Origin of the sequence: Psychroflexus longus (genome assembly GCF_020164595.1) — a bacterium.
Taxonomy (GTDB): Bacteria; Bacteroidota; Bacteroidia; order Flavobacteriales; family Flavobacteriaceae; genus Psychroflexus; species Psychroflexus longus.
The window spans coordinates 57,672-115,342 of record NZ_JAIQZE010000006.1 but is presented as its reverse complement, the minus strand read 5'-3'; the positions used below and the strand labels follow the sequence as shown (position 1 = coordinate 115,342).

At 34.4% G+C, this 57,671-nt stretch carries 52 protein-coding genes and 1 tRNA gene (2 of these 53 cut by a window edge); 21 read left to right on the top strand and 32 right to left on the bottom strand.

Annotation, left to right across the window (positions count from 1 at the left end):
- The 4 genes from LB452_RS07415 to LB452_RS07400 all read left to right on the top strand — a co-directional run.
- Window positions 1–530 carry the end of an alpha/beta hydrolase family protein gene (locus LB452_RS07415; protein ID WP_224461098.1) on the top strand. Its footprint begins 832 nt before the window's first position, so the window shows 530 of its 1,362 coding nt (coding positions 833–1,362); its start codon lies off the left edge, out of view; it ends in the stop codon at window positions 528–530.
- 102 nt (window positions 531–632) lie between these two features.
- Window positions 633–1,994 (top strand): hypothetical protein, encoded by a 1,362-nt coding sequence (locus tag LB452_RS07410; protein WP_224461097.1) that lies wholly within the window; start codon window positions 633–635, stop codon window positions 1,992–1,994.
- A gap of 195 nt (window positions 1,995–2,189) precedes the next feature.
- Window positions 2,190–2,939, top strand: coding sequence for a hypothetical protein (locus LB452_RS07405; RefSeq protein WP_224461096.1), 750 nt, complete (start codon window positions 2,190–2,192; stop codon window positions 2,937–2,939).
- 152 nt (window positions 2,940–3,091) lie between these two features.
- Window positions 3,092–4,123 (top strand): PAS domain S-box protein, encoded by a 1,032-nt coding sequence (locus LB452_RS07400; protein ID WP_224461095.1) that lies wholly within the window; start codon window positions 3,092–3,094, stop codon window positions 4,121–4,123.
- A gap of 75 nt (window positions 4,124–4,198) precedes the next feature.
- On the opposite strand, the gene LB452_RS07395 is transcribed toward LB452_RS07400, so the two are convergent.
- The 5 genes from LB452_RS07395 to LB452_RS07375 all read right to left on the bottom strand — a co-directional run bounded on the left by LB452_RS07395 (window position 4,199) and on the right by LB452_RS07375 (window position 7,381).
- The gene (locus tag LB452_RS07395; RefSeq protein ID WP_224461094.1) at window positions 4,199–4,618 is read right to left on the bottom strand and encodes a DUF2141 domain-containing protein; all 420 of its coding nucleotides are present in this window, start codon (window positions 4,616–4,618) and stop codon (window positions 4,199–4,201) included.
- A gap of 211 nt (window positions 4,619–4,829) precedes the next feature.
- Window positions 4,830–4,903, bottom strand: a tRNA-Arg gene (locus tag LB452_RS07390).
- A 120-nt stretch (window positions 4,904–5,023) separates the two neighbouring features.
- Complete coding sequence (locus LB452_RS07385; RefSeq protein WP_224461093.1) at window positions 5,024–5,866, bottom strand: OmpA/MotB family protein; 843 nt, start codon at window positions 5,864–5,866, stop codon at window positions 5,024–5,026.
- 65 nt (window positions 5,867–5,931) lie between these two features.
- Window positions 5,932–6,936, bottom strand: a complete 1,005-nt coding sequence (locus tag LB452_RS07380) for a glycosyltransferase family 2 protein (RefSeq protein WP_224461092.1) — start codon at window positions 6,934–6,936, stop codon at window positions 5,932–5,934.
- A 4-nt stretch (window positions 6,937–6,940) separates the two neighbouring features.
- Window positions 6,941–7,381 carry a type I restriction enzyme HsdR N-terminal domain-containing protein gene (locus LB452_RS07375; RefSeq protein WP_224461091.1) on the bottom strand — a complete coding sequence of 147 codons (441 nt, stop codon included), beginning with the start codon at window positions 7,379–7,381 and terminating at the stop codon, window positions 6,941–6,943.
- 41 nt (window positions 7,382–7,422) lie between these two features.
- On the opposite strand from LB452_RS07375, the gene holA reads away from it, so the two are divergent.
- Window positions 7,423–8,430, top strand: a complete 1,008-nt coding sequence (holA, locus tag LB452_RS07370) for a DNA polymerase III subunit delta (RefSeq protein ID WP_224461090.1) — start codon at window positions 7,423–7,425, stop codon at window positions 8,428–8,430.
- Here holA and LB452_RS07365 read toward each other — a convergent pair.
- From LB452_RS07365 to LB452_RS07340, 6 genes are all read right to left on the bottom strand, one after another.
- Complete coding sequence (locus LB452_RS07365; RefSeq protein ID WP_224461147.1) at window positions 8,427–8,603, bottom strand: Lacal_2735 family protein; 177 nt, start codon at window positions 8,601–8,603, stop codon at window positions 8,427–8,429. The two genes, holA and LB452_RS07365, sit on opposite strands and share 4 nt — an antisense overlap.
- 88 nt (window positions 8,604–8,691) lie before the next feature.
- Window positions 8,692–10,560, bottom strand: a complete 1,869-nt coding sequence (locus LB452_RS07360) for a T9SS type B sorting domain-containing protein (protein ID WP_224461089.1) — start codon at window positions 10,558–10,560, stop codon at window positions 8,692–8,694.
- A 34-nt stretch (window positions 10,561–10,594) separates the two neighbouring features.
- On the bottom strand, window positions 10,595–11,419 hold the full coding sequence (locus LB452_RS07355) for an SDR family oxidoreductase (RefSeq protein ID WP_224461088.1): 825 nt from the start codon (window positions 11,417–11,419) through the stop codon (window positions 10,595–10,597).
- Window positions 11,420–11,436: 17 nt separating this feature from the next.
- A complete protein-coding gene (locus LB452_RS07350) occupies window positions 11,437–12,408 on the bottom strand; it encodes a 3-oxoacyl-ACP synthase III family protein (RefSeq protein ID WP_224461087.1) in 972 nt (323 codons plus the stop codon).
- A 105-nt stretch (window positions 12,409–12,513) separates the two neighbouring features.
- Entirely contained in the window at window positions 12,514–13,401 is an 888-nt protein-coding gene (gene cysM, locus LB452_RS07345; RefSeq protein ID WP_224461086.1) for a cysteine synthase CysM, read from the bottom strand.
- Window positions 13,401–14,198 (bottom strand): serine O-acetyltransferase, encoded by a 798-nt coding sequence (locus LB452_RS07340; RefSeq protein WP_224461085.1) that lies wholly within the window; start codon window positions 14,196–14,198, stop codon window positions 13,401–13,403. Before LB452_RS07340 ends, cysM begins: the two co-directional genes overlap by 1 nt.
- 162 nt (window positions 14,199–14,360) lie before the next feature.
- Between LB452_RS07340 and LB452_RS07335 the strand changes: the two genes are divergently transcribed.
- On the top strand, window positions 14,361–15,410 hold the full coding sequence (locus tag LB452_RS07335; protein WP_224461084.1) for a flavin monoamine oxidase family protein: 1,050 nt from the start codon (window positions 14,361–14,363) through the stop codon (window positions 15,408–15,410).
- On the opposite strand, the gene folK is transcribed toward LB452_RS07335, so the two are convergent.
- Window positions 15,402–16,544, bottom strand: coding sequence for a 2-amino-4-hydroxy-6-hydroxymethyldihydropteridine diphosphokinase (gene folK, locus LB452_RS07330; protein WP_224461083.1), 1,143 nt, complete (start codon window positions 16,542–16,544; stop codon window positions 15,402–15,404). The genes LB452_RS07335 and folK overlap by 9 nt on opposite strands.
- Before the next feature lie 112 nt (window positions 16,545–16,656).
- On the opposite strand from folK, the gene LB452_RS07325 reads away from it, so the two are divergent.
- From LB452_RS07325 to LB452_RS07305, 5 genes are all read left to right on the top strand, one after another.
- The gene (locus LB452_RS07325) at window positions 16,657–17,346 is read left to right on the top strand and encodes a queuosine precursor transporter (protein ID WP_224461082.1); all 690 of its coding nucleotides are present in this window, start codon (window positions 16,657–16,659) and stop codon (window positions 17,344–17,346) included.
- 89 nt (window positions 17,347–17,435) lie between these two features.
- Window positions 17,436–20,051: an AsmA-like C-terminal region-containing protein gene (locus LB452_RS07320; RefSeq protein ID WP_224461081.1), complete on the top strand. Its 2,616-nt coding sequence runs from the start codon at window positions 17,436–17,438 to the stop codon at window positions 20,049–20,051.
- A gap of 19 nt (window positions 20,052–20,070) precedes the next feature.
- Window positions 20,071–20,457 carry a hypothetical protein gene (locus LB452_RS07315; protein WP_224461080.1) on the top strand — a complete coding sequence of 129 codons (387 nt, stop codon included), beginning with the start codon at window positions 20,071–20,073 and terminating at the stop codon, window positions 20,455–20,457.
- 44 nt (window positions 20,458–20,501) lie between these two features.
- Complete coding sequence (locus tag LB452_RS07310) at window positions 20,502–21,377, top strand: HAEPLYID family protein (RefSeq protein WP_224461079.1); 876 nt, start codon at window positions 20,502–20,504, stop codon at window positions 21,375–21,377.
- A gap of 49 nt (window positions 21,378–21,426) precedes the next feature.
- Window positions 21,427–21,975 (top strand): hypothetical protein, encoded by a 549-nt coding sequence (locus LB452_RS07305; RefSeq protein WP_224461078.1) that lies wholly within the window; start codon window positions 21,427–21,429, stop codon window positions 21,973–21,975.
- Here the strand turns inward: LB452_RS07305 and LB452_RS07300 are convergent, their stop codons facing one another.
- The 12 genes from LB452_RS07300 to LB452_RS07245 form a co-directional block, all read right to left on the bottom strand.
- Complete coding sequence (locus LB452_RS07300; protein ID WP_224461077.1) at window positions 21,976–23,502, bottom strand: GH3 family domain-containing protein; 1,527 nt, start codon at window positions 23,500–23,502, stop codon at window positions 21,976–21,978. It lies immediately after the preceding gene.
- 94 nt (window positions 23,503–23,596) lie between these two features.
- Window positions 23,597–25,723, bottom strand: a complete 2,127-nt coding sequence (scpA, locus tag LB452_RS07295) for a methylmalonyl-CoA mutase (RefSeq protein ID WP_224461076.1) — start codon at window positions 25,721–25,723, stop codon at window positions 23,597–23,599.
- A 1-nt stretch (window position 25,724) separates the two neighbouring features.
- Window positions 25,725–27,128, bottom strand: coding sequence for a methylmalonyl-CoA mutase subunit beta (locus LB452_RS07290; protein ID WP_224461075.1), 1,404 nt, complete (start codon window positions 27,126–27,128; stop codon window positions 25,725–25,727).
- Window positions 27,121–27,453 (bottom strand): FtsB family cell division protein, encoded by a 333-nt coding sequence (locus LB452_RS07285; protein ID WP_224461074.1) that lies wholly within the window; start codon window positions 27,451–27,453, stop codon window positions 27,121–27,123. The genes LB452_RS07290 and LB452_RS07285 overlap by 8 nt, the downstream gene beginning before the upstream one ends.
- An 18-nt stretch (window positions 27,454–27,471) precedes the next feature.
- Window positions 27,472–28,080: a uridine kinase gene (gene udk, locus LB452_RS07280; RefSeq protein ID WP_224461146.1), complete on the bottom strand. Its 609-nt coding sequence runs from the start codon at window positions 28,078–28,080 to the stop codon at window positions 27,472–27,474.
- A 19-nt stretch (window positions 28,081–28,099) separates the two neighbouring features.
- Window positions 28,100–28,756, bottom strand: coding sequence for an alpha/beta hydrolase (locus LB452_RS07275; RefSeq protein ID WP_224461073.1), 657 nt, complete (start codon window positions 28,754–28,756; stop codon window positions 28,100–28,102).
- On the bottom strand, window positions 28,757–29,110 hold the full coding sequence (locus LB452_RS07270; protein ID WP_224461072.1) for a hypothetical protein: 354 nt from the start codon (window positions 29,108–29,110) through the stop codon (window positions 28,757–28,759).
- Window positions 29,100–30,350: a dihydroorotase gene (locus tag LB452_RS07265; protein WP_224461071.1), complete on the bottom strand. Its 1,251-nt coding sequence runs from the start codon at window positions 30,348–30,350 to the stop codon at window positions 29,100–29,102. The genes LB452_RS07270 and LB452_RS07265 overlap by 11 nt, the downstream gene beginning before the upstream one ends.
- Window positions 30,351–30,355: 5 nt before the next feature.
- Window positions 30,356–32,272 carry a BatA domain-containing protein gene (locus tag LB452_RS07260; protein WP_224461070.1) on the bottom strand — a complete coding sequence of 639 codons (1,917 nt, stop codon included), beginning with the start codon at window positions 32,270–32,272 and terminating at the stop codon, window positions 30,356–30,358.
- Window positions 32,272–33,492: a sensor histidine kinase gene (locus LB452_RS07255; RefSeq protein ID WP_224461069.1), complete on the bottom strand. Its 1,221-nt coding sequence runs from the start codon at window positions 33,490–33,492 to the stop codon at window positions 32,272–32,274. Before LB452_RS07255 ends, LB452_RS07260 begins: the two co-directional genes overlap by 1 nt.
- A 72-nt stretch (window positions 33,493–33,564) precedes the next feature.
- Window positions 33,565–34,341, bottom strand: coding sequence for a TIGR02757 family protein (locus tag LB452_RS07250; protein ID WP_224461068.1), 777 nt, complete (start codon window positions 34,339–34,341; stop codon window positions 33,565–33,567).
- The gene (locus tag LB452_RS07245) at window positions 34,325–34,984 is read right to left on the bottom strand and encodes an ABC transporter ATP-binding protein (RefSeq protein ID WP_224461067.1); all 660 of its coding nucleotides are present in this window, start codon (window positions 34,982–34,984) and stop codon (window positions 34,325–34,327) included. The genes LB452_RS07250 and LB452_RS07245 overlap by 17 nt, the downstream gene beginning before the upstream one ends.
- 256 nt (window positions 34,985–35,240) lie before the next feature.
- Between LB452_RS07245 and msrA the strand changes: the two genes are divergently transcribed.
- The gene (gene msrA / locus LB452_RS07240; protein WP_224461066.1) at window positions 35,241–35,786 is read left to right on the top strand and encodes a peptide-methionine (S)-S-oxide reductase MsrA; all 546 of its coding nucleotides are present in this window, start codon (window positions 35,241–35,243) and stop codon (window positions 35,784–35,786) included.
- Window positions 35,787–35,789: 3 nt separating this feature from the next.
- Window positions 35,790–36,374, top strand: a complete 585-nt coding sequence (gene folE / locus LB452_RS07235; RefSeq protein ID WP_224461065.1) for a GTP cyclohydrolase I FolE — start codon at window positions 35,790–35,792, stop codon at window positions 36,372–36,374.
- 90 nt (window positions 36,375–36,464) lie between these two features.
- Here folE and LB452_RS07230 read toward each other — a convergent pair whose 3' ends face one another.
- The 5 genes from LB452_RS07230 to LB452_RS07210 all read right to left on the bottom strand — a co-directional run bounded on the left by LB452_RS07230 (window position 36,465) and on the right by LB452_RS07210 (window position 44,453).
- Window positions 36,465–39,206 (bottom strand): gluzincin family metallopeptidase, encoded by a 2,742-nt coding sequence (locus LB452_RS07230; RefSeq protein WP_224461064.1) that lies wholly within the window; start codon window positions 39,204–39,206, stop codon window positions 36,465–36,467.
- A gap of 71 nt (window positions 39,207–39,277) precedes the next feature.
- The gene (locus LB452_RS07225) at window positions 39,278–40,501 is read right to left on the bottom strand and encodes a T9SS type A sorting domain-containing protein (RefSeq protein ID WP_224461063.1); all 1,224 of its coding nucleotides are present in this window, start codon (window positions 40,499–40,501) and stop codon (window positions 39,278–39,280) included.
- 3 nt (window positions 40,502–40,504) lie between these two features.
- Window positions 40,505–41,191, bottom strand: coding sequence for an LOG family protein (locus tag LB452_RS07220; RefSeq protein ID WP_224461062.1), 687 nt, complete (start codon window positions 41,189–41,191; stop codon window positions 40,505–40,507).
- A gap of 6 nt (window positions 41,192–41,197) precedes the next feature.
- The gene (gene uvrA / locus LB452_RS07215) at window positions 41,198–44,035 is read right to left on the bottom strand and encodes an excinuclease ABC subunit UvrA (RefSeq protein WP_224461061.1); all 2,838 of its coding nucleotides are present in this window, start codon (window positions 44,033–44,035) and stop codon (window positions 41,198–41,200) included.
- 118 nt (window positions 44,036–44,153) lie between these two features.
- Entirely contained in the window at window positions 44,154–44,453 is a 300-nt protein-coding gene (locus LB452_RS07210; RefSeq protein ID WP_224461060.1) for a GNAT family N-acetyltransferase, read from the bottom strand.
- Between the two features lie 158 nt (window positions 44,454–44,611).
- Between LB452_RS07210 and LB452_RS07205 the strand changes: the two genes are divergently transcribed.
- Together LB452_RS07205 and LB452_RS07200 are read left to right on the top strand one after the other, a co-directional pair.
- A complete protein-coding gene (locus LB452_RS07205; protein WP_224461145.1) occupies window positions 44,612–45,280 on the top strand; it encodes an alpha/beta hydrolase family protein in 669 nt (222 codons plus the stop codon).
- A complete protein-coding gene (locus LB452_RS07200; protein WP_224461059.1) occupies window positions 45,277–46,212 on the top strand; it encodes a lytic transglycosylase domain-containing protein in 936 nt (311 codons plus the stop codon). The genes LB452_RS07205 and LB452_RS07200 overlap by 4 nt, the downstream gene beginning before the upstream one ends.
- Window positions 46,213–46,515: 303 nt before the next feature.
- Here LB452_RS07200 and LB452_RS07195 read toward each other — a convergent pair whose 3' ends face one another.
- Window positions 46,516–47,211 carry a TlpA family protein disulfide reductase gene (locus tag LB452_RS07195; protein WP_224461058.1) on the bottom strand — a complete coding sequence of 232 codons (696 nt, stop codon included), beginning with the start codon at window positions 47,209–47,211 and terminating at the stop codon, window positions 46,516–46,518.
- 146 nt (window positions 47,212–47,357) lie between these two features.
- Here LB452_RS07195 and LB452_RS07190 point away from each other — a divergent pair, with 146 nt between their 5' ends.
- Together LB452_RS07190 and LB452_RS07185 are read left to right on the top strand one after the other, a co-directional pair.
- A complete protein-coding gene (locus tag LB452_RS07190) occupies window positions 47,358–47,960 on the top strand; it encodes a histidine kinase dimerization/phosphoacceptor domain -containing protein (protein WP_224461057.1) in 603 nt (200 codons plus the stop codon).
- Entirely contained in the window at window positions 47,957–48,697 is a 741-nt protein-coding gene (locus tag LB452_RS07185) for a response regulator transcription factor (protein WP_224461056.1), read from the top strand. The genes LB452_RS07190 and LB452_RS07185 overlap by 4 nt, the downstream gene beginning before the upstream one ends.
- 8 nt (window positions 48,698–48,705) lie before the next feature.
- On the opposite strand, the gene LB452_RS07180 is transcribed toward LB452_RS07185, so the two are convergent.
- The gene (locus tag LB452_RS07180) at window positions 48,706–49,221 is read right to left on the bottom strand and encodes a tetratricopeptide repeat protein (protein ID WP_224461055.1); all 516 of its coding nucleotides are present in this window, start codon (window positions 49,219–49,221) and stop codon (window positions 48,706–48,708) included.
- 135 nt (window positions 49,222–49,356) lie between these two features.
- Between LB452_RS07180 and rpmH the strand changes: the two genes are divergently transcribed.
- From rpmH to LB452_RS07165, 3 genes are all read left to right on the top strand, one after another.
- Window positions 49,357–49,518 carry a 50S ribosomal protein L34 gene (gene rpmH / locus LB452_RS07175; protein ID WP_003438882.1) on the top strand — a complete coding sequence of 54 codons (162 nt, stop codon included), beginning with the start codon at window positions 49,357–49,359 and terminating at the stop codon, window positions 49,516–49,518.
- Window positions 49,519–49,607: 89 nt separating this feature from the next.
- A complete protein-coding gene (gene carB, locus LB452_RS07170) occupies window positions 49,608–52,460 on the top strand; it encodes a carbamoyl-phosphate synthase large subunit (protein ID WP_224461054.1) in 2,853 nt (950 codons plus the stop codon).
- 1 nt (window position 52,461) lies between these two features.
- The gene (locus tag LB452_RS07165; protein WP_224461053.1) at window positions 52,462–52,971 is read left to right on the top strand and encodes a gamma carbonic anhydrase family protein; all 510 of its coding nucleotides are present in this window, start codon (window positions 52,462–52,464) and stop codon (window positions 52,969–52,971) included.
- An 83-nt stretch (window positions 52,972–53,054) separates the two neighbouring features.
- Here the strand turns inward: LB452_RS07165 and clpB are convergent, their stop codons facing one another.
- Window positions 53,055–55,640: an ATP-dependent chaperone ClpB gene (gene clpB, locus LB452_RS07160; RefSeq protein ID WP_224461052.1), complete on the bottom strand. Its 2,586-nt coding sequence runs from the start codon at window positions 55,638–55,640 to the stop codon at window positions 53,055–53,057.
- A 411-nt stretch (window positions 55,641–56,051) separates the two neighbouring features.
- On the opposite strand from clpB, the gene LB452_RS07155 reads away from it, so the two are divergent.
- A protein-coding gene (locus LB452_RS07155; RefSeq protein WP_224461051.1) for a T9SS type A sorting domain-containing protein crosses the window boundary here: on the top strand, window positions 56,052–57,671 show its 5' portion. Its footprint extends 639 nt past the window's final position; the window shows 1,620 of its 2,259 coding nt (coding positions 1–1,620); it begins with the start codon at window positions 56,052–56,054; its stop codon lies beyond the right edge, outside the window.

Here is a 57,671-nt window from a genome sequence, read left to right as displayed (position 1 = left end):
ATAAATTACTGCTAAAGCAAAGAGCAGATTTTCTTAAACTAAGAGGCCTAAACGACGCTCAAATTGAAAAATCAAACGACATTTTTGTCAAAACTTATGAATTTATACTTTCAACAGATTCAGAAGATGATGAGTTCAAAAAGGAACTTACTGATTTCTTAGCAGCCAATTATGCCGAAGTCATGATGGAGAAAGAATTAATGGTGATGGTTGAACAATTAACTTCTAAAGAGACTTTGATTCTTCTTAAAAACAAACCATCAAATTATTTAAGCCAAATTGATTGCCCGGTATTGGCTATCAACGGCGATAAGGATTTTCAAGTTTCTTCTAAAGAAAACCTTGCAGCGATTGAGTTGGAAATTAAAAAGGGAGGAAATACAAATATAGAGACCAAAGAGTTTGAAGGCTTAAATCATCTATTTCAGGAAAGTGAAACTGGAGATAGTACAGAATATGGAATTATAGAACAGACGATGTCTCCACAAGTTTTGGAATATATCAAAGAATGGCTGAATAGAACACTATAGACAAGGTTTAAAGTTTTTAGTTTTCAAAATTTAGAGTAACACGCGTTACACTTAGGACTATGTTAGAATTGTAATTTTGTTAATTAAAATTACTTTTTAAAATTGAAAACAATTGCATTTTTAATCCTTTTTATTACAGTTGTTGACTTAGGCAATGCGCAAAGTGAAAGTGATCAAAAAACTCAATCTCAGCTTAAAAGTTATTTCAAAAATGCTGTTATAAACGGTAGAATAAGAAATTTCACTATGGCTACCTATAACCGTGGTAGTCTTACGGATTATTCTACCAATGCAACTGGAGGTGCTATCAATTTTAAAACACTCCCATTCAAAGGATTTCAAGCTGGGATTCAGGCGAGTTTTACTTATAAGACTATCGGGGACGACCTTAAAAGTGTTGACCCTGTTGTTGGACGAGGGGATAAATGGGAGTTTGAACTTTACGATGTATTTAATAAAGGTCAATTCAACAATTTAGTTAGGTTGGATGAGCTTTATCTAAAATATCAGGCAGGAAATTATTACGTATCCTATGGAAAAATTAAAACAGAATATACCAGGATTATAAATGAAAGTGATGGCCGGATGAACAGATTTGCACATGCTGGTGCCTGGATGCATCTCAATTTTGATTCTCCTCACAGTTTGGATATGGGATGGTTAAATAGAGTTTCGCTCAGGTCGTCATACGACTGGTTTAATTTTCAGGATGCTTTTGGTCTAGTGAATCAAGGATTTCAACCAAACGGTGAGGATGCAAATTACAGGAATTTCTACCCAAGTAAAGGCATCGCAGTTGTCAATTACGGGTTTGTAGGCAACAATTTAAACTTTCATTTTTATAATTTTCTTTTCGACAAAATCAGTAACATTTCATGGTTTGAGGCAGACTTTGCCTATCAATCCTTCAAAATCGGAATTCAGTATTCACATTCCAGACCTTTAGATTATGGTAATCAACTCGAGTATGTAAATAGATATTTACAGCCAGATGAGCAAGCCAATATTATAAGTTCAGAATTGACCTGGTTCAATTCAAATTTGAAAATTGGTGTAGCTTATACCCATGCCATGGATACAGGTAGGTTTTTATTTCCAAAAGAAATAGGCAGAGATAACTTCTACACATCCATACCAAGATCAAGATTGGAAGGCCTTGGTGGAATTGATGTTTTTACTTTCAAAATAGATTATCACCGCCTCACTCCGAATATGAAAATAGGCTTTAACTACCAAGACTTGAGTGGCGTAGAAGTCGGAGATTTCCATTTGAATAAGTATAACATAGACAGTACCCGACAATTCAATACTCAAATCACCTATAGCCCAAAGGGAATTTTTAAAGGATTAAATTTTGAACTGTTATGGGTTTACAGAGAAAACAAGAATGAGAAACAGCCTGAGCTTTTCTTTAACAGAAGTAACTTCCATCAACTTAATTTTGTGACCAATTTTTATTTCTGAATTTGATACAATTAGAGTTTTTGATTTTAGATACTAAGCTTAAATATCAAGATAATAATTATGATAACGTTTGGAGGTGTAGACTAAACTGAATAAATAAGCGAAATCCAATTTAGAAACTTATCTGAAATAAAAAGATTATTTTTAATCAAAATTTCATGAATAGTCAACTATATAAACTCAAAATCAGTCAAAATGAAAACAATCCTATTTTCTTTTATAATTTTAGTAGTCAACTTAAGTTTAGCGCAATCATTTGAAGGTTCATGGCAACTTATTAGTCTAAACGATGAAGAAATTACCAACAGGGAAGTTGTAAAAATTGTGGTAGATGGCTATTTCTCGTTAGGATCTAAGAAGCTAGAAGACAATTCATTTCTTGGAGCAGCTGGTGGCGAATACAAAATTGATGGAAATACTCTCATAGAAAAAAGAGATTATGACACCTACGATAATTCCAAAATTAATGAGGAAAGAGAATACAAGCTCTCCTGGCTCAGTGATGATAAGGTTGAAATATCTGATGCTGAACATATAAAAATATGGAAAAGACTATCTGATGAAGAAGATGAATTAACTGGAAACTGGGTAATTACAGGAAGAAAAAGAGGGGATAAAATGAATACAATGACCCCTGGTGATCGTCGAACTATCAAAATCTTGAATGGGAATCGTTTTCAGTGGGTAGCTTTCAATTCGGCTACAAAAACTTTTAATGCCACTGGAGGAGGTAACTATTCAGCAGAAGAGGGTATTTATATAGAAGACATAGGCTTCTTTTCTAAAGATAAGATCAGAGTAGGAGATGAACTTGACTTTGAATATGAAGTTATCGATGGCAGATGGCATCACAGAGGTCAAAGTTCCAAAGGTCAGCTGATTTATGAAATTTGGTCTTCATATTCAGAAGCATATCCAACTGAATTTTTGAAAAATTATAAGTAAAATTGAATTAAACTTTCTTTTTTTATACTCATATTTCATTATGTAAGATTTTGATATCACAAATCTTTGTTGTCTTTGATTGCCACAATTTCGTATTTATTTATATTTATTTAACATTTAGTGAGCGGTCACTTATCAAGACAAAAAAATATATGCAAGATGATATTCTTATCCATAAAATTCCTCATTCCCTTAAAAACTCGAAAATCTATGATGTAGTAGTTACCGACCTCGAAGGAAATTACACCTATGTTAATGAAACTTTTAGAAATAGATTTTCCTTCATAACAGATGATTTCATTGGAAAACCTTCATCAATAACAATGCATCCAGAGGAGGGGGCTAAAATGCAAGAACTAGTCCATAAATGTTTCGAATATCCTACCGAATGTTTTCCAATTGAGATTAGAAAACCATTGAAAGATGGAAAAGGATATAACTGGACGCAATGGGAATCTTCCATATTGAGTGATGAAAACCTTCAGCCCATTGGTATATTGTGTGTTGGATTTGATATTACAGGTCCTCAACATAATAACATGAAATTTAAGGAGTCTCAAACTAAACTGACAAAGACTATTGAGGCAATTCCCCATCCATTACTTATCTTATGTGAAGAAAGTTACATAAGATATGTAAATAATGAATTTGAAAATATATTTGGATACTCGGCTAGTGAAATCTCATGTGAAAAGTTAGAAATTCTTTTTCAGAAAGAAAAAAAGAAGGATTACAATAAACTTTTCAGCCAATATATTGATGATAGTGCTAAAAAAATGAGAGTGAATCACTTTTTGAATTTTGTAAATAAGAAAGATGAAAATGTAGTTGTAGGAATAAGTTTAAATAGTTTTTACGATAACGATAATCTAAATGTTATTGTTATTCTGGAAGACTTGACATTAGCTAAACAAAATCAAGATACAATTGTTAATCAAAATAATGCTTTTAAAAAAATAGCATGGAAGCATTCTCATGAACTCAGAAAACCTGTTGCTAATATTCTTGGATTATCAAATTTATTGAATATTGAAAATTTGCAAAGCGAAACTAATTATAAAACTATTTCATTTTTGAAAGAAGCTGCAAATGAACTAGATCAAATTACCAGAAGTATAGTGGAGGTGGCTAACAAAAGCGAATATAATATCGAATTCAAAAAAAACAGACGAAACTTATATTGAAAGTTGGTATTTAATATTTTCAGTTTAGGAAGTTTAGACATGCTGTTTTGAACGCATTCTAAATCTATGAGTATGTTAATTGATGTACTCAATTCGTATTGTTAAATCTCCATCTAAGTCGAATTTACATTTGGAAAATTTAGGCCTTCCAAATGACGTCAAATTTGACGCACCTACAGGTTCTTTGGGTATGCCAATAAAATTGGTATCCATTTCTTTATTGCCATTCAAATCTTGAAAAATCGAAACGGCATAAACACCTTTTTTTAAGTTTTTAAAAGTATATTCCGCAGTAGAATTAAATCCTGTTATTTGTCCTGTGTTAACAGCCTTATCGTTGTCGCTTGGAAAGCTTTCTTCATTGTCATGTAATGATAGGTATATGGTTCCTTTTTGTTCTTCTACGCCTTCGACAATCACTTTAAGACTATGTTCTTGTGCATTAATTCCGAAACCTAACGAAAATAGCAAAAAACTAAAAATTAACTTTTTCATGATATTTTAAATTTAATTGATGATTAATAAATGTAATATTTAAAACTAGAAATTGATTTAAGATTAAAACTACTTTGAATTATTTAACTTCAATTAAACCACCTTAGGTGTACTTTATAGAAAAAGAACTCAATTTAAAATCTCGAAGGTATTTTAAATATTTTTAAAACAAAAAAACCACATCATATAGATGTGGTTTTCTGTCTTAAAGTGATCGCGACAGGATTCGAACCTGTGACCGTCTGCTTAGAAGGCAGATGCTCTATCCAACTGAGCTACGCGACCTTTTTTTGCGAGTGCAAATATATAACTATTCTTCTTTTACACAACTAAAATCATTAAATAAATCAAATAAAAAAGCCTCAAATTACTGAGGCTTTCATATTCAGAAATTGTGAAATATAACTATTTAGCTTCTTTCATTCCGTCTTCAATCATTCCGAAGAATTGATCAAGTTTAGGAAGAACAACTATTCTAGTTCTTCTGTTCTTAGCTTTACCAGCTGCTGTATCGTTACTCGCTACTGGAATATATTCACCACGTCCAGCTGCAGTCATTCTAGCTGGATCTACGTTGTATTCATCTTGTAGAATCCTAACAACTGCTGTAGCTCTCTTAGTACTTAAGTCCCAGTTGTCTTCAATGTTAGTTCTTGAAATAGGATCCGTGTCAGTATGACCTTCAACCATAAATTCAAAATCTTTTTTATCGTTTACAACAGTAGCAACTTTACCAAGAACTCTCTTAGCTTCATTTGTTACTTTATATTGTCCACTTCCAAACAATAATTTATCTGAAATGGAAACAAACACAACACCTTTTTCAACATTAATTTGGATATCCTCATCATTGATGTTGCCTAAAGCACCTTTCAAACTAGTAACCAATGCTAAAGTTACGCTGTCTTTCTTATTGATAGCGTCACGCATAGTTTTAATTTGAAGATCTTTTTCTTTCATACTTTCCAAAGAACGTTCTAGATTTTCAGCACCTTTCTTAGAAATGGTTACAATGTCGCCTTGAGTGTCAAGTAGTGCGGCATTTGTATTCTGTAGGGTTTTGATCTGATTTTCATAAGAAGCTCTTAAAGAACTTTTCTCATCTTCACAGGCTGATAATTTCATTTCAGCTGTTTTCAATTGATCTTGAGTGGATTGATACTTTCCTTCCATCTCTGCAAACTTCTTGTTAGAAACACAAGATGTCATCAAAAGACCTGTAATTGCAATTGCAAATAATTTTTTCATGATTTTGATTTAATTTTATTAGGCAAATTTACTGTCTATTAGTTAATAAAAAAGGGACTTAACAATTATTTTTCGTACTTATTTAATTCACTATATTTTTTAGTTTTCAAAACAAAGCTTTCCCACACTATACTTTTAACAGGGAAGTTCTGATTTTTCTTTGTCAATTGTTTCCTTTTGGTTGTCATCTCTGGAATAAATCCATAAAAGCTTATATGAGCCTTAAATATAGCGAAAAAATGTAAAAGCTGACCTTTAAAGATAAAGCGTAAAGCCGCTAAACCATCTAAAATCATCCTCAGTAGGATAATCGGGACTGGATTTCTTTTCGAATTTTTTAAAAGTGAGCTCAAAGAATTTCGAAAGTTTAGAAATGTTTTTTGCGGCTTAGAGCTTGCTAAAGTTCCGCCACCTTGGTGATAAACTTCGCTTTGAGAAGCGCACCAGATGGAATAGCCTTTGTTTCTGAGTCTCCAGCAGAGGTCGATTTCTTCCTGATGAGCAAAATAACTTTCATCAAAACCTTCAATTTCTCTGAAATGATCTTTTCTTATAGCAAAACATGCTCCACTAGCCCAGAAAATCTCAATATCTGTATCGTATTGACCGTGGTCTTCTTCAATGTGATCAAAAATACGACCTCTGCAATACGGATAACCTAAGGCGTCTATAAACCCCCCTGCAGCTCCCGCGTAATCAAATCTAGTGGGGTTTTGAATCGATTTTATTTTAGGCTGAACCGCCGCTATATTATCGTAAGTTTCAAATAAAGATAATATGCCAGTTAGCCATCCTTGAGTTACTTCTACATCATTGTTCAAGAGTACATAGATGTCTTCTTCCACATATTTCAAAGCTTCATTGTATCCGCCTGCAAAACCAAAATTTTCAGTGTTTTTCAGAATGATTATTTCCGGAAATTCTTCTGCTAAGTATTCCAAGGAATCGTCTGAAGAAGCATTGTCTGCAACATAGATTTTTGCTTGTTCAGAATATGTAACCACCGATGTTAAATACCTCTCCAAAAGATGTTTTCCATTCCAGTTTAATATAACTACAGCTACTTCCATATAATTAATGCGAGGGCAAAGTTTCTAAAAAAATGTAAGTTTCATTTTCGTAATCCATTTGGCAAAAGTAATGATTGATTCCATTGGTAATCATTAAATAATCTGCTTTTAGTGCCATATTGTACCTGGCGATTTGATCGAAAGTTTCCTGTGTAATATCTACACTTGGCGCTTTACATTCTACAATGAGCTCGATTGTTCCATTCGAAGAAAACGAAACGATATCATAGCGTTTTAGGATGCCGTTGACTTGAATTTGACGTTCTTCATTCAGTAAATTTTTTGAGTAATTTTTTTCTGAAATCAAAAAGTGAACGCAGTGCTGTCTGACCCATTCTTCCGGAGTAAGTATCAAATATTTTTTACGTAAAATTGAAAATATAGCAGGCTTATTTTCTTTACTTTTGAATTTGAATGAATACTCTGGAAAATTCAATTTTTGCATAATTCAAAGAAACGAAATTGAAATTAGTTGAAGCTTAACTTATGAACGATTTTAAATCTATACTTTCTGATCTCGATCAGCGTAAATTTTCTCCAATCTACTTTCTAGTAGGAGAGAGGGAGACTTTTTTTGTAGACCTCATTGCTGATAAAATTGAAGAAACTGTATTTACTGAAGATGAAAAAGCTTTTAACCAAAGTATTTTATACGGAAAAGACGTTACTATTGAAGACATTGTAGGTCAAGCTAAACAATATCCCATGATGGCGGCCCATCGGGTCATAATCGTTAGGGAAGCTCAGTCCTTGCTAAAAAACTTAGACAGTTTAAAATCTTATGTGGAACAACCACAGCAAAGTACCGTTTTGGTGTTTTGTGTCAAGTACAAAAAAATGGATGGGCGCTCTAAGATTACAAAATTGCTAAAAAAAGAAGTTGTTTATTTTGAGACTAAACCACTTTACGACAATCAGGTACCACAATGGATTTCTGAAACACTTCATGCTTCCGGATATTCAATAGCTCCTAAAGCATCAGAAATGCTTGTTGAGTTTTTGGGAAACAATCTTTCTCATATCTACAAAGAGCTTGAGAAACTCCAGCATGTTCTTCCAAAAGGTTCAAAAATCACACCCGAACTTATTGAAGAAAATATTGGAATAAGTAAAGATTTCAACAATTTTGAATTGACGAAAGCCATAGGAGTTAAGGACGAAGTGAAAGCTCAACAAATCGTGGCGTATTTTGCTCAAAACTCAAAGAACCATCCTGTAGTGCTCACAACGGCGCAACTCAATTCATTTTTCAATAAACTCTTACGTTATCATGCTTTAAAAGATAAATCTCAAAACGCAGCAGGAAGAGCATTGGGTGTAAATCCTTTTTTTGTAAAAGATTATAGTTTTGCTGCTCAGAAATATTCAATGAAAAAGGCGAGTCAAGCCATTGCACTTATTCGTGAAGTTGATATGAAGAGCAAAGGTGTGAAAGCTTCTCAAATTTCTAACGGTGACTTATTGAAGGAATTACTTGTAAAATTGATGCGCTAATCTTCTTTAGCTCTCAATTCATCTATTTTTTTACTGATATCATCCGCTTCTTTAAGTTTAGCATCAGACTTTTGGCGATTGCTTTTTGATAGGTCAAAAGCTTCTTTCTGAAGTTTTTTATACGTATCCTGTAGCTTTTCTAACTCTGTTTTCTTTTTGAATAATCCAAACATAATTTTTTTAAATGCAATATTCAATTCCATAATCGATTTTATCGCTACAATGAAGTTAAATTAACGAAAGATTATTGACGAATGAAGTTTACCGGATCAAAGAAATATTTCCGCTGTAAATTTTATCATTGATCTTGATGCGATACCAGTAATCATCTAAAGGCATATTTCTCCCATTGTAAGTGCCATTCCATTGGAAAGGCGCTTGATTACTTTTGATCAATACTTTTCCAAATCTATCGAATATAATAACTTCAAAGTCATCAAAATTGGTATCGCCACCGATCTGAAATACATCATTGATGTTATCTCCATTAGGAGTGAAAAATTCTGGAATTACAATTAATACAAAGTCTTCCGTGACTATCTTACAGCCATTGTTTTCACGGACGTATATGGTGTATAAACCTCCAGTTAACTTTTCAAAAACAGGTTGATTTTGAAAAGTTATACCATCTATAGAATAACTAAAATCACCTTCCGTAGACAATTCAATAATTAAAGAACTATCAACTTGAATGATATTTGAAATTACAGGGTTTGTATAATTTTCAATAAAATAGGTTTTGGAAACCGTGCAACCATCTACAGTGGTCAATTCAAGATTATAAGCTCCAGGACTGTCTACAGTGATAAAATTACCGGTTTCTCCATTGCTCCATAGGTATTGCACATCCGGTAAATTCTCACTTAAAGTCACATTTTCATTTTCACAAATTGTAATTGTTTCATCAATAAGATTTGGAGTATCAAAATCAGTATATTGAATGGCTACACGATTTGGATTTGAACAATTTCCACCAGTAGTTGTTGCTACTGCAAAATAAGTTCCATTGCTTTCCGGACTATAGATAAAACTGTTTTCTTCTAAAAAAACTCCTCCCGTGGGACTATCGTACCAATCCACACTTATATTTGGATTGCTTTGTACCGCAATACTTGTTATTTCCCCACCGCAACTTGTAACATCTCCAAGACTTACAGGGTCAATAAATTCGACCAAATTAACCTCAAAGACAGAAGATATACTATTGCAAGCCGTATTATTTAAATTAGAAATATTTTCAGCAACAAGTGTTCTATAAAATTGATTAGTGCTCACTTCAGGAATTATTAATTCATCTGAAGTTTCCCCCGGAATATTGGACCAGTTTTCACCATCCTGGCTGTTCTGCCATTGGTAATTCGGAGAGTTATAAATACTGAATTCTGTATTGGCTTTCAATTTTAAATCAGTCACAGATTCATTTTCGCAAAACTGAAGGTTGTTTTCTCCGCTTTCATTTACGATTTCAGTTAAATCACCACAAGATTTGAATACGATGTCATCTATAGCTAAATCATTTCCACAGCCGCCTACGCCATTGTTTGATATTTTCAGAATTACCGAGTCTTGTCCAGGTAATGTTGTAAAGGTCAATGCAAATGGTCTCCAAATTGGAGAACTTGTACCAAAAATATTACCAGTATCACCTTCAGCAAGAGATATAGAGTTTGTTTCATCAAAGATTTCAAATTTCACATTGACTGGAATTTCATTAGAAGTGCAAACATCCGATCTTGTATCGTAGACATTCATCAAAAATGCAGAAAATTCGTATGAGTTATTAATGCACAGACCTCCTATAGGAATTTGGTAAAATAAACCTGAATCAAACGCTGCATTTACAATTAAAGCTTTTCCGTTGGCATTGCCAGTGTGGTCTGTAGTGTTATGAAAACTTCCTAGTTGCATCAAATTAGAAGAAACCGTGTATTGACCATCCAATGGAGCCTGATTTACGAACTCATACGATGTCACATTGGTCGGTAATGGAGGACCATTTGTAGTCCCTTGACCAAAATTTTCTTCAAAAATGGCATCGCCGCTATTCCCTTGACAAAACCCTAATTGAGCTTGTGATGTTGTATGAACACCGAAACCAAAAATTAAATAAAGCAGCAGCGTTTTGTTCAAAATGAAATTTTAAATAAGGAATCATTGTTAGTGTTTATCCCATAATGTTATAACCACCGTCTACATGTCTTATCTCTCCTGTGGTTCTACCGTTAGGTCTCAATAAATTGAGAACTTCATAAGCAAGGTCCTCTGGCAAAGCATTGCCAAGCGGACTTTTTTGATGAGCAAATTCCACATCTTTTTCGTTCAAAGTTGCATTCCCAGCTTTACTTCCCATGTAAGGGGAGAACCGAATACAATTGACTCTCGTCCCATTTTTTCGTCCCATTTCATCTGCAAGTTCAACGGTAATTCTTTCCAATGCAGCCTTTGCAATACTTATGTTTCTGTAGGGGTGAAAAGTAACTTTTGATGCAGCAATATAGCTTAGGGAGCAAATAGATGCATCAGCATTCAAAAGGTTGTTTTTAAATAAATGGCTGGTAAGACTGATCAAAGAAAAAGCAGATACTTCCATTGTATCGCAAAATTCTTTGAAAGTGACATCCAATAAAGGCTTCACAACTTTATTTCTGATGGTTTTATCCATAGCAATGGCGTGAAGAAAACCATCAACTTTTATTTGTTTTGTTTTTAAATTTTCACAAAAGTCTGCGACGCTCTCTTCCTGAGAAACATCAAGGATTTCTGTTGCTGTATCTTTTCCAAGTTCTTTGTGGACGCTCTCCTGAAAGTCCTTAAAATTTTGATCTAAAAATGCTTTAGCCTTCTCAGATAAATTTTCATGAAACTTACTTACACCAAGGCCAGTACAAATGACTTGACCACCGTGTTCTTTAATTTTTTTGGCTACGTACATGGCCAACGAATGTTCATCAGCAATTCCTGTGATGAGATATGTTTTTCCTTTAAGCATAAGTCTTTCTTTTTAAATTACCATTTGTAAAGTGCAGTTCCCCAAGTCCATCCAGCGCCAACAGCTGCAAAAAGCAATAAGTCGTCTTTTTTAAATTTATCAGCTTTATGAACTTCGTCAAGCACCAGAGGGATAGTTGCGCCCGAAGTATTGGCATAACGATCCATATTGGTCATGACCTTTTCAAATGGCATGTCGATTTGTTTTGCAATAGATTTCAAAATACCGATGCTAGGTTGGTGTGGAATCAAAAAGCTGACATCGTCTATAGATGTTTTAGTTTTATCAAGAAGTTCTTGAATTGATTCAGGTACGACCTTAGTTGCTGTATCAAAAACTTCCTTTCCATTCATTTGGAAGTAGTGCATTCTGTTTTTTAATGTTTCTTCAGAAGCCGGAGTTTCAGAACCCCCACCGGGAATGGTGAAATGTTCTTTTCCTCGTCCATCAGAATGCAGATTGAAATCGATAAAACCTTTGTCTTCTTCAGTTTTACTTAAAACTAAAGCTCCAGCCCCGTCTCCGAAAAACACTGAATCTCTTCGTTCCCAGTCTATGATGTTCGAAAATGTATCGGCACCGATAACCAAAACATTGTTATAGACTCCATTTTTTACAAATTGGTAGCCTACAGAAATAGTAAACAAAGCTCCTGAACAAACTGCAGCGACATCAAAAGCAACGGCATTGAAAGCTTTCATTTTTTCCTGAACGAAACAGGCGCAGGATGGTGCTTGTCGATCTGGAGTTGTAGTTGCCACGATGATAAGATCGATATCCTCGACTTTCAATTTTGCGTTTTCTACAGCATCCAATCCGGCTTTGTAAGCCAAATCGCTGGTGGCTTCGTCTTCGGCGATACGTCGCTCTTTGATTCCAAGCTTGTTATAAATCCATTCATCTGAAGAACCTACTTTCTCAAAGAAAGAATTCGGAACTATTTTAGGCGGTACATAAGCTCCAGTTCCGCTTATAAAAACATTAGGCATACACTGATATTTGAATGTTAAAAGCCGAAATTTAAGTTTTTAAATGAATTTTAAGAATGAATCGCTTGCAAGTCTTTGAATTTTAACATTTATCCCGATTGAATTTTAGAATTGAAATAACTCAGAAGATAAGTAACGGTCACCTCTGTCACAGATAATACTTACCACAACACCGTGATCTAAACCTTCACAAAGCTTCACAGCGGCTGCGGTTGCACCTCCAGAGCTCATACCTGAAAATATTCCTTCCTTTTCGGCCAAATACCTAGCCATCTTGGTAGCTTCTTCCTGATTAACCTCGTAAATATGATCGACTCGAGCTGGATCATAAATTTTAGGCAAATATTCTTCAGGCCATTTTCGGATTCCTGGGATTTTCGTTCCTTCAGCAGGATGTACTCCAACAAGTTGAATGTCTTTATTTTTTTCTTTTAGAAACCTGGAAGTTCCCATAATTGTTCCGGTCGTTCCCATTGAAGAAACGAAATGTGTCACTTTATGATCTGTATCTCTCCAAACTTCAGGACCTGTAGTTTTGTAATGTGCTTTCCAGTTGTCTTCGTTAGCAAATTGATTGAACATGTAGTAATTGCCAGTTTTCATTTTTTCCTCAGCATAATCTCTGGAATACATAATCCCTTTTTCTCCTTCCGTCAATGTGACTTTTGCACCATAAGCTTTCATGGTTTGAACACGTTCTACAGTAGCATTATCAGGCATCACAAGTTCTATATCCAATCCAAAAATTCCAGCAACCATCGCTAGTGCAATGCCTGTATTTCCACTTGTCGGTTCAATAAGCTTTGTGTTTTGGTCAATATCCCCACGCTCAAGAGCAGATTTGATCATATTGTATGCGGCTCTATCTTTTACGCTGCCGCCTGGATTTTGGCCTTCGAGTTTAAGAAAAAGTTTTACGTTAGGATTTTTCACCAGGGTTTTTGCTTCCACTATGGGTGTATTGCCTATAAGGTCTAATATACTTCTACTCATTATTCGTTATTTTCATTAATTTTCACCATCATTTTATGTGTTACGGTAGACTTACTGTCAACAGACTTTGTTAACCAAACATTACCACCAATCGTTGAACCTTCTCCAATAATTGTTTTTCCACCAAGTATTGTCGCATTTGCGTAGATGGTGACATCACTTTTGATTGTGGGATGACGCTTAACATTTCTAAGATTTTTATCAACTAGCAAGGCTCCAAGAGTAACTCCCTGATAAATTTTTACGCGATCTTCAATTTCACAGGTCTCACCAATAACCACTCCTGTAGCATGATCTATAAAGAAAGGGTTTCCAATTTTTGCCCCGGGATTTATATCAGTGCCTGTTGAAGTATGTGCACATTCTGACATCAATCGTGGTACGATAGGTAATCCAAACTCCAATAAGGCATTGCTTAATCGGTAAATAGCTATTGCATAAAAGCCCGGATAGGCTAAATATACTTCGTCAATCGAATTTGCCGCAGGGTCATTATCTTTAATAAAACAGGCATCTTTATTGAGTTTCCGAAGAATATCCGGAAGCTTTTTCATGAAATCTGTCCAAATTTCCCGGCAAGGATCTTCTTCCTTGAAACAAACTAAATCTGCCAGATTTTTGAATTGCTTTTCCAATTCATCCATGCCAGTTGTAACATCGGTCTCCTTATCAAATAGCGTCAAAAAAAGTTGATCCGTGAATTTTTTTGTCTCGCTTTTGATTCGATATAAGTTAGAAACCTTAGCTTTCTCAACTTCTATCTCTTTAATGATATTTTGCTTGATTGTGGTTACCATAATACATATTTAAACAATATAGAACTTATTTCAAAATTGTTTTAATTTGTGAAAGTAAGAGTTCAATCGCTAAGAATGACTTTCAGTTCTTAATTTTAAACTTACTTTACAATTTCTGAAGAAGTGATCGAAAGATTAAAAGTGATATTTGCATAAAAAAAGATGCCAAAAGTTTTAATTATAGGAGCAGGTTTAAGTGGTTTAACCTCAGCATTCGCTTTAAAGGATTCTGAGTATGAGGTAGAAATTTTAGAAGCCAGACCAAGACTAGGTGGTCGCATTTTTACAAAAGAAGTCAACTCTTGCCAGCTAGAATTAGGAGCAACCTGGTTTGGTCCTCAACACACAAGTCTTATGGCTCTTATTAATCAATTGGAAATTCCATTTAAAACCCAAGAAAATGGGAGTGAGGCCATTTATGATTTCAGACCTAAAGGCAACTTAGAACGCTTTCAAATCCCTAATCAGGGATCATCTACATTCAAATTTAAATCAGGATCTTCATCTCTTATAAATACTTTATTCCAAAAACAAACCGGAAAAGTTCATTTTAATGAAATTGTAAAATCAATTAGTTATTCAGACACTTTTACTGTTGAAACGGAACAAAATCAGTTTGAGGCTGATTACCTTATACTCACTATTCCCTTGCAACTGATTGCGGATACTATTGAATTTGAACCGGGATTACCGCAGTCATTTCAAAACTTGCTTTCAAATACACATACCTGGATGTCAGATTCCATAAAATTTTCAGTGGCTTTTAATTCAGATTTTTGGAAAAACGATAGATACATAGGAACATTGATGAGTGCTCAGCAGATCGTACAAGAAATGTATGACCATAGTGATAAGGACCGGGAACAGAATGCACTTGTTGGTTTCTTAAATGCAGGGTATTCTGAACTTTCAGAAGAAAATAGAAAAGAAAGACTTTCCAATCAATTAAGAGACACTTTCAATCAAAAGGCATTTGATATAAAAGCTTATGCAGATGTCAACTGGAGAAACGAAGCCTTTATAATCCATAAGCAGGCAAAAGCCCTTATTCCTCATCAAAACAATGGGAATCCTAAGTTAAGAGAAGGGTTCTTTGAGAATTGCCTCTATTTTTCAGCATCGGAGACTGCTGGACAAACTCCAGGTTATATGGATGGAGCTGTACATCGCGGAATGGAAGTAGCAGAACTACTTTTAAAAAAGTTAGGGTGATGCTTTTTTATTGATTTCAGAAATTTTTTCTAAAAGGTATAAGTAATCCTCGCGATTGTTGACAAAATCCAGATCTGTAATGTCTATTATTTTTACATCGATCTTATTCTGAGAATTGAAAAAATTCAAATAGCCTTCATGTATGTTTTTAAGATAGTCTGGCGATATATTTTGCTCATAATCACGACCTCTTTTTTTGATGTTGCTTAACAAGCGATCTATATTTTGATAGAGATAAACGTAAACATCCGGTTTTGGAACATCGCTGTACATGATGTTGAATATCTTCTTATATAAAGCATATTCATCTTCTTGAAGAGTTACTTTCGAAAAAATTAGCGATTTATTGGGATTGTAGTCGGAAATAGCAAAGTCTGTAAACAAGTCCAATTGTGAGATATCATCCATTAATTGCTGATGACGATCTGCTAGAAATGACATTTCCAGGGGGAATGCAAATCTCGTCTGATCTTCATAAAACTTGGGCAAAAATGGATTGTCTTTGAAACGTTCCAAAATCAATTTACCATTAAAATCTTCAGCAATCATTTCAACCAAGCTTGTTTTTCCAGACCCTATATTTCCTTCAATAGTAAGATAGTTTACTTGTCTAAACTCAGCGATTCTAGGTTTTAGTTCCTCTCCAACCGCTTCAATGTGGGAATCATCTTCACTATTTTCTACTAAAACAGAAATCGGTTGATTCAATGTAGGATGAATCATATCCGGAGCTAAATCAGACAAAGGATATAAAACAAAATTTCGCTCGGTAAGTTTAGGGTGAGGAACCGTGAGTTCACTGGTTTCAATAACTGAATTTCCATAGAACAAAATATCAAGATCAATGGTTCTGGCTTGGTAACCTGTTTTGGATGTTCTTACTCTACCAAGATTGAGTTCAATTTTCAAAAGTTTTTCTAAAGTAACTTCAGCAGAAAATCTGGTTTGGACCTCTATGACAGCATTTAAGAAATCTTCACCTTCAAACCCCCAAGATGGTGTTTTATATAGTTTTGAAACTCGCGTGACATCACCTACTGTGTTGTAAACTGCATCAATGGATTCTCTAAGCCAATGAAATTTGTCGCCTTGGTTACTTCCTAAAGCTATATACGTAGTGATGGTCGTATTCAATTTGTTAAGAAAATTTTAATGAATATTGATTTACAATCAACTGCAAAATGTATTGAGTTTAAAAATTACAGCTTAGATTTGCCGCAAAGGTAAATATCAAATTCAATTATAGTTGACGGCACTACAAAAAATTTCTGCAGATCGCATTTACTTAATACTTGCTGCATTATTCATAACATCCTTGGTCGTTTCCAATTTAATTTTTCAAAAGTTTTTCTACTGGGATTTTTTTGGGCTGTATAGATTTGAAATTTCAGTGGGCGTGTTACCGTATCCCATCACGTTTTTAATCACAGATTCCATAAGTGAGATTTACGGTAAAAAGAAAGCGAACCAAGTTGTAACTATTGGAATTTTTGCTTCCGTTTTTTCACTCCTTATCATTTTGGTGGCAAATGCGGTTCCAGCCACATCATGGTCTCCAGTGGGGGATGAAGTTTTTAATAATGTTTTTGGGGCTACAACCATCGCCGTCGCGGCTTCGATGATGGCCTATCTTCTTGCTCAATACGTTGATATCTATGTATACCATTTTTGGAAAAAATTGACCAAAGGGAAATACCTCTGGTTAAGGAACAACTTCTCAACATTCTCATCACAATTTGTGGATACGTTTGCTGTAGTTTTTCTTCTTTCAGTTTTTGGAGAATTGGAATGGGATCTTTTTGGAGGACTGCTCTTGAGTGGTTTTCTCTTTAAGGCCCTTATTGCTCTTTTCGATACGCCTCTCTTATATCTGGTAGTGTTTTTGTTTCGAAAAAAATTTAATCTTAAGCAAGGCGAAGAGATTCAAGAATCCTAATTTCCTGAAGTTGAACAATTCTAAATTTTAATTCTTTTTTTGGTATAAACGAGAAGCCATTACGTAATTTTAGGTTCAAATTATTACTTATGAAAAAGGCTTTTAAGATTATCGGTGTTGTTTTCTTAATACTCATCATTGCTTTATTTCTTACCCCAATATTATTCAAAGGGAGTATAGAAAAAATGGTTAAAAAGGCAGCTAATGATAATGTAAATGCTCAAATAGAATGGGCTTCCTTAGATTTAAGTTTGTTTAGAAATTTTCCTAACGCAAGTTTGAGTCTTGAAGAGGTGAGCGTAATTAACAAAGCGCCATTTGAGGGAGATACTTTAGTTTATGTTAAAAACTTCAATATAGCGATGGGTGTAATGCAGCTTTTTAAAGATGAAGGCTTGAAAATCGACCAAATATATTTAAATGATGCCTTGATCAATGTGAAAGTGGATTCTCTTGGTAACTCCAATTATGATATTGCTAAAACCGCTGAAGCCTCAGAAATTTCAGAAACGACTGAAACAAAAAAGGCTGAAAAACCCTTTCAACTCAATTTAAATCATTACGAAATCAATTCATCCACCATCAATTATTTGGATGAAAGTGGAAATATCTTTCTTAAACTTAAGGAATTCAATCATAGTGGTGATGGAGATTTTGCCGAGTCTGTTTTCACCCTTAAAACACTTACCGATTCTAAAATATCTTTTGATTTTGATGGAACCAATTACTTAAAAGATAATTCTATAGTATTGGATGCAGACCTTGAAATGGATCTTGAAAATATGAAGTTTACTTTTTTAGATAATGAAGCTTTAGTGAATCAGTTGCCACTTCAGTTTGAAGGTTACGTTCAGTTATTTGAAAATTATAATGATATAGATATCCAATTTTCTACGCCTTCTTCAGATTTTAAAAACTTTTTGGCTTTGATTCCCGAAGCTTATGCCTCCAACCTTGATGGAGTGACTACAACAGGTGATTTTAAATTGAACGGAGTCATTAAAGGTAAAGTAGATGAGACATATATCCCAACTTTAGATATTTCAGCTTCAAGTTCCAATGCTTCTTTTCAATACACCGACTTACCCAAAAAAGTTGATGATATCTCCCTGAATATTGAGCTCAAAAACGAAAGCGGACTAGTCGAAGATACATACATCAATTTTAACGATGTCAAATTCAGAATAGACCAGGATCGTTTTGCTGGAAGTGGTTCTGTGAAAAATCTAACTACCAATATGCTGGTTGATCTTCAGGCTAAAGGAAGATTGAATTTAGCAAATCTTAAAAAAGCTTATCCTATAGATTTAGAACAAGATTTAAGTGGTTTTTTAGACGTTGATTTGGTGACCAATTTTGATATGAATTCTATAGAACAGGAAGCTTACGATAATGTAAATGCAAAAGGCTTACTTCAGCTTTCAAAATTTGATTACGACTCTCCAGATTTAGCTAAGCCTATACATATTGAAGTAGCTACTGTCAATTTTACGACTAATGCAATTCAATTGAACAAATTTGAGATGTCAGCGGGTTCGACTGACTTAAAAATGAATGGAAACTTAAATAATTTGATGGGTTTTGCTTTCGCCGATAAACCTTTGAAAGGAACTTTTGATGCAGCTTCCAAAACCTTCAATGTTGCTGATTTTATGGTAGAAAGTGATACTGAAGTAGCAGCTTCTGAAAATTCAAATTCTGATAAAACAGCTGAGACGACGGAGGAAATTAAAATTCCTGATTTTTTGGATATCGTTTTAAACTTTAGAGCTGAAAATGTCATTTACGATAACCTGAACCTTAAGAATGTTACGGGAAGCATGGCTTTGCAGAATGAGAGCGCAGTTTTAAATAATATTAATGCTGATATTTTTGGTGGAAATATCAAATTGGACGGGAATGTTTCTACTAAAGAGACGACTCCAAATTTTGATATGAAAATGAGTTTGAATACCATCAAAATCATAGAAGCTGTACAGCAGATGGAATTGATAAAAGGTCTGGCACCGATTGCTCAAGTGCTCAATGGTGTCGCAACAACCAGTATAAATCTAAAAGGAGACTTGACTAAAGATTTGATGCCGATTTATACCAGTCTTGCCGGAGATCTTTTGGCTAAAATTATCAGCGCAGATATCGAACAAGAAAATATGACTTTAGTATCCAATCTTAATAAACAATTTCAACTTTTAAATTTTGATAAGTACAAAATAAAAGACTTAGTTGCAAAATTGAATTTTAAAAACGGAGCTATCAATGCAGATAATTTTGATTTTAAACTTGATGATGTCAAAGTCGACGTTTCTGGAAGTCATTCGTTTGACAATACCATGAACTATAATCTAAAATTTAATGTTCCTGCTAAATATTTTGGAGATGAAATAGGAGGTCAACTTGCTAAGCTGAGTAATATTGATGTCAGTAAATTCAATGTAGATGTGCCAGTGAATCTGTCTGGTTCATTTACCAGTCCAAAAATTAATTTAAACATGGATAAAGCTATTACAAGTCTGACAAGTCAAATTATCCAGGCGCAGAAAGAAAAAGCAACAGACCAAGTCAAAGATAAAATTGGAAATGAAATTAATAATCTGCTAGGAGGGAATAAAACATCTAAGGATTCTACAGACACTTCAACAGAAGAAGTGAAGGATAAAGTCAAAAACACATTGGAAGGGCTTTTTAAAAAGAAAAAGAATAATTAATATTACATTTTTAATGTAAATGATTTTAAGGGAAATAAGAGAAGGTTGGTTAGGTAGACACATTTTGGTATTTCTTATACTAGTGTTTATCAACTTGAGTATAGACGCTCCAGATATATTTTTAAAAAGGATAAATTACAACGAGCAGGAAACACTCATTGAATTGATCATTGAGAAGGGAATTGGTATTGAAGATGCTTTCAGTGAGCAAAACCATGACCATGAGTTGCCAGAAAAATCAGCATCCAAAAAAAATCATGTTGATCTTTTCAGAACCAATCTATTTGAAAATCTCGCTTTATTAAATCTTTATTTGGAATGTAATTCCATCATGAATTATGTGGCCTTGATCAACTCTCAGGATCATTCTAAAATCATTATTCCACCACCAGAATTTGAAGCTTAAAATTCATTTTAATCAAAATTAATTTTAACTCAAATTCATTTATTATGTCATTAAAATATTCATTGAGAATAGTTTTATTCTCAACACTAGTGTTATGTTCAATCTCAATATTTGGTCAAGTTACCAAACAGGAAAGAGATAGCATTTATATATCAGAAACAGAAGATCAAAAAGGTTTGTCACCCAAAGTACTTCACGCAGAACCACTCTATATTGATCTTATAAGAGATCTTGGAGCTAGAAAAGGTGAGCGTGAATGGAACGTAGGATTTGGTGTTAACGACAATAACGATTATGAAGAGTATGAAGCCTTAATTGAGTATGAGTGGGCGCCTGTAGACCGTTTAGGATTAGAAATAGAACTTCCTTTTCAGTTTTATTATGACAGGCGAGAGTCTTCTAATGCTGATCCACTTCCTCAGAGCAGGTTAGAAGGTTTGCAATTTGCTGCTCAGTACTCATTTCTTGTAAGCCCAAAATACAACTTATCTATGGCCGGTGGATATTTACATAGCTTTACCATGAATGCTTTCAACAGATACGATTCTGGTCGCTTGTTTACAGGTAATAAGATGAGTCCATTTTTGGTTGTTGCCAAACGTCTGGGATCCAACTTTCATTCCCTAGTTTACTCGGGTCCTGTTTGGGAAAGAGGATTCAGTGGTTTCGAAAATGAATTCTTCTATCAAATACATACCAGTTTTCATTACATGATTACAGGAACTCGTAACTTTATAGGTCTCGAAATCAATAAAATTATCGTTGATGGGAAATTAGAAACCACCCTAAGACCGCAGATGCGTTTAGGAATTTCAGATCATTTAATGATAGGCATTGTTACTGGAATCCCTATTGAAGCAAATAATGATCGGTTTAGCACATTTTTTAGATTAATATATGAGCCCAAAACAAAGCATTAATCTTTTTATTATACTTGCATTTCACTTCAAATTTTTAATAATTGACAATATGAAAGCTCAAAATCCTCATATTTATCCTGAATCTATAGAAAATGAGGTCAAACAGGCTTTAAGCTATTATCCTCAATTAAAGGAGACGTCAATTACGTTTAAATTTAAATCGGATATAAAAAAATCTACAATGCAAGCTCAGCCAGACTTCAAAAGTTTATTAAAACCAAGGGCTAAGCGTAAATACTTTATTTTTATAAGTGAAAAATTTAAAATATCTGGTCAGGAATTTCGAACTATAAATGTGCCTACAGAAGTCTTAATAGGTTGGCTTGGCCACGAATTAGGTCATATTCTGGATTATCAGCATCGTGGTAAATTCAATATGATTTGGTTTGGTATCAAATATTTATATCTGGAAAAACATATTGTTGAGGCCGAGAGAGCAGCAGATACTTTTGCTGTAAACCAAGGTATGGAAGATTATATCCTGAAGACTAAAAATTTCATACTCGATCATGCTGATATTGATAAAAAATATAAGGAAAGAATAAAGCGTTATTATTTATCACCAGAGGAAATTATGGAAATTGTACAGGAGCGCTAGTTAGTGCTTTTGTACAAAATTTTCCCATTCACTGAATTTTTCCTCGTTCATCACCCGTTCCATTTTTACCTGCCCACCTTTTTTCTTATTTCTTGCATTCCAGTCATAAAACACATCTGGTTTTACTAGATTGACTTTGACCCCTTTTAGCGCTTTAGTTCTGGCCACTTCGTAATTTTTGTTAGCAGATTTCAAAGCCTTATCAAGCGCTTCAGCGACTTCAGAGGAATCTAAACTTGTATCTGAAGTTCCTAAGTACCAAAAATGATAAAACTCATTATCATCTGCACGTTTGGCGCAAATGGTATATTCTGAAACTTCCATATCAAATTGATTTCCCAATTCCTTCATGGCTGCATCCATTTTGTTGACAGAAAGTTGAGAACCTACGGTATTTAAAAAGAATTTTGTTCTCCCCGTTATTCTTATTTCTGCTTTTTCAACATCCGTAAATTGGATGGTATCTCCAATACTATACCGCCAAGCACCACTCACCGTACTTATGACCAATACATAATCTTGATCAAGTTTCACATCCTCGATAGATATACTCGGAGAGTCGGCTTTTAGTGAACCATCCTGGTTTATGTATTCCGGTTTGAATGGTATAAATTCGAAAAAAATTCCATTATCGGTCAACAGTTGCATAGCATCTGTCTCAGGACGAGTTTGCAAGGCAATAAACCCTTCTGAAGCTAAATAGGTATCAATCACATGAACATGTTTCCCTGTCAAGCGTTTGAAGCTTTTTTCATAAGGACCAAATGCCACGCCACCTGTTGTATAGACCTTTAAGTTTGGCCATATGTCGTGAATGTTATCCACCTTATGATACTCGATGACTTTTTCCATCATCAATTCCATCCAGGATGGAATACCACTTAAGGCTCCAATATCCCAGGTTTTAGCATTTTCAGCAATTTTCTGAACGCGTTCATCCCAATCGTCAATTTTGGAAATTTCTTCTCCTGGTTTATAGAATCCTCGAAACCAAAATGGTATTTTACTGGCACTAATTCCACTGATCTCACCTTCTAAGTGGTCATTATTTTCCTGAAGTTCAGTTGAACTTCCCAACATCATTATTTCCTTTTCAAAAAAATCGGAAGGTAAATCATAGTTTTCAATTGCTAATATTTGTTTGATTCCCGCGTTCTTAATAGCTTCTATCATGTCATCCGTCACTGGAATTCGCTTGCTGGTTTTTCCTGTAGTTCCAGAGCTCAAGGCAAAATAATCTGGATTCCCCGGCCATGTAACATTACTCACACCCTCATGAAGCTTATGCCACCAATCGTTATGCATTTTGTCATAATCGAAGTAAGGGATATTCGACTTGAAATTTTTGTAGGGATCCACTGAGTTTAAAACTTTTAAAAATTCAAAATGATTTCCAAATTCTGTTTTTTTTGCTTTTTCCAGCAAAAAATTCAAAGTCTCTTTTTGATTTTTAATGTGGTCAGTTTCAAGAGAAATAGAGTTTCTGAGATTGATAACGCCTTTTATAATATTTCCAATAATAGCCATGATTACTTTTTGAATGACTTGATCTTGTCATTGTGTTTGAATGGTTTACATCTGTGCAAAACCTATTCCTAAGTTTTATAGTTTTAAACTGATTTTAAAAGCTATCGTTTAAAATTTCTAAAATTTGAATCGCCGCATCACTTATTCTGCTTCCAGGTCCAAAAACTGCAACTGCACCTGCATCAAACAAAAATTTATAATCAGCAGACGGAATTACTCCACCTACAATCACCATAATATCTTCTCGTCCAAGTTTTTTGAGTTCAGCAATAACTTCAGGTACAAGCGTTTTATGGCCTGCTGCCAGAGAAGACACTCCCAGTATATGCACATCGTTTTCCACAGCTTGTCGGGCAGCTTCCTGTGGCGTTTGAAATAACGGACCAATATCCACATCAAAACCAACGTCGGCATACCCTGTAGCAACTACTTTTGCTCCTCTATCGTGACCATCCTGTCCCATTTTGGCAATCATTATTCGCGGACGGCGACCTTCTTTTTCTGCAAATTCATCGGCTAGAGCCTGAGCTTTGCTAAAGGATTTATCTGTTTTCATTTCTTTGCTGTATACTCCACTAAACGATTGAATTTTGGCTTGGTGTCTTCCATATACTTCCTCCAGAGCGTTACTTATTTCACCAAGTGTAGCTCTTTCTCTAGCTGCGATTACAGCAGCTTTAAGTAGATTACCATTTTCTTCTTTAGCAATGCGGGTGAGATCCTTTAAGCTTTTCTTTACTTTTTCATCATTGCGCTCTGCTTTTATCTTCGAAAGCTTCTCCAACTGTTGTCTTCTTACAGTTTGGTTATCTACTTCCAGAGTAACTATAGGATCTTCTTGTTTCAATCTGTAGGCGTTGATTCCAATGATCTTATCGGTTCCGCTATCAATTCTAGCCTGTTTCTTCGCCGCTGCTTGTTCTATTCTTAATTTTGGAATTCCAGCCTCAATGGCTTTAGTCATACCGCCAAGTTCTTTGACTTCTTCAATATGCTTCCAGGCTTGTTGAGCAATATCGTGTGTTAATTTTTCAACATAATAACTTCCTGCCCAAGGATCAACAGTTTTGGTAATTCCTGTTTCTTCCTGAAGGTAAATTTGTGTATTTCGTGCTATCCTTGCGGAGAAATCTGTTGGTAAAGCAATAGCTTCATCTAATGCATTTGTATGTAAACTTTGAGTTCCGCCAAAAGCCGCAGCTGTTGCTTCAATACACGTTCTGGCAACGTTGTTAAACGGGTCTTGTTCTGTTAACGTCCAGCCGCTAGTCTGTGAGTGTGTTCTTAAGGCTAAAGATTTTGGATTTTTAGGATTGAAATCTTTTACCATTTTTGCCCAAAGCATTCTTGCAGCTCTCATTTTGGCAATTTCCATAAAATGATTCATGCCAATTCCCCAGAAAAATGAAAGTCTCGGGGCAAAAGTGTCGATATCCATTCCTGCCTCCAAACCTTTTTTGATGTATTCCAAACCATCTGCCAGTGTATAAGCCAATTCAATATCTGCAGTAGCCCCAGCTTCCTGCATATGATAACCGGAAATACTGATGCTATTAAATTTCGGCATATTTTGAGAAGTAAATTCAAAAATATCTGAAATTATTTTCATTGAAGGAGTTGGTGGATAGATGTAAGTATTTCTAACCATAAATTCTTTCAGAATGTCATTTTGGATGGTTCCTGAAAGTTGTTCCTGTTTCACACCTGTTTCTTCTGCAGCCGCAATGTAAAAAGCCATGATCGGCAAAACAGCTCCATTCATGGTCATTGAAACAGACATTTTGTCTAATGGAATCTGATCAAATAAGACTTTCATATCTTCCACGGTATCTATGGCAACTCCAGCTTTTCCAACATCACCAACTACACGCTCATGATCACTATCGTAACCTCTATGCGTTGGCAGATCAAAGGCCACCGAAAGTCCTTTTTGCCCAGCAGCAAGATTTCTTCTGTAAAAGGCATTGCTTTCTTCTGCGGTAGAAAATCCAGCATATTGCCTGATCGTCCAAGGTCTTCTCACGTACATGGTTGAATAAGGTCCTCGCAGGTGTGGCGCAAGTCCAGCTACAAAATCTCGATGTTCTATTTTATCTAGATCTTCTTTGGAGTACTTAGTCTTTATTTTTATCTGTTCTGCAGTTTTGAACTTTGAAATCTCTTCTTCCTCTTTTCGGGAAGCTGAGATCAAATTCATCTGTTGTATATTTTTTCTTTCCATACTATTCAGTTGGTTTTGAAGATGGATTTTTTTTCTCTTGTTCTAATCGATCTTTTTCAATTGGCTCTGCTAATCTTTTCTCTAAAATAGGTTCTATAAGCGTTTTACGCTGTTGTTGTTTCAAAAATGGAAAAAGCTCTAAGTCTTGTGACATCTTGTCTTCTAGATTTTCATATTTATTTAAACCAACAAGAATGAAATCTCCAGTTTTTACTTTAGCTTGTTCTTTTTCAGCACTTTCTTTTATCTTTTTCTGAATTTTCCCCTCAAACAATTGATGAATAAAACCTTTACCAGCTTCAATTGTTTTAAAAATACTTAAAGCTTTTTCAGCTAATTCTATGGTGATATTTTCTATATAGTAAGTTCCATCTACTGGATTCAAAACTTTATCAAAATAGCTTTCTTGCTTTAAAATCAGTAATTGATTTCGAGAAATTCGTTCTCCAAATTCATTTCTCTTATGGAAAACTTCATCGTAAGCTAAATTATTAACCCAATTGGCGCCACCCAAAATCGCACTCATACATTCTGTTGTGGTGCGTAGCATATTCATATTGTAATCGTAAATAGTATGATTGCGCTTGCTAGGTTCAGCTATTATAGTGAGATCAATTTCAGTATCAAATTCCTTAGCCAAACTATTCACGAGAAGTCGAAAAGCTTTGAGCTTAGCGATTTCAAAAAAGTAATTGGAGCCTTGAGAAATAATAAAATTGAAGCTGATCGATTTTAATCTGTTGTCGGATAGTTCAAGAATATTAAGATATTCATTGAGATGCGCTAACCCATAAGCAAGTTGTTGTGTGATGAGACCACCAGCGTTTTGGTACAGTCTAGCATCAACGTTGATATGATTTTTGAAGCTTGACAACTGGGTTGTTTTTAAAAAAGCATCAAAATCCTCTTTTTGGTTGTTAAACCAATTACCTGAAGAAGCTAATTGATGAACAGGATCATATCCAAATAAAACAGTCTTATTCTGTTTAACCAGTAGAGAATTTAGCTTTTCAAAAAAATCAAGATCTTGGAATAAAACTTCAATATAAAGTGGAGTTTTAAGATCGCTTAGAGCTTCAAAGAATTTTAATTTTTTATCATCAGCTTCTGGAACAATAATCCATAAACTTTCTGCACCACGTTCTATAACATCCAGTGCATTTTCGATGGTAATTTCTACATTTTCCAGATACAGTTTTTCGGTAACATGCCAGGCAGGTGACTTTGGAAGCGAAAAATTATAATCATGATCATCTGCATGATAAAAAGGTTTTATATCGATACCTTCATCAGTAGAAGTAACCAAAGTTTCGTTGTAATCTGCACCTTTCAGGTCCACTTGGATTTTTTGTTTCCATGCTTTTGCTGACACAGAATCGAATTCATTAAATAATTTTTTACTCATCTTTATCAGTTTTTAAACTGTCTTCGTATTCAATTATATAAACATCTTCATTGGGACGTTTCATAAAGTAGGTTTCCCTGGCAAAACGTTCTATTTCAATGCTATCTTTAAGTTCATTAAGAATTTGTTTGTCTTTTTGTATTTCGGTCTGATAATAAAATTTGTTAGCTTTTATTTCATCAATTTCTTGATTTAATTCTCTGTGAATGAGCCATGAATTACTATCTAAAAATAGCATCCATACGACAAAGACCGTGAGCACAAGAACGTACTTGTTGCTCATAAATTTGAACCAAGGCTTTTGTTTTAAGTCTTTGTACTTCATGATTGTAATATACTAAAATTAGAGGAGTCTTTCCTTAATAATAGTTTGAACAATATCAATAGCCACCGTATTAAATCGGTTGTTGGGTATAATGATATCAGCATATTCTTTAGTGGGATCAATAAATTGCTGATGCATGGGCTTCAAAGTAGTTTTATATCGGTTCAATACTTCATCCAGATCTCTACCGCGCTCGGTGATATCTCGTTTAAGACGTCTCATTAAACGTTCATCGCTGTCCGCGTGCACAAAAATCTTGATATCAAACATCTCTCTTATATCAGGGTGAGTGAAAATAAGAATACCCTCCACAATCATGACTTTTCTTGGTTTGGTGGTAATGGTTTCCTCGGTTCTATTGTGTTCTTTGAAAGAGTAGACAGGCTGTTCAACTGATTTACCAGACTTCAAAATCTTTAAGTGCTCTACTAAAAGATCAAAATCTATAGATTTAGGATGATCAAAATTGATACGTTTTCTTTCTTCCTTGGGAAGATGCGACAAATCTTTATAGTAAGAATCCTGATAAATCACATCAACTTCGTCGTGTTGCAGTTCGTTTATAATTTGGTTCACCACAGTGGTTTTACCACTTCCAGTTCCCCCGGCAATGCCAATAATGAGCATAATAAATACGTGTAAAAAATTAATTATTCTTTTCCATCCAGCTTTTGAAGCTTTTGAAATTTTGTGGATTGATACCGTGGCCCACAGGATATTCTTCATAGGTTAAATCAATAGCCAATTTTTCCAAAAATGGCTTATTGTTTCTTGCCCATTCTACAGGGATTACCTGGTCTGAACTTCCATGAGAATTATACACTTTAAGATGGCTAAAGTCTTTCGATTCATAACCTGCTTTTATCATATTAGGATCAACGTATCCAGATAAGCCAATTATATTTTTTACTAAATGAGGGTAGGAGAGACCTAATGCAAAACTTAGTATTGTACCTTGGCTAAACCCAAGTAAGGTAACATTGTCAGAATCGATGGGATACTCTTCAAGGGCTTCTTCTATGAATTTCTTTACCAATTCTCTGGATTCTATAGCTTGTTCTATGTCGCTAAACTTTCCTTGTTGTGCATCAAAATTGATAGCATACCAGGCATTCCCCATAGGTTGGAGTGAATGAGGAGCTTTTAAAGAGATGATCATGTACTTCTCTGGCAATTCACTAGCAAACGAAAACAAGTCGTTTTCGTCACTGCCATAGCCATGTAACATAAGTATAAGAGGAGCTTTTCCTGATAAACTGGAAGGCCGTATAAGGTGTGTAAGTGATAAATTTTTAGTAGTCATTTAAGTAAGTTTTTTAAATACAGTTTGACACAAGTTTCCAATTAATGGAACTTTATTTTGTTTTCCAGAAACAGCACCAATAAATCCAAAAAGCCAAAGGATAGTATAACCTAAGTAAAGTGGAGTACTGATCATTATTTCTTGAAGATTACTTACAGTCTCGGGAATTCCGCTCACTATTATACTTATGAAAATCACCAAAAAATTGACCCCTAAAGCTTGTCTTATATGAAAACTTGCAAACTCGTGCTTATTTTCAGCTGAGTTTAGCAAAAGGGCGAGAATGCTACCAAAAATTGTAAAATAAGCTACTATAGCAGCGGTTTTACCGCTCCTCTCTTTTTTAATTTTCATAAAACGAATTATTGTAAATACTCCCCAGAACTTTTCCCTTAAGATTTTCTCCAAGGAAAATGCTGTTTTTAGATTTAGAGAATATATGTTTTTTTTGAAATTTATATTCTAAATTTGGTTCAAATAGGCTTAAATCTGCACGTTGATTAACTTCAATTTGTGAAGTCTCCAGTCCAAAACACAACTTGGTTTTGGATAATAATTCTGAAGCTTTTTCGACACCAAACAAGTTGTTTAGAACTGAAAATGCCGACTCCAGGCCGATGCTTCCATAGCTTGCATTTTCAAATTCCAGCTCCTTGTGTTCTTCGTCCATAGGCTCGTGATCGCATGTTACCATGTCTATAGTGCCATCTAATACCGCTTGTTTTAACGCTATACAATCCTCTTCAGTTCTTAAGGGTGGAAGAATTTTATACTTACTATCGAAAGCTTCAAGTTGATTACTCGAAAAGAATAAATGAGGTAAAGCAACGCTCGAAGTCGCTTGCAAACCTTTTACTTTAGCTTCCTTAATCAACTGAATTGAAGCTTTGGTAGAAACATTGGGAATATGCAATTTTCCACCTGTATATTCTAATATGTAAAGATCTCTCGCAATTTGTAATTCTTCAGCCAGGCTAGGAATTCCTTTAAGGCCAATATAGGTTGTAAATTTATCTTCGTTGACTTGAGCTTTACCAGCAATGGATTGATCCTGAGGATAAGAAAAAATCAATCCATCAAAACCTTTTACATACTGAAGAGCTATTTTAAATAAATTAGCATCCTTTACTGAGGTTTTGAAATCGTAGAAGCCTATAGCACCAGCCATTTGCATATCATATAGTTCAGCTAGATTTTTACCATCAAAACTTCTGGTAAGAGCCCCAATAGGTTTAATTTGGATAAGTTGAGTATCGATTTGTTGCTGAAGAAATTTGACAGCAGAATAAGAATCAGTAACGGGATTTAAATTTGGGTTGAGAAGGAAACCAGTAAAGCCAGATCGTCTCGCTGTGGTTACACCATTTGCAAGCGTTTCTCTTTCCTCGTAACCGGGTTCACCGAAAGATACTGAACTGTCAAAAAAGCCATTAGAAACATGAAGATTTTCATGTGCTATAATCTTATCTCCAGCATTTATAGAATCCTCAATTTGAGATATAACTCCGTTTTCAATGAGTATATCTTTAGTTTTTAAATGATAAGAACTTTCTGTATCCAGAATTTTCGCAGATTTTAAAAGTATGGAAGGCATAGGCGTTATTTTAAAAATCTCAAGATTAAAAGCTCTGTAAGAAAGAAACCAATTGCAAAAATAAGCATCCAAATCCAAAGCTCAAGGATTTTCCTCTCTTCTGTAAAAGAATTAAAGGCTTCAGGTATTGATGAAAATGTTTTGGCCTCCACTGTGCTTAGATCCAAAGGATTAAAGTCGCTCTCAAATCGATCATAGTTGAAACTTAAATTGAGCAGAACTGAATCCTTTTGTTTTAATTGGTAGTGTCCTCTGGACTTTGGCTGATATTGTGTGTTGATCTGAACAATATTTCCAAGCTTTGTTTGTTGCGGGATAACTTGCTGACTTTTATTAACAAGTTTTAGTATTTCGTCCTTCTTTAGATTTGTTTTTATATCAATTTTATTTTCTTGACCTATAATTGAGTACAATTCTGGTCTTACATTACTTTCCAGTGCGATATTATAGAAAACAGGAACAACGAGTGGAGAATTTGTGAAGTTTGATAAGTCCGTGTTTAGTGCTGATGAGAAACTATAAATTCTATCTTTTTCAGCTAGGAAGGATTGTCCGTTGCTGTATTGCAGAATAGGCGAGAAGCTAGGATTAATTTCTAAAAACATTTGAGTGGATGGATAATCAAAATTTTGAATTTGTTCTGAAAAAACGTTCTTAAAAAGCAGGTGATCAAAGTTAATGCTGGTAATTTCTCTTTGCTCTGAAGTTTTACTTTTATAAATGTTTGAAGTATTGAAAAGTCCTTTGAACGTGACTGGAGTTGTATTTTTATTGGGAATGATTACTAAAGTTCCACCATTTTCTCGAAATTCTTTGATTCTACTGAGGAGTATGGGATTGATATCATCGATCTCATTCAGAATAAAAAGATCTGCATCTGAAATTTTGGAGTAATCGAATTCTGTGAGTTGAAATTCTTGAAAGTTGAATTTATTGATGTCATAGAGCGATGCTAAAAAAGATTTTTGACCATTAGAGTTAATGGCTACTATATTAATTTTCTTTTCTTCACTTAAACTGAAAAACAACTTGTTATCGTAGGACATGCCATCTGGTTCAATCTCCAAGATCCCTTTTTTAAAATCTCTATTTGATAAATCGAATTTTATAACTGTAGATGTAGCCTCTTCAAAGTTAGCTTTGGTTTTGGCTACGAGTTCATCGTTATCCATCAATGATACTGTTACATCTTTGTTTGATGCGTTGTAAGATCGAATTTCGGCCTGAATTTTTTTTGAAGTATTGGTTGTTTCCAGTTGAGCGGATGCAATGCTGAAGTTTTCTAGCGTTGAGGGTGACTTAAGGATTAAGTTAAGGTCTGTTGCATTTTTAGACTTCAGGCGAACTTTATCTTCAAAGTTAAGTCCATCGGTAATTAAAAATAAATTATGGCCAGACATCCGGTCTTCAAACATAGACTCAGCTTTAAGCAATATGTTCTCAAAACTGAGGTGAACGGGAGTGAATTTAATAGAAAAGAAATCTGCTTTGATATCGTTTTTGGTGACATTTTTCCAAACTTTATCATTTGTAAAAAGTGAAAAACGCTCGTTTTGATTGAGTTGTTCCCATAAATTTTGCTTGGAATCTTCAAGTAAAGTCAATTGTTTTGCTGGCAATTCCATGGAAAATGAATTGTCTAGATAGATGACAATTTCATCCATCTGAAGCGCAGTCTCTGATTTAGGAATGAAGGGCTTTGCAAAAGCTAAAATCAGAAAAATTAAGCCTAAAAGTCGAGTGGCTAGTATTAACCATTTTTTTATGGTTGAACTTTTTCTGGATTGTAATTGGATACGCTCTAATAGCGCAACATTACTGAATTTGGTGGTTTTAAATTTTCTAAGCTGAAATAAGTGAACTAATATGGGAATGATGAGTAGAAAGAGAAAGTAGAGTACATCTGGCTTTTCAAAAATCATCAATCCTCAAGCTTTTTGGTTCTTTCAATGGTAAATTCGAAAGTAGTTCCTTTGCCTTCAACAGAGCTTACTTTGATTTCCCCCCCCAGGTTGTGAATCATTTTTTTGACTGTAGAGAGTCCAATTCCATTTCCTTTGTTGCCTTTTCTGTCATTTTCTGCAACAATAGAAAACAAATTAAAGATTTCCTTTTGCTTGTCTTTCGGAATTCCAATGCCATTATCTTTCACAAAAAATCTATAAAAATCTGGTTCTTTTTTGAAATCGATATCAATTTCAATTTTGGACTTATCATTGTACTTGAGGCTATTACCTATCAGATTAAGTAAAATCTGTTCCAGAGCTACACGGTTGGTAAATATATCTATGCTTTCTTCGGGAAACGAAATGTCGCAATCATCACCTATATCAAGCATTTCTACTATATCTTCTACCAAAGTGTGTACATCAAAAACTTCTAATGAATCTTCATTACTTGTGATGTTATCACTTTCGTAGTGCGTTAGAATATTGGTAATGTAGTCACTCAATTGAAATGATGACTTCTTTAGATTATCTAGGTAATCTACCCCAGAATCATCAAGAATACTTTTATATTTTGCCTTCAGGATATCAATGGTAACAATCATATTGGCAAGTGGCATTTTCATATCATGAGAGACCACTCCAGCAAAATTTCTTAATTGATTATTTTTTTCCTTGAGTAATTTTTGAGTTTTCTTAAGTCCCTTATTGATAGAGTGAAGCTCAAATAGTTTGATGACCTGATTGGCTAAAAACAATAGGCCTTCTTTTTGTTTTTCGGATAAAGTTCTAGGTTGATGATCTATCACGCAAAGCGTACCAAGCGCATTGCCATCTTTATCCCTCAAAGGAGCACCAGCATAAAAAATAACTTGGTTATCTCCGCTGACAAGAGGATTTTTTTGAAACCTTTCATCTTCTCTTGCATCGGATACTTCCATGATTTCATCATCAGATTGGATGGCAAAATTGCAGAACGAATATTCTTTCCGGGTTCCACACGAATCAATGCCAATTTTTGATTTAAACCACTGCCGATCTTCATCAATTAAGGAAATGAGAGCCACAGGAGTATCACATATGGAAGCAACAAGTTTTGTGATCTGGTCATATTCTTGCTCGGGTAATGTATCTAAGATATCTAAGGATCTAAGTGCATCGATCCTTTTGGATTCATTTTTTGGATTGGTTTTCATCTAAACTTTATATAAACTAATTCTAAATATCTATAAAACGCAATATACAAAAAATAGGGTTTTGCACCTATTTTAAAAGTTTTCAAAAGCACCGAGTCCGAAAAGTGCAAAATCGTATTTCACTGGGTCCATTGGATCTAGTTGGCGTAAATTCATATCCAATTCTTTCACTGCTTTAGCGTCGTTTTTTTTTCTATTTAAAAGACCTAGTTCTCGAGCGATTCTTCCAGAATGTACATCGAGTGGACAGGACAAGATTGATGGGGAAATACTGTTCCAAATACCGAAATCCACTCCATTTGTATCTTTTCTTATCATCCAGCGGAGAAACATATTTATACGTTTGCCAGCTGAATTTTTTTTAGGATCGCTAACGTGTTTTTCTGTTCTTTGCTCATGTTCAAGCTGAAAAAAAAGAGATTTGAACTCATGTATCGCTGGTTGAAGGGATTCTTTGGTCTGATGTTTATAAAACACAGATTCTAGACCCTGATGATTGGTGTAAATATATTTTAAAGCTTTTATGAAATATTTTAAGTCATGAGCATTGAAAGTTCTATGAACAAATCCAATGCATTTATCAAGGTCAGCATCAGTGTGATTCAAAATGAAATCATAGGGTTCAAACTTTAGGATTTTACAGAGTTTTTCTCCGTTATTAAGAATGCTTTTTCTATTTCCCCATGCTATGGTGGCAATCAAAAATCCTACAATTTCAATATCTTCTTTTTTCTCGAATTTGTGAGGGATTGAAATTGGATCGGTTGCAATGAATTTAAATTGGTTGTACAACTGAGCTTTTTCGTCCAGGAAAGGTTTTAAATTTTCAATTTTAGACAAATTGGCCATCTTTCATTTCTAGTTTTCGGTCTGCCATATCCGCTAATTCTTCATTATGAGTAACGATGACAAAAGTTTGATCAAATTCATCTCTTAATTTTAGAAATAATTGGTGCAGTTTGTTGGCAGAAGCTGAGTCAAGATTTCCTGAAGGTTCATCAGCAAAAATAACTTTTGGCTGGTTGATGAGCGCTCTCGCAACAGCTACTCGTTGTTGTTCACCACCACTCAACTCATTAGGTTTATGGTCCGCTCTGTGTTTAAGGTCCAAATAACCAAGCAACTCCATAGCCCTTTTCTCGGCAGCTCCTCTAGAAGTATTTTTTATAAATGCAGGAATACAAATATTTTCTATAGCCGAAAATTCTGGTAAAAGTTGATGAAACTGAAAGATAAAACCAATGTTTTCATTTCTAAACCTGGCGAGGGCTTTTTTCTTGAGCCCATTTATTTGCTGACCATTTATTTCGAGAAAAGAATTTTTGTTTTGATCAGGTAGTTCCAATGTACCCAATATTTGAAGCAATGTCGTTTTTCCAACACCAGAAGGTCCCACAATGGAAATAATTTCCTTTTGTTGTATTTCTAAATTTATACTATCAAGAACTTTCAGCTCACCGTAATGTTTGCTGATGTGTTTGGCCTTTATCATGAATTATAATTGAAATTCAAAAGTCAGAATAAAATCTGAATTAAAAAAAGCTAAAGCCTTAGCAATTAGTTTAAAACCAATTTGACTTAGGACATATTACAATTAGTAAGATAAGCATGGGTGGCGATTTCATTAACATCCGATTTTTACTTGTCGTAAACAATTTGATAAAAGATTTTTTCTAGCTACTAATATTTCCTTAAATGAAAAAACCGTGTTTAATATATATGTAAATTTGTTGAACAAAATATAATTTATGTCAGATCAAAAATTTGAATTAGCAACTTTCGCCAATGGTTGTTTTTGGTGTACAGAAGCTGTTTTTCAACGTCTTCAAGGAGTAGTAGAGGTTAAGTCCGGTTTTACTGGAGGTAATATAAAAAATCCTCCGTACAGAGAAGTAGTCATGGGAAGAACGGGCCATGCTGAAGCTATCCAAATAAAATATAATCCAGAGATTGTGGATTATAAAACATTGCTTTACGTGTTTTTTTCAACTCATGATCCAACAACATTAAATAGACAAGGCTATGATGTAGGAGAACAGTACAGGAGTGAAATATTTTATCATGCAGCTTCTCAAAAAGAAATCGCAAAGTCAGTAATTAATGAACTAGAAGCTGAAAATACTTTTGAAGATAAAATTGTCACTCAACTTTCAGAAGCATCTGATTTTTACACAGCAGAAGAAGAGCATCAAAATTTTTATAATAATTTCACTGAAAACAGATATTGTCAATTAATCATAGAACCCAAGCTTGCCACGTTAAGAAAAAAGTTTAGTCACCAGCTTAAATCCTAAATCATGTCTTACAAAACCTACGAAGAATATACTCAACCTTTTGTTGACGAAATAAAGTCAAACTACCTTTCCATAATTGAAAATATTGGTGAAGACCCATCCAGAAATGGAATATTGAAAACACCAGAGCGCGCTGCGAAAGCCATGCAATTCCTTACTCAGGGTTATGAAATGGATCCTCAGAAAATATTGCTAGGGGCCATGTTTGAAGAGGATTATGATGACATGGTTTTGATTAAAGACATAGAATTGTATTCGCTTTGCGAGCATCATATGCTTCCATTTTTTGGTAAAGTTCACGTTGCATATATTCCTAATGGAAAAATCGTAGGTCTAAGTAAGATTCCAAGAATTGTGGATGTCTTTGCAAGACGATTACAAGTACAGGAGCGATTAACGCATGATATTTTAGAATGTATCAATAACACCTTACAGCCTAAGGGCGTTGCTGTAGTTATTGAAGCCCAACACATGTGTATGATGATGAGAGGTGTTCAAAAGCAGAATTCTGCGACAACAACTTCAGGATTTAGGGGTGAATTCAAAAATCAGGAGACCAGAAATGAATTTTTAAAGTTGATAGGTTAACATAAGTGTATATCCATCTTAAAACAGAAAACCTCGAATTGAATTCAAGGTTTTCTGTTTTAAGTAAAAATGGAATTTCAACAAATTAATTTAGTACCACTTTCTTGTAAATAATTTGAAAAGTGTACCTAAATCAAGTGATACAATGAATCTAATTCTTTGGTCGTAATTGTCTTCTCCCATTTCCCAACCATTGCTAGAATATACAGGCAGATACAATTCAAAATAATCTTCAACAAAACTCAAACGAATTCCTGAATCATAGACAAATTGGGGATTCGCAAACCTATTCTTGTAAAAACCTGCATCAGCGTAAGCGAAAATCCAGTTCCATATGGTCGTACTTACATTAGCAGAAGTAATCCATTGATTTACAAATCTTTGATCAAATTGAGATTTGAATCCTCCTTCCGCCATAATAAACTGCTGACTGAACAAACCGCTCTCTTCGCTCCTCCCGTAATAATTGTAATCAAACAAGTAGTCAGTTGGCCTGTCTAAGGCAAAACTGAAAAAATTAGAATCTTGGGTGTCGTTGTATAAAAACAAGCCGCCATAAAAGCGCAAGTTGATCTGTCTATTGTTATTGTATAACTTTCTAAAACTGAAAGTAGAAGACAATTTGCTGAATTTTTGTGCGATTTGATAATCGACAGAAGTTGTAAAAAACCGATCAAGATTTTTATCAGAAAAGTTATAGCGTATATTGAAAATATTGTAGTTGGGTTCTTCAGTTTCTACAAATTCATTCTCGTCTTGATCAACATTCACCGTTCTTACAGATAAATTATGCCTGGCATTATCTCGTAAATCTTCAGGTCGATAAGTCATGCTGATATACCCAGAGTATCGTCTGTAAAATAAATCCTGATTATATGAAAACCGGGAACCAGTTAGCCCGTACCTCACACTAAAGAGATCTTCGCCTTTCAAAAAATGAGTATAATCTATTGAAGCACCACCAACAACAGCATTACTAGTTAATCCATATTTAGGATTGATTTTGAAACTTAATTGTTTTGGGAGAAGTGAAGTATTATATAATTTAGGCCCTAAAGAAAGTCCATCATAAAGATTGTATGTAAACTCAGGTGTGATAAACAGTTGATTGTATTTAGGATCATCAATATCTTCCAATAACCTGAATTGAAATGGTTTATTCAGTAATTTTCCTCGGCTTTTGAAATTGTTTCTAGGATTGAATTCAGGGATGATTCCTTCGTAATTGACAGCAACCTGATCGCTTCCCAGATCCCTTAGATAAATGAGAGTATCGTTTCTAAACGCACCTACCCAATCTTTGGAAATGATGCGGTCATCTTTCAATTGATAAACAGCAACTGGCATTGAATTTCTGGTCTTATTTAGAATTTCAATTTCAAGCGAATCCGATATTTTTTTGACCTTTTTAATTTTAAAATCAATGTCCTTTGAACTGCCTAAATAATTGGATTGAAACCAATTGATATCTTTATCAGTAAGAGAAGAAACTATTTTAAAATAATCTACTGGATTTGAGCGATTTAAACTATTTTCATTAAAGTAAATTTTTAAGCTTGTGTCAACAATATCTTCCCCTAAGTAGTCTTCCAAATATTTAAAACCTAGCCCTCCTTTGTATGGATTGGATAGTTTTTGATTGAATTTTAAAAGACTGTCTTGAGGAAAATCGACAGGTTGTCCAAGGTTTTGTCGGATTGTTGTTTGATGAATAAAATTGTATCTGTCATTAAACATAAGATCTGAAGCATGAAACCACTTAACACCGATAAAATTTGAAAATGTACCTAGCAATTTCACATCTGGATAGTAGGTATCAACGTAATCCATCATAACTTTTACCAGGATGGCATCCAAAAACCATTGATTCTCTCTGGTGTCTATTAAAAGAGAACGTCTTAGATACTGATCGGTTATAGTTTTTAAAACTTTGATGTCGTACTGAAAGCCATCAGGAAACGGTCTTATAAAACTAGGTAGTTGGTTGAGTCCATAAACAGGGGAAAGGTTATAATCTTCTTCGGTCACCATCATGGTCTCAAATCCAAATTCACCAAATTGATCTTCTATAAAGTATACAATTCTGTCTAGAATTAAAGCTTCAATTTCCGGACGTAATGAACTGTCTTTAAGATTAGTATGAATTTTAACGTGGTCAGTTTGAATAGATTCAAAATTATCAATTCGTTTTACGAAAAGAGTTGTCCCCACTAAAGCTTTTCCAGTCAGGTTCACTTTTTGATAACCTGTAAGAATACTTTCTTCTTTTTTAGAATTGAAGATTGTTTTTATAGAATATGTGTTCGGATATTCAAAACTTAAATCATAATCTAATTTTTGTAAAGGGAAATCGTTTAAATCTTTATGACTATACAAAATCCAGTCCTCTTCAAGAATTGCGGGAAGTATCAGCCAATCTTTTAAATTCAGTTCACGATCATTCCATCCAAATCCTGTGAATTTTTGATCTGGCACAATAAGCGAGTAGTTAAGATTGATGTCGATAGACTCACCAGGAGGAAGTTTTTTGTTTATATCAATCTGAATCAAATCAACTTGACCTTCGACAAATCTCCAATCAGAACTGGTATTTGATGCAGACAGAGAATGTATGGTGGTTCCTCCTCTTTCATAATCTGAGGCAAAGTGAAACCGTCTTACAAATTCCTGCGCGTAACGTTTGGCAAGAGGACTATTTTTATCTGAAAAGGCATTCTGCCAGTTGTATAAATAAATAGAACTTAAAGGCTTATCGCTAGTATTCTTAAAAGTAATGGTTTGTAATATCGTAAGTGTTTTGAGGTTTTCAGACGTAATAATTTCCGCTTTCACTATATTTTGTGCTCTAGCAGAGACAGAAAATAAAGTGAATAAAAATAAAGCGTATAATAAATATCTATTTCTCAATGGCTTACGTAAAATTTTTGTGTCGTTGGTAATTGCTCTATTTTTAAGTAATACAAACCACTTGATAGGGTTGAAGTATCGATCGATTCATTTGTATTAGAAACGGTAAAATTAAAAACTTCTTGTCCTAAAATATTGTAAATCTTACTTCTTGAAAACAATAATTCCGGACTGAATTTCAGATTCAAATTTTGTGAAACAATATTACCAGAAATAAATGTTACCGAATTTGCAATATTATATGATGGTTTAGAAAGAAATTCATCACTTATCGCCAGATTCATCACAACAGGTAAGTGGTCGCTCATCTGATAAAGAAGTTCTCTTAATTCTAAACCAAACTCTCCATCACAATCACTATTATTGATATTATTATTGTAACAATTGGAATTATTTCCCCAAGCTTTGTAGCTATCTTCAACATAAGAAATAGTGTTTGCTTTTGAACTCATAACTTCTGAAATCAACATGATATCAAATCTGTCATCTAAACCCCCACCAGCACCAAAGCCTTCAAATTCTTCATTGCTTATGCGTGTACTTTGGGTATGGATTCCAGCAAAAGAGACATTATTATTCCAATCTCCAGATTCATCTATAGGATCTATCATATTGAAAGCGTTTGTTCCATTCAATAAAACCTGATATCCAGGTTCAGAAGATGAATACATATTAAAATCGCCTGCTAGAAGAATGTTTGCTTCTTCTGGAAAATTCTGAATGTAATCTACGAATTGCTGCGCTTCAAAAAGACGTTCATTTTCAGAACCTATAGAAGCTTTAAAATGAGCTACAAACACCTCAAGTTCTATTTTATAATTTGTATTCAATACAAAACTATAGTGATTTATACTTCTAACGTTAGTTTCTATTTGATCGGTATACTTCAAAGTAAACTTTTCAGAATTGTAATAAACCAATTGATGAATCAAAGAAGCTCCCGAGGAGTTAAATAGAAAAGGCGATTGAGCTATTTCTTCAGAAGTATAAAGAAATGATTCATTTAAAATCTTTTGTGCATCGTTTTGCGATTCAACTTCGCAGACCATAAATAAATCGGGGTGATAAGTACTTAATATAGAATTCAGAATTTCTGCTCTATTGGTTGGTGGAGCACTTGAAAAATCTAATAAATTATAAAACATGGCCTTTATTTCTGATTGCCCAAAACTCAACTGGGTGAAAAGAAGAGCAAAAAATAAAAACACTATTTTTTTCATGAATTAAAAATTTGGACTCAAATCATACTGATTGTAAAATTTATCAAGAATTTCTACGACTTCATCTTCAGTATCAACAAGCTCTATGAGATCTAGATCTTCAATACTCACAGTATTAAGCTTTTCGGCCAAAGTAGTTTTTATCCAATCTAGCAATCCACTCCAGAATTCAGTTCCAACGAGAATGATAGGAAACTTGTCTATTTTTTTTGTTTGAATAAGAGTAATAGCTTCAAAGAGTTCATCTAAAGTCCCAAAACCTCCAGGCATCACCACAAAGCCTTGTGAATATTTGACAAACATCACTTTTCTAACAAAAAAGTAATCAAAATCAAGGTTTTTATTCGCATCAATATAAGGATTGTCATGCTGTTCAAAGGGTAAGTCGATATTGAGTCCAACAGAAGTTCCGCCACCTAAATTGGCTCCCTTATTACCAGCTTCCATGATTCCTGGACCGCCTCCGGTGATGATACCATAACCCTGATCCACTATTTTATTGGCTACTTTTACAGCCAGTTCGTAGTACTTTTCACCAGGCTTGGTTCTTGCAGACCCAAAAACAGAGACACAGGGTCCAATTTCGCTTAAGCGTTCATAACCATAAACGAATTCACTCATAATTTTGAATAAAGCCCAGCTATCGTTTGTTTTTATTTCATTCCAGTTTTTAGGATGTTTATCGACCATATTATTTTATTTAAGTTCTTTTTTTAGAAATTGAGCAGTGTAACTTTTAGTGTTTTTAGCGATTTGTTCTGGAGTACCTTTTGCTACTAATTCTCCACCTTTTTTTCCTCCTTCATAGCCAATATCAAAAATATAGTCTGCAAGTTTAATCACATCCATATTATGTTCAATGATCAACACGGAATTTCCTTTATCAACCAATTTCTGGAGGACCTCCATAAGTACTCGTATATCTTCAAAATGAAGTCCTGTTGTAGGTTCATCTAAAATATAAAAGGTATTTCCGGTACTTATTTTTGAAAGCTCGGTAGCGAGTTTGATTCGCTGTGCCTCACCGCCAGATAAGGTTGTACTTTGCTGACCAAGGGTGATATAACCTAAACCAACATCCTTTATTGTTTTTAATTTCCTGTAGATTTTAGGTATGGGTTCAAAGAAGGTCGTCGCTTCATCAATAGTCATTTGCAGAACATCGCTTATTGATTTTCCTTTATAACGAATTTCCAAAGTTTCCCGGTTAAAACGCTTGCCCATGCAGGTCTCACATTCAACGTAAACATCTGGTAAAAAATTCATTTCGATGACTTTTACACCCGCTCCACCACAAGTTTCACAGCGACCACCTTTCACATTAAAACTGAATCTTCCCGGCTTATAGCCTCTTATAAGTGCTTCGGGTGTTTTTGCAAATAAACTGCGTATTTCACCAAAAACTCCAGTATATGTGGCTGGATTGGAACGCGGAGTTCTCCCAATTGGTGATTGATTTATATCTATAACCTTATCTAAATGTTTGAGCCCTCTCACTGTTTTGTGTGGAAGAGCTTCCATTTTCCCATTGAAAAAATGATTATTCAGCACAGGGTAAAGCGTATCATTAATGAGTGTTGATTTTCCACTTCCGGAAACCCCTGTCACAACAATAAGTTTACCCAGAGGAATTTTAATGGAAACATCTTTCAGATTGTTCCCTGTCGCATTCATTAAGTGTAAGTGTTTTCCATTTCCCTTTCTTCTTTTTTCTGGAATTTGAATTTCTCTCTTTCCGGAAAGATAATCTGCAGTTAGTGTATCATGTGTGAGAATGGTTTTGGGGTCACCTTCACTTATGATTTCTCCACCATTTTTCCCAGCATGCGGACCAATGTCTATAACGTGGTCTGCTCTTTCTATCATGTCTTTATCATGTTCTACGACGATTATAGAATTCCCTAAATCCCGTAAGGAAACGAGTGAATTGATAAGCTTTTCGTTGTCGCGCTGATGAAGACCAATACTTGGTTCATCGAGAATGTATAAAACTCCGACCAATTGAGAACCAATTTGGGTTGCCAATCGGATTCGCTGAGCTTCTCCACCAGATAAAGTTTTAGATCCTCGGTTTAAGTTGAGATAATTCAGTCCAACGTCTTCCAAAAATGAGAGCCTGGTTTTGATTTCTTTGATGATCTCCTCAGCTATCTTTTGTTCACTTTCACTAAACCTTCCCAAGATATTTTTGAAAAAATCTACTAGTTCATCAACATCCATATTGACAATATCTGCCATATTTTTTTCGTCTATCTTGTAATAAAGAGATTCCTTCCTCAATCGGCTTCCATTGCAAGTTTGACATGGTTTTTTATCCATGTATTTTTTTGCCCAGCGCTTTAGAGATGCTGAAGATTCTTTTTGATTGAATGTATCCTCAATGAATTTTGCAACGCCTTCAAAATTATAACTAAAGGTTTTACTCACTTTTGAAGTTTCGCTGTATTTCTTAAAACTGGCTTTACCACCGTGAAGAATAACATCTAAAGCCTCCTTGGGAATATCCTGAATTGGATCTGTTAATTCAAAGTTGAAATGTTCTGCAATAGAACGCAGCTGTTTAAATACCCAATTGTTTTTCTTTTCCTTTCCATGTGGTTCAATCCCTCCTGCTTTTATGGATAGGGAAGGGTCAGGAATAATTCTGTCTAGATTTATTTCAAAAACTTCACCGAGTCCGTTACAATTAGGGCAAGCACCTTTTGGAGAGTTAAAAGAAAAATTATTTGGTTCGGGATTAGGGTAGGAGATACCTGTTGTAGGACACATTAGGTTACGACTGAAGAATTTTGGATCTTCCTTGCCATGTTCGAGGATCATCATAACATTATTGCCTTGCTTCATCGCTGTGGCAATACTCTCACTTAATCGTTTATGGGTATTGATGTCATCATCTACTTTGAGTCGATCTACGACCACCTCAATATCGTGGATCTTATAGCGATCCACTTTCATTCCTTTTTCAATGTCTTTTATTTCTCCATCAATTCTCACCTTCAGGAAACCTTGTTTTGCAATCTGTTCAAAAAGTTCTCTGTAGTGTCCTTTTCTTGAACGAATGATTGGTGCTAAAATATTTACTCGTTTACCCTTAAAGTCTTCAACAATCTTATTCTGAATTTGTTCATCTGTAAAGCTTACCATTTTCTCACCAGTTTTATAACTATACGCAGTTCCTACTCTGGCAAAAAGGAGTCTTAAAAAATCGTAGATTTCAGTGATGGTTCCAACTGTACTTCGAGGACTTTTGGAGGTGGTTTTTTGTTCTATAGCAATAACAGGAGAAAGACCATCAATTTTGTCGACATCAGGCCGTTCCAAACCTCCTAAAAACTGCCTGGCATAAGCAGAAAAGGTCTCTATATATCTACGCTGGCCTTCAGCATAGATGGTGTCGAACGCAAGAGACGATTTTCCAGAACCAGATAAGCCTGTGATGACCACAAGTTTATTTCTAGGTATGTTAACGTCAATGTCTTTTAAATTATGGACTCTAGCCCCAAGGACTTCAATAAATTCTTCTTTTTTCTTCATAGCAATTTCAACGCGCGAATTTAAGTAAACAAAATGATATTGGGAGGGATAATACCATTTGCTTATAAATTGTTGAAAGCCTCAATTTAATTGGATATAATAGGTGTTTTTAAAAGCTTCAGATCGTTATTCCTGCAGGTAATAAATCTTTGTATTTAAGTCTGTTTTTTCTGAAAAATTTTGCGACTTCAGGAGAAGTAGGCATTACCTTGATGCGGGTATCAATAAAACTATCTAAGATTTTTGAAAAAAATAAATTTTGAATTTCTGAATCTATAAATTGTTCAGGAATTGTAAGTTTTGTTAAAAAAATTTTACGGTCATGTTCAGAAAATTCAACAGCTAAAAGTTCACCATCGATTTTTGTTTCGTACTGCCTTTGAAACTCGTTTTTGGTTACTTCAAAGTCTTTATTCATATTTCAAAGATTTGTAAAATTTAATTTAGAAAATTACCTCACAAAGCTTGTGGCTATGTTAATTAATTTATTGAGATACAAAGGTAAACAATAAATTTAAACCCTATTTTTGCAATTGATTATATTAAAATATAAAAGTGGTGATTAAGGTGTACATGATGCCTGGTATGGCGGCAAATCCATCGGTATTTGAAAGGATTGTTTTACCGAGCGATGAATTCAAAATCATTTGGTTATCATGGAAAATCCCCGAAAATGAGGAATCATTATCAGACTATGCCGAACGTATGGCAGAACAGGTGGTTAAAGACGAACCTGTTGTCTTGATTGGTGTGTCTTTTGGTGGCGTTTTGGTGCAAGAAATGAGTAAGTTTATAAAAGTTAAAAGACTCATTATTATTTCAAGTGTGAAAACTAAGCATGAGTTACCTAAACGAATGAAATTCGCAAGGGATACCGGTGTTTACAGAGTTTTGCCAACAAGTCTTCTCAACTATATAACTCAAATTGAAAAGTTGCCTTTGGGTGATTTAGTCAGGAAAAGACTTAAACTTTATCAACAATACTTATCAGTCAATGATAAAAACTATTTGGATTGGGCTATTAAGGAAATGCTATGTTGGAATCAAGAGAAGCCACCCGAGGGAATAATTCATATTCACGGAGAGGATGATTTAGTGTTTCCCATAAAAAATATCCAAGATTGTATTGTTATTCCCAAAGGAACACATATAATGATACTTATGAAGTTCAAATGGTTTAATACTCATTTACCTGAATTGATAATGAAAGGAAAAATAAATTCAAAAAAAATTATACATATATGAAACTAAATACTTTTTTTAAAAAGTCAATATTTACATTAGGAGTCATCTCACTGACCTTTGGGACTTATTTTGCAATAACAAGTTTTATAACTTCTGAAGAAGAAAAAGTGGAAAACAATAGTCCTGATAAGACGTTCAAAAATGATTATAATGTATTTGCAATCGATCTGCCCGAACAGATTGATTTTGCCGGAGAAAGAACACCTTTAGAAATACCAGATGTAAGAGAACGTCTGGATAAAGAATTGCTTGTAAATACATATTGGCAGTCAAATGCTTTGCTACTCATCAAGAGGTCAAACAAATATTTTCCCATCATCGAACCTATTCTTGAGGAGTATGGTGTGCCAGACGATTTTAAATATTTAGCTGTAGCAGAAAGTGGTTTAGAACATGTGGTTTCCCCGGCTGGAGCCACCGGTTTTTGGCAGATTATGAAATCGACTGCTACAGACTATGGCCTCGAAGTCAATAACAATGTTGATGAAAGATACCACATTGAAAAAGCCACTAGAGTCGCTTGCCAGTATCTTATTAATTCCAAGGAACGCTTTGGAACCTGGACGCTTGCGGCAGCTTCCTACAACGCGGGCAATAGAGGTATCTCCAGAGAATTGAAGCGTCAGGAAGTTGAAGATTATTATGACCTTTTGCTAAATCCAGAGACTTCTAGATATGTCTTTAGAATTATTGCCTTAAAGCATATATTATCTAACGCCAGAGAATTTGGGTTTCACTTTGAAGAAAAAGATCTTTATGACATCGAACCTATTAAGGAAGTTAGTATAGATACAGCTGTCACTGATTTTGTAAAGTTTGCAGAAAAATTTGACATGAATTATAAGACACTTAAAGTTCATAATCCTTGGTTACGAGATAAGCACTTAGATAATTATTCTAAAAAAGAGTACAACATTAAAGTTTTAAAATAAAATACGCTAAAAACTCATTTATCTAATATTTCATAATTGATGGATACTTTTCTAGCTTTCTCAATTATGACTTGGGAGTTGTAATTGTCTAATTATTTAAGTTTTGGATTCATGCAACGGAGCGCAAATCACAAATTCAAGCTGAAAGTTTTACCTTAAATACTGCGTTAACAAAAATTCGTTAGGCGAAAAACTTGTCAGGAAATTTACTTTCTTAAAATCATTAGGCCTATTCCAGTGTTGGTAGAGCATTTGAAAAGTATTATAAAATCTTTGTTTAAGTTTTTTCGACTAACCAAAGTTTTAGAATGGGCTGATGGAAAATAATTTAAAGCTTTCATGTTTTTGTAAAAGTTCAATATCTTTAGAAATGTCATCAAAGCATTTTTTTACGGCGATGTCTTTATCTACTGAAGGATGAATTTGAGTGTTTTTTCTGATATTTAAAATCGTTTTGTCACTGCAAACCGCTAATGAAATTGGAAGGCCAAGTTTGTGTTTGAGTATTTTAATGGTTTTAGTTTCAGTATTACTTAATTCATCAACATAAAAAACTTTAATTTTAGGATGGTACTGCTTTGAAAATTTTAATGCATCTTCTTTTTTATCCCACATGATGAGAGCAAAGTCCAACCAGTCAGAATGCTCTTCAACCAATAACTTTAAAGCTTCTAATTCGCCATTGCTGGGAACACACCAGGATGCATAGCTCATCAAATAGAAAGGTTTCTTTATGTCGTGAATATGATTAATCTTTTGTTCTACATCTAAAACTTTAAAATTGTCCATAATAGTTCCTTTCAATTTAAGGTCTACCAATGAATTGAAATATTCTTCAGAGGATTCATGATTGCCTCTGTGAAAATCCAAAGAAGATTTTCTTTGGAATTCTTCATGATGAATAGCTAACATTTCGGAAAAAAGAATGCTGTCGATTTCCTTAGTATTTTGGGAGAAAACCGAAAATGAAAAAAATAATATCAGCGTAATTTTTTTCAATATGAGATGAATTATTGTTAATTTTTAAATTTAAGTAATTTAATTACCATTTACTTAATCAATCTTTCAGCTTATATAGCAATAATTATGAACTTATTATTTTTAAAATATTATATTTGTTATAACCAATTTTAGAATATCATCTTATGACCAATGAAATCAAAGAAGATCATGAAAAACTAAGGGAAGTCCTTGATAAAACACTTCACAGATTTAAAAACAATTTACAAACTCAACTTAGTTTAATGAATATACAGACCTCGACAAACAGGTCTTATTTTGATGATAAAAAGGTAATTGTAGATCGAGTTTTTGCCCTTACACATGTTTATGATTTATATTACAGAAGCAGCAAAGGAGAGTCTCTTTCTGAGGATTCTTTAGTATCTCTTCAATCTTTTATGCTCCAATTTTTTCAATACCTCCAAACTTCAACCCCAAAAATTGATTTTGATTTAATTGAAATTTCAGAAGTTGATGTAGATGTAGATAATTTGTTGCTTTTGAGTTATATACTCGTTGAGATCAATGATTTTAGAAAAAAACTAGATGACACTCTTACAATTGAGATCTCACATAAAGACAATAAAGTATTTTTTAAATTCTCTTTCTCAAGTATAGATAATCATGAGAATTTCCACGAATTATTTGAAGATCAATACAAGATATTTGATCTTATGGTTATGCAGCTTAAAGGTAAATTCAATTATAAAAAGAAATTTGTAAGACTATCATTCCCAATCCTATGAAAACAAAAGTACTAGTAGTAGAAGACGATAAGCTCGTTTCTTATGAAATTAAATCCATTTTAGACAACAACGGATTTGATGTTGATATATGTGACAGTTACTCCTGTTGTATCAAAAATCTCGACACATTTAAGCCAGAGCTAATCCTTTTAGACATCGATCTTCATAAGAAATATGAAGGTATTCAAATAGGTTCATACTTGAATTCTAAAGTAAATATTCCTTTCATTTACATAACTGGATATACCGATGTCGAGACCTTGAAACGAATACAAACTACCAAACCAGTAGGTTACCTGTCTAAACCCTTCAGGGAAATAGATATCATCAATAATATAGAGCTTGCTCTTTACAATAAAAAGGCGAGTTTAGACAACCATAAAAAATCAGACGAACAACCGGAAGAACACAAGTATTCTAAACCTATTAAACGCGCTTTAGAATATATTGATACCAATATCAATCAAGAGATCAAAACTGATGAACTTATACGTGTTTCCGGTTGGAGTAAATTCCATTTCATCAGAGAGTTTGCCAAAGAAGTAGGAATGACCCCGTATCAATACATATTTGACGAAAAAATGAAGCTGGCATCGTCTAAGCTGACAAATACTTATCAAACAGTGAAGGAAATAGCATTCGACCTCGGTTATACATCCAATTCCAGCTTTACGAATGCATTTGTGAAGCATTCTGGATTATCACCATCAAATTATAGAAAAAAGTACTGTAGATAATACAAGATTTAAAAGCGTTTCATCTGCTTTTTCATCATTTGAATCTGCTCATTGAGCATTCCATGTTTATCAAGAGATTTTGCCTCCTTGAGTAGAAGTTGTGCTTCACGCTTTCTGCGCTTGGTCATTGCAATGCCTGCGAGATTCAGTTTTGCAATTGCTAAATCCTGATTCATAGATAATCCAAGTTTAATGGCTCTTTTGAAGTATTTTTCAGCCTTAGTCATATTGGTTTGCGAAAGCAACAAACCGTGTATATAATTAAAGTAACCTTGTTGTTTTTGAGTTAATGCTGATTCCGGATTTTTAATTTTATCCAACCATTTACGGGCACCTTCAAAATCTTGTTTCCTTAATCTTAAAAATGCTAATAAAATCATTTCATTTTTAAAGTATAAGAAAATAAATATACCAGAGAGTAGAATGAGAGCTATTCCATTTCCAATGTTACTTTCTACAATTTGATATACACCAAAAGCAATAATTAATACCGCTATTATGAGTTTGAAGTTCTTGTTAAACATATTTTTATATTTAGGTGCAAATCTAGCAAAAACAAATGAAAAAAACTTTACTCCAAGTCTTGTAAAACTAAAAATGAATCGTATATTTGCACGCAGTTTTTAAAAAATAAATAATACTTTTAAAGTCATAAAATAATGAAAAGAACTTTTCAACCTTCCAATAAAAAGAGAAAGAACAAGCACGGTTTCAGAGAGAGAATGTCGTCTGTAAATGGTCGTAAAGTTCTAAAGAGGAGAAGAGCTAAAGGAAGAAAGAAATTAAGTGTTTCTTCAGAAATGAGTTTAAGAAAGAGATAAAATGATTGATTAATTTCACATTATAAAGGTGTTGCTTTTCGCAACGCCTTTTTTTATATCCAATAGTTTCATTATTAAAGTCTTCTAATATGCCAAAAAACAACAACATCAAAACAATGCTCATAATAGGTTCTGGCCCTATTGTGATAGGCCAAGCTTGTGAATTTGACTATGCAGGTTCACAGTCATTGAGATCTCTTCGGGAAGAAGGGATAAAAACCATCTTGATAAACAGCAACCCTGCAACAATCATGACGGATCCTTCGATGGCAGATCATGTCTATTTAAAACCACTCACAACAAAATCGATTATTGAAATCCTAAAAAATCATCCTGAAATTGATGCTGTTCTGCCGACTATGGGAGGTCAAACAGCGTTAAATCTCTGCATTGAAGCTGACGACAAAGGCATTTGGGAAGATTTTGGTGTTAAAATAACAGGTGTTGATATTGATGCGATTAACATTACAGAGGACAGAGAAAAGTTTAGAAAATTGATGCAGGATATAGGAGTAGGAGTTGCTCCTTCCAAAACTGTGACCTCATTTCTACAAGGTAAAGAAGTTGCACAAGAGTTTGGTTTTCCACTAGTGATAAGAGCATCCTTTACACTTGGAGGAAGTGGAGCCTCGATTGTATACAAAGAAGAGCAGTTTGAAGAATTACTTACCAGAGGATTGGAAGCTTCTCCCATTCATGAAGTAATTATTGACAAGGCATTGTTGGGTTGGAAAGAGTTTGAGCTGGAATTATTAAGAGATCGAAATGATAATGTAACTATCATATGTAGTATTGAAAATATGGATCCTATGGGAATCCATACTGGAGATTCTATTACTGTAGCTCCAGCCATGACCTTGAGTGATAAGACCTATCAAAAAATGAGGGATATGGCCATCAAGATGATGAGAAATATCGGTGATTTCGCAGGAGGGTGTAATGTTCAATTTGCAGTAAGTCCAGATGAAAAAGAAGATATTATAGCCATTGAAATTAATCCCCGTGTTTCAAGATCATCAGCATTAGCTTCAAAAGCAACGGGATACCCCATTGCCAAAGTAGCTTCAAAATTAGCAATAGGATATCATCTAGATGAACTTCAAAACCAAATTACACAAACGACATCGGCATTTTTTGAACCAACACTTGATTATGTGATAGTCAAAATACCAAGGTGGAATTTTGACAAATTTGAGGGTTCTGATAGAACTTTAGGTTTGCAGATGAAGTCTGTTGGTGAAGTTATGGGAATAGGTCGTTCATTTCAAGAAGCTTTACATAAAGCAACTCAATCTCTAGAAATCAAAAGAAATGGACTAGGAGCTGATGGAAAAAGCTATACTGATTACAATCAAATCCTCAGTAAATTGGAATATGCGAGTTGGGACAGGGTTTTTGTGATTTATGATGCCATACAATTAGGAATACCATTAAGTAGAATTCATGAAATCACAAAAATTGACATGTGGTTTCTTAAGCAATATGAAGAGTTGTACAGCCTTGAAGTAGAAATTTCAAATTATACCATAAAAACTATTACAAGAGAATTGATGCTTGAGGCAAAACAGAAAGGTTTTGCAGATAGGCAAATTGCTCACATGTTGAAATGTCTGGAGAGCGAAGTTTACAGTAAACGTGAAGAATTAGACGTTAATAGAATATATAAGCTTGTAGATACCTGTGCTGCAGAATTTGAGGCTCAAACGCCTTATTATTATTCCACATTTGAAGCAGACGTCATCACTGCTGAAGGCGAGAAGGTAAATACTAATGAAAGTATAGTGACAGGCAAAAAGAAAATCATTGTCCTTGGTTCTGGACCAAATAGAATAGGGCAGGGCATAGAGTTCGATTACTGTTGTGTGCATGGTGTGATGGCAGCTGCAGAATGCGGTTATGAGACTATAATGATTAACTGTAATCCAGAAACTGTTTCAACTGATTTTGATACTGCGGATAAACTTTATTTTGAGCCTGTTTTTTGGGAGCATATTTATGATATCATAAAGCATGAAAAGCCTGAAGGTGTCATTGTTCAGCTTGGTGGCCAAACTGCCTTAAAACTTGCTGAAAAGCTGAGCCGATACGGCGTTAAAATTCTTGGAACTAGTTATGAAGCTCTTGATCTAGCAGAAGACCGAGGAAGTTTTTCAAAATTATTACAAGAGAATAATATTCCATACCCAGAATTTGGTGTAGCAGAAACTGCTGATGAAGCTTTAGCCCTTGCTGAAGAATTGGACTTCCCAATTCTTGTTAGACCTTCTTACGTTCTAGGAGGTCAAGGAATGAAAATAGTTATTAACAAGAAAGAGCTCGAAACTCATGTAGTTGATTTATTGAGAAAAACACCTAACAATAAACTCCTTCTTGATCATTATCTGGATGGAGCAATAGAGGCAGAAGCCGACGCGATTTGTGATGGTGAAGATGTTTATATTATTGGAATCATGGAGCATATAGAACCTTGCGGCATCCACTCTGGAGATTCCAATGCGCTTTTACCACCATTTAACTTAGGAGATTTGGTTCTTGAACAGATTAGAGACCATACCAGAAAAATTGCTTTGGCACTCAATACAGTTGGATTACTTAACGTCCAGTTTGCGATCAAAGACGATAACGTATACATCATAGAAGCCAACCCTAGAGCGTCGCGGACAGTTCCTTTCATCGCAAAAGCTTACAAGGAGCCTTATGTGAATTATGCTACTAAAATCATGCTGGGACATAACAAATTAAGTGACTTTAATTTTGATCCACAGTTGGAGGGATATGCGATAAAACAACCGGTATTTTCTTTTGATAAATTTCACAATGTCAACAAGCAACTTGGCCCTGAAATGAAAAGTACAGGAGAAAGTATTTTATTCATCGATAGTTTGAAAGATGATACATTTTATGAACTTTATGGAAGACGAAAAATGTATTTAAGTAAATAATATGGCCTTAATACAATCAATAAAAGGTAAATCTCCTAAAATCCCCGCATCCTGTTTTTTGGCAGATAATTCTACAGTTGTAGGTGAAGTTAATATGGGTGAAAATTGCAGCGTATGGTATAATGCTGTTATACGAGGAGATGTGAATAGTATTGATATTGGTCATGATACGAATATTCAAGATGGGGCAGTAATTCACTGCACTTATAAAAAAGCATCAACCAAAATTGGTAATAGAGTATCCATTGGTCATAAAGCTATAGTTCATGGCTGTACTATTCATGATGATGTTCTCATAGGAATGGGAGCAATTGTGATGGATCATGCAGTTATCGAAAGTGGAAGTATCATTGCAGCAGGAGCGATTGTGACCACTGGCAAAAGGGTAGAAGCCAATTCAGTTTACGCAGGTATACCTGCCAAAAAACTAAAAACCACTTCTGAAGAAAATTTAGAAATGATAAAACGCACTGCTGAAAACTATACTATCTATAAGACTTGGATTGATTAGTTTATTAATTGAATATAATCATAAAAGCCCGTTTTAGAATTATGACACGGGCTTTTAGATTATAAAACTAATAAGTAGCTGAATTATTGATTTCTGAAAATAAGTTTTCCGTCAAACTGATCCAGCAGGATAATGCTATCTGTTTTTATTTTCTCGGCTAGAATTTCTTTTGAAAGCATATTCAACACTTCTTTTTGAATGGTTCTCTTTACAGGTCTTGCACCGTATTGTGGATCAAATCCGACTTTAGCTAAATAACCGATAGCTTCTTCAGTAGCGTCTATTGTGATTCCCTGCTTCATCAACATTTTTTTCAAATTATTGATTTGTAGTTGAACAATTTCTTTTATATCGTCTTTTGAAAGTGGTGCAAACATAACCACATCATCAATTCTATTAAGAAATTCTGGTCTCACACTTTGTTTTAATAGACCAAGAACTTCAACTTTTGCGCTTTCCATAGCTGAATCTACGTCTTCTGTTGCATCATATTTTTCCTGAATGATGTGACTACCAATATTTGAAGTCATTACTATGATTGAATTTTTGAAATCAGCTAGTCGTCCCTTGTTATCGGTTAATCGGCCCTCATCTAAAACTTGCAATAAAATATTGAATGTATCCGGATGTGCTTTCTCAATTTCGTCCAACAGAATAACAGAGTAAGGTTTTCTCCTTACAGCTTCTGTCAATTGTCCGCCTTCCTCATATCCAACATATCCCGGAGGCGCTCCAACAAGACGACTTACAGAGTGTCTTTCTTGATATTCACTCATATCTATCCTCGTCATTGAGCTTTCATCATCAAACATGTATTCTGCAAGAGCCTTGGCTAATTCAGTTTTACCTACACCAGTAGTCCCTAAGAATAGAAAAGAACCTATTGGTCTATTTTGATCTTGCAATCCTGCTCTGCTTCTTCTTACAGCATCAGAAACAGCCTGTATGGCTTCGTCTTGTCCAACAACTCTATTGTGAAGCTCATCTTCCAGCTTGAGAAGTTTCTCACGATCTGATTGTAGCATTTTGGTGACTGGAATTCCAGTCCATTTGGCGACTACCTCTGCGATATCTTCATAATCTACTTCTTCTTTGATCAGCGTGTTTTCAGATTTCTGGTCTTCAACTTCATTCTGAAGTTCTTCCAGTTTCTCCTGAGCTTCTTTTATCTTTCCGTAGCGAATTTCAGCCACTTTTCCATAATCTCCTTCACGTTCTGCACGCTCAGCTTCGAGTTTGAAATTCTCAATGTCAGTTTTTACTTTTTGAATGTGATCTACAATATCTTTTTCATTCTTCCAGCGAGCGTGTAGTGTATTGCGTTCTTCTTTGAGGTCAGCTAAATCTGCTCTCAATGATTTTAATTTTGTATCGTCTTTCTCACGCTTGATAGCTTCAATTTCAATTTCCAACTGCATTACTTTTCGGTCAAGAACATCAAGCTCTTCGGGCTTGGAATTGATTTCCATTCTTAATTTGGATGCAGCTTCATCCATTAAGTCAATAGCTTTATCTGGTAAGAACCTATTGGTAATGTAGCGTTGCGAAAGTTCGACTGCTCCAATAATAGCTTCGTCTTTAATTCTTACTTTGTGATGGGTTTCATATTTTTCTTTAATACCTCTCAAGATAGAGATGGCACTTTCTGTATCTGGCTCATTAACAGTAACCTTTTGAAAACGTCTTTCAAGGGCTTTATCTTTTTCAAAGTACTTTTGAAATTCATCTAAAGTTGTAGCACCTATGGCTCTCAGTTCACCTCTGGCTAGGGCAGGTTTTAAAATATTAGCAGCATCCATTGCACCTTCACCACCACCAGCGCCAACAAGTGTGTGAATTTCATCTATGAATAAAACGATATCTCCGTCACTCGTAGTTACTTCTTTGATAACTGATTTCAATCGTTCTTCAAATTCACCTTTATACTTAGCACCAGCAATTAAGGCGCCCATATCCAGGCTATAGATTTTTTTAGATTTTAAATTCTCTGGAACATCTCCAGCAATAATTCTGTGAGCTAATCCTTCTGCAATTGCAGTTTTACCTGTACCGGGTTCACCAACCAGCATCGGGTTATTTTTGGTTCTTCTCGATAAAATTTGAAGTATTCTTCTTATTTCTTCATCTCTTCCTATGACAGGGTCCAATTTACCTTCCTCTGCCATTTTATTGAGATTATTGGCATACTTATCTAAAGAATTATAATTGTCTTCTGCACTTTGAGAAGTGACTCGATCCCCTTTTCGTAGTTCCTGTATTGCAGCTTCCAGAGCTTTTTCTGTAACTCCCTGATCTTTTAGAACTTGAGTTACTTTGCTTTTACTTTTAAAAATGGCTAAGATGAGATGTTCTATAGAAACATATTCATCCTTCATCTTTTTGGCAACGATACTCGCTTCATTGATGGTCTTGTAAGCTTCTCTTGATAGCGCTATATCTCCACCTGATACTTTTGGAAAGCTTTCTATATTTTTATCGAGAATTTGCAAAAATAATTGAGTATTTACATTTAATTTCTTTAGAATAAAAGGAGTTACATTTTCATCAACTTCAGAAATAGCTTTGAATAAATGCTCGTTTTCAATTTGCTGATGCCCTAATTCTTGCGCAAGAAGCTGAGCTTTCTGAACGGCTTCCTGAGTTTTTATGGTAAAGTTTTTAAAGTCCATTGTGTTGTTTTTTTTAACTCATATTTCAAAACATATACCGAAACACTTACAAGACAAAATGACGCATTAAGTAGGAAATTATAAGACAAAAAGACATGTCGTGATTATAAGAATCAAGTACTTAGTTTTAATAAAACTATTCTGATTAAAATTAAAGCTTTTTGATTTAAGTTAGAGTAGCTCATTTAAAAATATTAGTAATGTAAAAGCTTCGATATTAAAATATCCTAGACTGTTTTCAACTTTATAAAAAATAATCAATAAAAACTTAAGATTATAAGCAAATCAAAATTATCTAAATAATTGAATTATGAAACACTACTTAAGTTTCATTTTCTGAGGAAAGATTATTATTTATCAGTATTTTTAAATTGATATTTTAAATATGATATATTTGAAGAAACAACGGGCATGAAAACTTTTTATTTTAACCTAATTATTGCTGTTTTTATATCCTTTTCTGTTCAAGCTCAGGTAACTAATTCAGGACAACCAAAAAGTTGGAAGCTGGATTTAGTCTCAAAAAAATCAATTTCTCTTCCTAGCTTCGATTTAAAAACACTTCAAGAACAGGATAAAATAAATGATCAACTTCAAGAAAAGCCCTTTCGCTTTGGATACGAACATCAAGTTAGTTTAGGTTTCAAAGATGGAACTTGGAATACGCTAAAAGACGGGTCAAAGGTTTGGCTTTTGAATGTAAAATCTAAAGGAGCAAAAACTATAAATTTTATGTTTGATGAATTTTTATTGCCAGAGGGAGCCAAATTATATTTCTATAACAATAAAAAAACTGATCTTTTAGGTGCTTACACGTCTTCTCAGAATAGAGCAGATATGCAATTTGGTTCATGGTTGATAGATGGAGAAAACATTTGGATTGAATATTATGAGCCTAAGCATGTAGATTTTAAAGGGCAATTACATATATCGAAAGTAATTCACGGTTACAGAAGCGTAAATGAAGTTTCAGAATTACAAAAAGAATTAAACGATTCAGCAGACTGTAACCTGGATGTTGATTGTCCTATTGGAAGTGATTTTGATGATATTAAGGATGAACTTAAAAAATCTGTTGCGTTGGTTTTAACCGGCAGTAGCGTTTGCTCTGGGACCCTTATCAATAATACAGAAAACGATGGAAAGCAGTATTTCTTAACTGCCAATCATTGTTTAGAAGGCTCTGTGGGGAGTTGGGCTTTCAGATTTGATTGGATAAGTCCAAACCCTTCATGTTCTACAACTGTAAATTCGTCAAATAGCAGTTTCAATCAAACCGCAAGCGGTGCCACTTTACTGGCAAATAATGCAAAGTCAGATTTTGCACTTTTAGAGATAAATGCAACATTTCCAGGAAACTGGGACTTAGTATGGGCAGGATGGGATCGAACTGGTGATATACCAGATTTTGCTGTCGGAATTCACCATCCCAGAGGCGATATCATGAAAGTATCCAGAGACAACGACAGTCCCTCTAAAAATTCAAGACCTTTTAATAATATAGACGATATGGACAATTGGTTCCTTGATGAGTGGGAGCTGGGAGTGACAGAACCAGGCTCTTCGGGTTCTGCTCTTTTTGATCCAAATGGAAGGATTATTGGTCAACTAGCAGGTGGAGCAGCAGCGTGTAATGGAACTATAAACAATGGTGCTTTTGATTATTATGGTAGATTTGATGTGTCCTGGGATTATGGAAATAGCATAGATTCTAGGCTCAAAGAATGGCTTGACCCTAATGACAGAGGAATTCAAGTTTTAGGTCAATATCCTCCAACTGAAACCTTTGCCTACGATGCAGCATTGTTACTGGATGATCTAGATGAGCCAATTTGTGGAGATGAAGCCTTTCCTGTTTTTAGAATACTCAATAATGGAGTTGAAAACATAACTAGAGCGACATTAACCTACAGGGTTGGATCAGAACCTGAGCAAAATGTAAGCTGGTCTGGTAATCTGTCTTCAGGAGAAACAGATATCATAACATCTACAACGTTGGACCTAAATTTTAGCAATCAACTTCAAGCTGAA

Bases quoted from the DNA above. Each gene is read 5' to 3' on its own strand.
- LB452_RS07250 (WP_224461068.1), bottom strand. From the start codon at position 34,341: ATGGCCAATTTGTCTAAAATTGAAAATTTAAAACCTTTCCTGGACGAA.
- carB (WP_224461054.1), top strand. From the start codon at position 49,608: ATGCCAAAAAACAACAACATCAAAACAATGCTCATAATAGGTTCTGGC.
- LB452_RS07245 (WP_224461067.1), bottom strand. From the start codon at position 34,984: ATGATAAAGGCCAAACACATCAGCAAACATTACGGTGAGCTGAAAGTT.
- LB452_RS07405 (WP_224461096.1), top strand. From the start codon at position 2,190: ATGAAAACAATCCTATTTTCTTTTATAATTTTAGTAGTCAACTTAAGT.
- uvrA (WP_224461061.1), bottom strand. From the start codon at position 44,035: ATGAAGAAAAAAGAAGAATTTATTGAAGTCCTTGGGGCTAGAGTCCAT.
- rpmH (WP_003438882.1), top strand. From the start codon at position 49,357: ATGAAAAGAACTTTTCAACCTTCCAATAAAAAGAGAAAGAACAAGCAC.
- LB452_RS07300 (WP_224461077.1), bottom strand. From the start codon at position 23,502: ATGGCTATTATTGGAAATATTATAAAAGGCGTTATCAATCTCAGAAAC.
- LB452_RS07270 (WP_224461072.1), bottom strand. From the start codon at position 29,110: ATGAAAATTAAAAAAGAGAGGAGCGGTAAAACCGCTGCTATAGTAGCT.
- LB452_RS07350 (WP_224461087.1), bottom strand. From the start codon at position 12,408: ATGCCTAATGTTTTTATAAGCGGAACTGGAGCTTATGTACCGCCTAAA.
- LB452_RS07385 (WP_224461093.1), bottom strand. From the start codon at position 5,866: ATGAAAAAATTATTTGCAATTGCAATTACAGGTCTTTTGATGACATCT.
- LB452_RS07290 (WP_224461075.1), bottom strand. From the start codon at position 27,128: ATGAGTAAAAAATTATTTAATGAATTCGATTCTGTGTCAGCAAAAGCA.
- LB452_RS07365 (WP_224461147.1), bottom strand. From the start codon at position 8,603: ATGTTTGGATTATTCAAAAAGAAAACAGAGTTAGAAAAGCTACAGGAT.
- scpA (WP_224461076.1), bottom strand. From the start codon at position 25,723: ATGGAAAGAAAAAATATACAACAGATGAATTTGATCTCAGCTTCCCGA.
- LB452_RS07400 (WP_224461095.1), top strand. From the start codon at position 3,092: ATGCAAGATGATATTCTTATCCATAAAATTCCTCATTCCCTTAAAAAC.
- LB452_RS07335 (WP_224461084.1), top strand. From the start codon at position 14,361: ATGCCAAAAGTTTTAATTATAGGAGCAGGTTTAAGTGGTTTAACCTCA.
- LB452_RS07260 (WP_224461070.1), bottom strand. From the start codon at position 32,272: ATGATTTTTGAAAAGCCAGATGTACTCTACTTTCTCTTTCTACTCATC.
- LB452_RS07200 (WP_224461059.1), top strand. From the start codon at position 45,277: ATGAAACTAAATACTTTTTTTAAAAAGTCAATATTTACATTAGGAGTC.
- cysM (WP_224461086.1), bottom strand. From the start codon at position 13,401: ATGAGTAGAAGTATATTAGACCTTATAGGCAATACACCCATAGTGGAA.
- clpB (WP_224461052.1), bottom strand. From the start codon at position 55,640: ATGGACTTTAAAAACTTTACCATAAAAACTCAGGAAGCCGTTCAGAAA.
- LB452_RS07210 (WP_224461060.1), bottom strand. From the start codon at position 44,453: ATGAATAAAGACTTTGAAGTAACCAAAAACGAGTTTCAAAGGCAGTAC.
- LB452_RS07355 (WP_224461088.1), bottom strand. From the start codon at position 11,419: ATGCTTAAAGGAAAAACATATCTCATCACAGGAATTGCTGATGAACAT.
- LB452_RS07165 (WP_224461053.1), top strand. From the start codon at position 52,462: ATGGCCTTAATACAATCAATAAAAGGTAAATCTCCTAAAATCCCCGCA.
- LB452_RS07340 (WP_224461085.1), bottom strand. From the start codon at position 14,198: ATGGTAACCACAATCAAGCAAAATATCATTAAAGAGATAGAAGTTGAG.
- LB452_RS07255 (WP_224461069.1), bottom strand. From the start codon at position 33,492: ATGAAAACCAATCCAAAAAATGAATCCAAAAGGATCGATGCACTTAGA.
- holA (WP_224461090.1), top strand. From the start codon at position 7,423: ATGAACGATTTTAAATCTATACTTTCTGATCTCGATCAGCGTAAATTT.
- LB452_RS07225 (WP_224461063.1), bottom strand. From the start codon at position 40,501: ATGAAAAAAATAGTGTTTTTATTTTTTGCTCTTCTTTTCACCCAGTTG.
- LB452_RS07395 (WP_224461094.1), bottom strand. From the start codon at position 4,618: ATGAAAAAGTTAATTTTTAGTTTTTTGCTATTTTCGTTAGGTTTCGGA.
- LB452_RS07220 (WP_224461062.1), bottom strand. From the start codon at position 41,191: ATGGTCGATAAACATCCTAAAAACTGGAATGAAATAAAAACAAACGAT.
- udk (WP_224461146.1), bottom strand. From the start codon at position 28,080: ATGCTCATTATTGGCATTGCCGGGGGAACTGGAAGTGGTAAAACCACT.
- LB452_RS07275 (WP_224461073.1), bottom strand. From the start codon at position 28,756: ATGACTACTAAAAATTTATCACTTACACACCTTATACGGCCTTCCAGT.
- LB452_RS07265 (WP_224461071.1), bottom strand. From the start codon at position 30,350: ATGCCTTCCATACTTTTAAAATCTGCGAAAATTCTGGATACAGAAAGT.
- LB452_RS07320 (WP_224461081.1), top strand. From the start codon at position 17,436: ATGAAAAAGGCTTTTAAGATTATCGGTGTTGTTTTCTTAATACTCATC.
- LB452_RS07380 (WP_224461092.1), bottom strand. From the start codon at position 6,936: ATGGAAGTAGCTGTAGTTATATTAAACTGGAATGGAAAACATCTTTTG.
- LB452_RS07305 (WP_224461078.1), top strand. From the start codon at position 21,427: ATGAAAGCTCAAAATCCTCATATTTATCCTGAATCTATAGAAAATGAG.
- LB452_RS07310 (WP_224461079.1), top strand. From the start codon at position 20,502: ATGTCATTAAAATATTCATTGAGAATAGTTTTATTCTCAACACTAGTG.
- LB452_RS07180 (WP_224461055.1), bottom strand. From the start codon at position 49,221: ATGTTTAACAAGAACTTCAAACTCATAATAGCGGTATTAATTATTGCT.
- msrA (WP_224461066.1), top strand. From the start codon at position 35,241: ATGTCAGATCAAAAATTTGAATTAGCAACTTTCGCCAATGGTTGTTTT.
- LB452_RS07285 (WP_224461074.1), bottom strand. From the start codon at position 27,453: ATGAAGTACAAAGACTTAAAACAAAAGCCTTGGTTCAAATTTATGAGC.
- LB452_RS07205 (WP_224461145.1), top strand. From the start codon at position 44,612: ATGCCTGGTATGGCGGCAAATCCATCGGTATTTGAAAGGATTGTTTTA.
- LB452_RS07375 (WP_224461091.1), bottom strand. From the start codon at position 7,381: ATGCAAAAATTGAATTTTCCAGAGTATTCATTCAAATTCAAAAGTAAA.
- LB452_RS07185 (WP_224461056.1), top strand. From the start codon at position 47,957: ATGAAAACAAAAGTACTAGTAGTAGAAGACGATAAGCTCGTTTCTTAT.
- folE (WP_224461065.1), top strand. From the start codon at position 35,790: ATGTCTTACAAAACCTACGAAGAATATACTCAACCTTTTGTTGACGAA.
- LB452_RS07315 (WP_224461080.1), top strand. From the start codon at position 20,071: ATGATTTTAAGGGAAATAAGAGAAGGTTGGTTAGGTAGACACATTTTG.
- LB452_RS07190 (WP_224461057.1), top strand. From the start codon at position 47,358: ATGACCAATGAAATCAAAGAAGATCATGAAAAACTAAGGGAAGTCCTT.